43 protein-coding genes and 1 riboswitch (1 of these 44 only partly in view) are annotated in these 48485 nt (G+C 60.1%); of the genes, 22 read left to right on the top strand and 21 right to left on the bottom strand.

What is annotated here, in order from left to right; genetic code table 11:
- Nucleotides 1–114: 114 nt before the first annotated feature.
- Nucleotides 115–1026 carry a hypothetical protein gene (locus tag ABCP74_RS05095; RefSeq protein WP_035137032.1) on the bottom strand — a complete coding sequence of 304 codons (912 nt, stop codon included), beginning with the start codon at nt 1024–1026 and terminating at the stop codon, nt 115–117.
- 152 nt (nt 1027–1178) lie between these two features.
- Nucleotides 1179–2594 (bottom strand): MFS transporter, encoded by a 1416-nt coding sequence (locus ABCP74_RS05090; RefSeq protein WP_343000874.1) that lies wholly within the window; start codon nt 2592–2594, stop codon nt 1179–1181.
- A gap of 205 nt (nt 2595–2799) precedes the next feature.
- On the opposite strand from ABCP74_RS05090, the gene ABCP74_RS05085 reads away from it, so the two are divergent.
- On the top strand, nt 2800–3210 hold the full coding sequence (locus tag ABCP74_RS05085) for a peptide deformylase (RefSeq protein WP_195503426.1): 411 nt from the start codon (nt 2800–2802) through the stop codon (nt 3208–3210).
- Between the two features lie 74 nt (nt 3211–3284).
- Here ABCP74_RS05085 and ABCP74_RS05080 read toward each other — a convergent pair whose 3' ends face one another.
- Together ABCP74_RS05080 and ABCP74_RS05075 are read right to left on the bottom strand one after the other, a co-directional pair.
- Nucleotides 3285–4766: an aminotransferase class I/II-fold pyridoxal phosphate-dependent enzyme gene (locus tag ABCP74_RS05080; RefSeq protein WP_343000979.1), complete on the bottom strand. Its 1482-nt coding sequence runs from the start codon at nt 4764–4766 to the stop codon at nt 3285–3287.
- Nucleotides 4767–4967: 201 nt separating this feature from the next.
- Nucleotides 4968–5825 carry a LysR family transcriptional regulator gene (locus ABCP74_RS05075; protein WP_343000875.1) on the bottom strand — a complete coding sequence of 286 codons (858 nt, stop codon included), beginning with the start codon at nt 5823–5825 and terminating at the stop codon, nt 4968–4970.
- Between the two features lie 118 nt (nt 5826–5943).
- Between ABCP74_RS05075 and ABCP74_RS05070 the strand changes: the two genes are divergently transcribed.
- Together ABCP74_RS05070 and ABCP74_RS05065 are read left to right on the top strand one after the other, a co-directional pair.
- Nucleotides 5944–6855: a DMT family transporter gene (locus ABCP74_RS05070; RefSeq protein ID WP_343000876.1), complete on the top strand. Its 912-nt coding sequence runs from the start codon at nt 5944–5946 to the stop codon at nt 6853–6855.
- A gap of 139 nt (nt 6856–6994) precedes the next feature.
- On the top strand, nt 6995–9244 hold the full coding sequence (locus tag ABCP74_RS05065; protein ID WP_343000877.1) for a KUP/HAK/KT family potassium transporter: 2250 nt from the start codon (nt 6995–6997) through the stop codon (nt 9242–9244).
- Nucleotides 9245–9323: 79 nt separating this feature from the next.
- Here ABCP74_RS05065 and bsh read toward each other — a convergent pair whose 3' ends face one another.
- Entirely contained in the window at nt 9324–10289 is a 966-nt protein-coding gene (gene bsh / locus ABCP74_RS05060; RefSeq protein ID WP_343000878.1) for a choloylglycine hydrolase, read from the bottom strand.
- Between the two features lie 244 nt (nt 10290–10533).
- Nucleotides 10534–10953, bottom strand: coding sequence for a peptide deformylase (locus ABCP74_RS05055; RefSeq protein ID WP_343000879.1), 420 nt, complete (start codon nt 10951–10953; stop codon nt 10534–10536).
- A gap of 193 nt (nt 10954–11146) precedes the next feature.
- Between ABCP74_RS05055 and ABCP74_RS05050 the strand changes: the two genes are divergently transcribed.
- The 4 genes from ABCP74_RS05050 (at nt 11147) to ABCP74_RS05035 (ending at nt 17282) form a co-directional block, all read left to right on the top strand.
- Nucleotides 11147–12457 carry an NCS2 family permease gene (locus tag ABCP74_RS05050; RefSeq protein WP_343000880.1) on the top strand — a complete coding sequence of 437 codons (1311 nt, stop codon included), beginning with the start codon at nt 11147–11149 and terminating at the stop codon, nt 12455–12457.
- A gap of 207 nt (nt 12458–12664) precedes the next feature.
- Nucleotides 12665–14428: a hypothetical protein gene (locus tag ABCP74_RS05045; protein WP_343000881.1), complete on the top strand. Its 1764-nt coding sequence runs from the start codon at nt 12665–12667 to the stop codon at nt 14426–14428.
- Between the two features lie 271 nt (nt 14429–14699).
- Nucleotides 14700–16412, top strand: a complete 1713-nt coding sequence (locus ABCP74_RS05040) for a hypothetical protein (protein ID WP_343000882.1) — start codon at nt 14700–14702, stop codon at nt 16410–16412.
- Nucleotides 16413–16619: 207 nt separating this feature from the next.
- Complete coding sequence (locus ABCP74_RS05035) at nt 16620–17282, top strand: alpha/beta hydrolase (RefSeq protein ID WP_343000883.1); 663 nt, start codon at nt 16620–16622, stop codon at nt 17280–17282.
- Between the two features lie 59 nt (nt 17283–17341).
- On the opposite strand, the gene ABCP74_RS05030 is transcribed toward ABCP74_RS05035, so the two are convergent.
- The 4 genes from ABCP74_RS05030 to ABCP74_RS05015 form a co-directional block, all read right to left on the bottom strand.
- A complete protein-coding gene (locus ABCP74_RS05030; RefSeq protein ID WP_343000884.1) occupies nt 17342–18676 on the bottom strand; it encodes a uracil-xanthine permease family protein in 1335 nt (444 codons plus the stop codon).
- A gap of 121 nt (nt 18677–18797) precedes the next feature.
- Nucleotides 18798–19931: a 5-methyltetrahydropteroyltriglutamate--homocysteine S-methyltransferase gene (locus ABCP74_RS05025; RefSeq protein WP_343000885.1), complete on the bottom strand. Its 1134-nt coding sequence runs from the start codon at nt 19929–19931 to the stop codon at nt 18798–18800.
- A 155-nt stretch (nt 19932–20086) separates the two neighbouring features.
- Nucleotides 20087–20983 (bottom strand): LysR family transcriptional regulator, encoded by an 897-nt coding sequence (locus ABCP74_RS05020; RefSeq protein ID WP_343000886.1) that lies wholly within the window; start codon nt 20981–20983, stop codon nt 20087–20089.
- A 10-nt stretch (nt 20984–20993) separates the two neighbouring features.
- Nucleotides 20994–21902 (bottom strand): HAD-IIB family hydrolase, encoded by a 909-nt coding sequence (locus ABCP74_RS05015; protein ID WP_343000887.1) that lies wholly within the window; start codon nt 21900–21902, stop codon nt 20994–20996.
- Nucleotides 21903–21995: 93 nt separating this feature from the next.
- A riboswitch (TPP riboswitch) is annotated at nt 21996–22106 on the top strand.
- Between the two features lie 51 nt (nt 22107–22157).
- Here ABCP74_RS05015 and thiM point away from each other — a divergent pair.
- The 3 genes from thiM to ABCP74_RS05000 are packed head-to-tail and all read left to right on the top strand — an operon-like array spanning nt 22158 to nt 24034.
- Complete coding sequence (gene thiM / locus ABCP74_RS05010) at nt 22158–22997, top strand: hydroxyethylthiazole kinase (RefSeq protein WP_343000888.1); 840 nt, start codon at nt 22158–22160, stop codon at nt 22995–22997.
- A gap of 3 nt (nt 22998–23000) precedes the next feature.
- Complete coding sequence (locus tag ABCP74_RS05005) at nt 23001–23342, top strand: thiamine-binding protein (RefSeq protein ID WP_343000889.1); 342 nt, start codon at nt 23001–23003, stop codon at nt 23340–23342.
- Nucleotides 23339–24034 carry a thiamine phosphate synthase gene (locus tag ABCP74_RS05000; RefSeq protein ID WP_343000890.1) on the top strand — a complete coding sequence of 232 codons (696 nt, stop codon included), beginning with the start codon at nt 23339–23341 and terminating at the stop codon, nt 24032–24034. Before ABCP74_RS05005 ends, ABCP74_RS05000 begins: the two co-directional genes overlap by 4 nt.
- Before the next feature lie 101 nt (nt 24035–24135).
- Here the strand turns inward: ABCP74_RS05000 and ABCP74_RS04995 are convergent, their stop codons facing one another.
- Nucleotides 24136–25005, bottom strand: a complete 870-nt coding sequence (locus ABCP74_RS04995) for a patatin-like phospholipase family protein (protein ID WP_343000891.1) — start codon at nt 25003–25005, stop codon at nt 24136–24138.
- 323 nt (nt 25006–25328) lie between these two features.
- Here ABCP74_RS04995 and ABCP74_RS04990 point away from each other — a divergent pair, with 323 nt between their 5' ends.
- The 7 genes from ABCP74_RS04990 to ABCP74_RS04960 all read left to right on the top strand — a co-directional run bounded on the left by ABCP74_RS04990 (nt 25329) and on the right by ABCP74_RS04960 (nt 33910).
- Entirely contained in the window at nt 25329–28046 is a 2718-nt protein-coding gene (locus ABCP74_RS04990) for a bifunctional diguanylate cyclase/phosphodiesterase (RefSeq protein ID WP_343000892.1), read from the top strand.
- A gap of 127 nt (nt 28047–28173) precedes the next feature.
- Complete coding sequence (locus ABCP74_RS04985; RefSeq protein WP_343000893.1) at nt 28174–29703, top strand: diguanylate cyclase domain-containing protein; 1530 nt, start codon at nt 28174–28176, stop codon at nt 29701–29703.
- A gap of 74 nt (nt 29704–29777) precedes the next feature.
- Nucleotides 29778–30401, top strand: coding sequence for a flavodoxin family protein (locus tag ABCP74_RS04980; RefSeq protein ID WP_343000894.1), 624 nt, complete (start codon nt 29778–29780; stop codon nt 30399–30401).
- 12 nt (nt 30402–30413) lie between these two features.
- Complete coding sequence (locus ABCP74_RS04975; protein WP_022093957.1) at nt 30414–30755, top strand: arsenate reductase family protein; 342 nt, start codon at nt 30414–30416, stop codon at nt 30753–30755.
- An 86-nt stretch (nt 30756–30841) separates the two neighbouring features.
- Complete coding sequence (locus ABCP74_RS04970; RefSeq protein ID WP_138341106.1) at nt 30842–31972, top strand: GTP-binding protein; 1131 nt, start codon at nt 30842–30844, stop codon at nt 31970–31972.
- A 93-nt stretch (nt 31973–32065) separates the two neighbouring features.
- The gene (locus ABCP74_RS04965; protein ID WP_343000895.1) at nt 32066–32665 is read left to right on the top strand and encodes a tRNA (cytidine(34)-2'-O)-methyltransferase; all 600 of its coding nucleotides are present in this window, start codon (nt 32066–32068) and stop codon (nt 32663–32665) included.
- A gap of 144 nt (nt 32666–32809) precedes the next feature.
- A complete protein-coding gene (locus tag ABCP74_RS04960) occupies nt 32810–33910 on the top strand; it encodes an AAA family ATPase (protein WP_271737589.1) in 1101 nt (366 codons plus the stop codon).
- A 40-nt stretch (nt 33911–33950) separates the two neighbouring features.
- Here ABCP74_RS04960 and ABCP74_RS04955 read toward each other — a convergent pair whose 3' ends face one another.
- The 5 genes from ABCP74_RS04955 to ABCP74_RS04935 form a co-directional block, all read right to left on the bottom strand.
- Nucleotides 33951–36431: an excinuclease ABC subunit UvrA gene (locus tag ABCP74_RS04955; protein ID WP_425458545.1), complete on the bottom strand. Its 2481-nt coding sequence runs from the start codon at nt 36429–36431 to the stop codon at nt 33951–33953.
- A 25-nt stretch (nt 36432–36456) separates the two neighbouring features.
- On the bottom strand, nt 36457–37575 hold the full coding sequence (locus ABCP74_RS04950; protein WP_343000898.1) for an AAA family ATPase: 1119 nt from the start codon (nt 37573–37575) through the stop codon (nt 36457–36459).
- 94 nt (nt 37576–37669) lie between these two features.
- Nucleotides 37670–38431 carry a hypothetical protein gene (locus ABCP74_RS04945; protein WP_343000899.1) on the bottom strand — a complete coding sequence of 254 codons (762 nt, stop codon included), beginning with the start codon at nt 38429–38431 and terminating at the stop codon, nt 37670–37672.
- A gap of 24 nt (nt 38432–38455) precedes the next feature.
- Nucleotides 38456–39673, bottom strand: a complete 1218-nt coding sequence (locus ABCP74_RS04940; protein WP_343000900.1) for a GTP-binding protein — start codon at nt 39671–39673, stop codon at nt 38456–38458.
- Between the two features lie 300 nt (nt 39674–39973).
- A complete protein-coding gene (locus tag ABCP74_RS04935; RefSeq protein WP_343000901.1) occupies nt 39974–40462 on the bottom strand; it encodes a GNAT family N-acetyltransferase in 489 nt (162 codons plus the stop codon).
- Between the two features lie 77 nt (nt 40463–40539).
- Between ABCP74_RS04935 and ABCP74_RS04930 the strand changes: the two genes are divergently transcribed.
- Nucleotides 40540–40836, top strand: a complete 297-nt coding sequence (locus ABCP74_RS04930) for a hypothetical protein (RefSeq protein ID WP_118081365.1) — start codon at nt 40540–40542, stop codon at nt 40834–40836.
- Between the two features lie 48 nt (nt 40837–40884).
- Here ABCP74_RS04930 and ABCP74_RS04925 read toward each other — a convergent pair whose 3' ends face one another.
- Complete coding sequence (locus ABCP74_RS04925; RefSeq protein ID WP_343000902.1) at nt 40885–41589, bottom strand: class I SAM-dependent methyltransferase; 705 nt, start codon at nt 41587–41589, stop codon at nt 40885–40887.
- Nucleotides 41590–42025: 436 nt separating this feature from the next.
- Between ABCP74_RS04925 and ABCP74_RS04920 the strand changes: the two genes are divergently transcribed.
- A complete protein-coding gene (locus tag ABCP74_RS04920) occupies nt 42026–42427 on the top strand; it encodes a hypothetical protein (protein ID WP_343000903.1) in 402 nt (133 codons plus the stop codon).
- A gap of 128 nt (nt 42428–42555) precedes the next feature.
- Here the strand turns inward: ABCP74_RS04920 and ABCP74_RS04915 are convergent, their stop codons facing one another.
- The gene (locus ABCP74_RS04915; RefSeq protein WP_343000904.1) at nt 42556–43371 is read right to left on the bottom strand and encodes a putative RNA methyltransferase; all 816 of its coding nucleotides are present in this window, start codon (nt 43369–43371) and stop codon (nt 42556–42558) included.
- A gap of 178 nt (nt 43372–43549) precedes the next feature.
- On the opposite strand from ABCP74_RS04915, the gene ABCP74_RS04910 reads away from it, so the two are divergent.
- Nucleotides 43550–44932 carry an MATE family efflux transporter gene (locus tag ABCP74_RS04910; protein WP_343000905.1) on the top strand — a complete coding sequence of 461 codons (1383 nt, stop codon included), beginning with the start codon at nt 43550–43552 and terminating at the stop codon, nt 44930–44932.
- 27 nt (nt 44933–44959) lie between these two features.
- On the opposite strand, the gene ABCP74_RS04905 is transcribed toward ABCP74_RS04910, so the two are convergent.
- Nucleotides 44960–45826: a LysR family transcriptional regulator gene (locus ABCP74_RS04905; RefSeq protein WP_343000906.1), complete on the bottom strand. Its 867-nt coding sequence runs from the start codon at nt 45824–45826 to the stop codon at nt 44960–44962.
- 158 nt (nt 45827–45984) lie between these two features.
- Between ABCP74_RS04905 and ABCP74_RS04900 the strand changes: the two genes are divergently transcribed.
- Together ABCP74_RS04900 and ABCP74_RS04895 are read left to right on the top strand one after the other, a co-directional pair.
- Nucleotides 45985–46887 carry a DMT family transporter gene (locus tag ABCP74_RS04900; protein ID WP_343000907.1) on the top strand — a complete coding sequence of 301 codons (903 nt, stop codon included), beginning with the start codon at nt 45985–45987 and terminating at the stop codon, nt 46885–46887.
- Nucleotides 46888–46975: 88 nt separating this feature from the next.
- Nucleotides 46976–47701 carry a uracil-DNA glycosylase gene (locus tag ABCP74_RS04895; protein ID WP_343000908.1) on the top strand — a complete coding sequence of 242 codons (726 nt, stop codon included), beginning with the start codon at nt 46976–46978 and terminating at the stop codon, nt 47699–47701.
- Nucleotides 47702–47751: 50 nt separating this feature from the next.
- Here ABCP74_RS04895 and ABCP74_RS04890 read toward each other — a convergent pair whose 3' ends face one another.
- Together ABCP74_RS04890 and ABCP74_RS04885 are read right to left on the bottom strand one after the other, a co-directional pair.
- Nucleotides 47752–48432, bottom strand: a complete 681-nt coding sequence (locus ABCP74_RS04890) for an SDR family NAD(P)-dependent oxidoreductase (protein WP_343000909.1) — start codon at nt 48430–48432, stop codon at nt 47752–47754.
- A gap of 9 nt (nt 48433–48441) precedes the next feature.
- Nucleotides 48442–48485, bottom strand: the final stretch of a protein-coding gene (locus ABCP74_RS04885; protein WP_343000910.1) for a VUT family protein. It continues 679 nt past the right edge of the window; the window shows 44 of its 723 coding nt (coding positions 680–723); its start codon lies beyond the right edge, outside the window — the gene reads right to left on this strand; the stop codon is at nt 48442–48444.

Genomic DNA, 48485 nt, shown 5'->3' with positions numbered 1-48485 from the left:
CGTGAAACGAAAGGGCGCTGACCTTCTGGTCGCGCCCTTGAAGTTGAACGTCAGATTGTCCAAATGCGGCCCGCGCAACGTCGGCCCGTTACGGCGTTTGGTAAAACGCCGTAACTAAAAACGGTTGCCGCGGAAGCCGCCGCCGTTGCGGCCGCCACGATCGCCACCGCGACCGCCGCGGTCGTTACCACGGTTGCCGCCGAAGCCGCCACGGTTGCCACCGCGATCGCCATAGCCACCACGGTTGCCGCCAAAGCCGCCGCGACCGCCACGGTCGCCGCCACGGTCACCAAAGCCGCCACGGCCGCCACGGTCGCCACCGCGACCGCCGCGGTCACCGCCACGGCCACCGCGATCGCCAAAGCCGCCGCGACCGCCACGGTCGCCGCCACGGCCACCGCGATCGTCACGACCGCCGCGAGGACCGCGGTCCTCGTCCAGGCCCATGGCGACGAGCGGAGCGATGACCTTATCGAGAGCGGCCATCAGCTCGGTGGCCTCCTCGTAAGAAAGCTCGGGCAGGAGCTTCTCCTTCTTGTTGGCAAGCTCGACCAGGCCCTCGGCGGCATCCTCGGCAGCGAAGACAACGATCTTGCGCATATCGCCCTCGGCGTCGTCGATGCGGCCGACCAGATCGGCAGCCTCGGCCTCGGCCATCAGGCCATCGAGCTCACGAAGGCGCATGCCCAGCAGGTCGGACATTTCCTTCTGCTCCATCTTGGGCTTGAGGTCAAGGAGCTTGATGGCGCGCTCGATGTTCGCCATGCGCTCGGCCTTGGCCTCCTCCTCCTTGGAAATAGCAAAGCGACGGCTACGCAGCAGGCGGGCGGCCTTCTGCATCTTGTCCATCAGCTCTTCGTCATCGTAATCAACGGCGGCCTCGACAACCTCGGCCTCCTCCTCGGCGGAAACCTCGTCAGCAGCCTCAACCTCGGCAGCTTCGGTCTCCACGGTCTCGACTGCCTCGACCTCGGCAGCCATGGTCTCGTTCTCGGTCTCGTTCATGATCTCTTCGTTCTCAGACATGAGACTCCTTCTTGGCCCTCTCGGGCATCATCGCCCCATTCGCGGGGCCCGTCGCGCACTCTTTGCGCTTTAAACATTCATGCCTCTCGGCAAAACGTCCATTAGTTTATGGTGTCGCCATCCAATCTAGCTGCAGAATCTATGTGCACACATTAATGCGACATGTGCGACTCGCGACGAGCGTACACCAGTGACGCCACGAACCCGACCACGGCAATCACAGCCGCCACGCGCACGGCAGCTGCAAATCCAATCGCCTGGGCAACGTCGGTCGCAACGCCAGCCGCACCGGCAGTCGCCGCAGAACTCGAGAGCAAGCCGATAAACAGCGACGGGCCAAACGATGCGGCAATCATGTTCCACGTGTTGAGCAATGCCGTTCCGTGAGGATGCTCAGGGGCAGGAAGCGTCTCCAAGCCGGCTGTCTGCGAGGGGCTCAGCACCAGGCCGACTCCGGCATACACCACAACGGTCAGCGCCACGACGACGCCGATGTTCATGCTTGCCGCCGTCATCGAGATTGCAGTCTGCCCCACGGCAATCAGGGCAAAGCCGACCGGCAACAGCGGCCATGCGCCACGGGCGTCCATCACGCGTCCGCCCACAATCGAGGTCACGGCGTTGCAGGCAATCGCCGGCAAAATGAGCAGGCCCGCAACAAGTGCGGTCATGCCGTAGGCACCTTCAAAATAGAGCGGCAACAAAACACTCATCGAGAACGTCGTCATCATCGACACCACCACAAGCAGGCACGCAGGCCAAAAGCGAACGCTCGCCATAGGACGCACGTTAAGCACCGGATGCTCAAGTTTGAGCTGGCGGGCCGCAAACAGGCCGAGCAGCACAAGGGCGGCGAAGAGCGTCACGATGCCGGCAATCAGATTGGTCGAGAACTCGCCTACGGAATACACAAATGCCGTAATGCCGGCAGCGAGCAAAACAACCGACAGAATATCAAGCGTGGCGTTCGAGCGCTCTCCGACATTCTGTACAAGCTTTACGCCCGCCGCAGCGACCACAATGCCGCCCACCAGCGGCACTACGAACACCGCCCTCCAGCCAAACAACGTGCACATAAGACCGCTGATCACAGGTCCAAACGCCGGCCCTAGCGTAATGCAGGCACCGCCCAGGCTAAGATACAGACCGAGCTTCTCGCGCGGGGCGCAAGACAGCACCACGTTCATCATGAGCGGGAACAAGATGCCCGATCCCGCAGCCTGCAAAATACGACTTGGCAGCAAAACGCTAAACGACGGAGCGACCAGGCACAGGACTTCGCCGGCGACCATACATCCGCATGCGAAAAATAACAGCTTGCGCGTCGAGAAACGGCCGGACAGGAAGGCCATGATGGCCGTAAAGATCGACGTCACGATCATGTAGCCCGAAACGAGCCACTGCGCCGTGGTGGCACTCACCGAAAAGGCTGTCATAATGTCGTGCAACGCCACGTTAATGATGTTCTCGTTAAACGCGGCAACAAAGGCTGCAATATACATAACGACGAGAATCGCCGCGGTGGCCGATGGCGTTACTTGAACTTGTTGCTGAGATTTGCTCCCCATGCATTTCCTTCCTCTTGGAACGACAGTCGCATCGCCCCAGAGGAACAGTCCAGGGCGAAAAATGAGCCCTAGACTTACGCCAGACGCCGTACACGACGAATCTGGCAACATGGTCCAACATCGAAAGATTGTAACGCGGACGCACAGCTTTCCTTCCGCGCTATTATTAAAAGTCCACGAAAGCATAAGACATGAGGAGCCCGCCATGATCAAGCCCATCATGAAATCCGAGTTCTTTTTGCGCCTTCCTTCCGAAGACGCGGGACCCGACGACGCCGCGACCGGGCAGGACCTCCTGGATACGCTCAACGAACATGAGCACGAGTGCGTGGGCCTCGCCGCCAACATGATCGGCGTGCGCAAACGCATCATCTGCGTAAAGGACGGCACCAGGGCGCTCCTGATGTACAACCCTCAAATTCTTGAGCAGGTCAATGCCTATCAGACGAGCGAAGGATGCCTCTCGCTGGCCGGCGAGCGTCCCTGTACCCGATATCGCCGCATTAAGGTTGAGTATTTGGACGAGAACTTTGTCCGCCGCATCAAAAACTTCTCGGGCTACACCGCCGAGATCATCCAGCACGAAATCGACCACTGCAACGGAATCGTTATTTAGTTCCACCGATTCAAGAAAGCTCCCTGCAGCCAAGCAACTGCAGGGAGCTTTCGATTGTATAGAGCCTCTATCCCTTAGCTTTGACGGTAATGATCGAAGAAGTCGGCGAGGTCTTCGAGCGACTCTTTGAGCACTTCCATGCGCGGCAGGTACACGATGCGGAAGTGATCGGGCGCGGCCCAGTTAAAGCCGCCGCCGCGCGTGATCAGAATCTTCTTCTCGTGCAGCAGGTCGAGGGCAAACTGCTCGTCATCGGTGATGTTGAACTTCTTCACATCCATCTTGGGGAAGATATAGAACGCCGCGCGCGGCTTGACCACCGAGATGCCATCGATCTTGTTGAGTGCCTCATACACAAAGTTGCGCTGCTCGTAGACACGACCGCCGGGACGGATGTAGTCGTTGACCGACTGATGGCCACCGAGCGCCGTCTGGACGATCGACTGGGCCGGCACGTTGGAGCACAGGCGCATGTTAGAGAGCATGTTGATACCCATAATGAAGTCGCTCATGCAGCGCTGGTTGCCCGAAAGCACCATCCAGCCAATACGATAGCCCGCGATCATGTGCGACTTGGAAAGGCCGCTAAAGGTAACGCAGGGCAGATCGGGAGCGAGCGAGGCAATCGAGACGTGCTCGTAGCCGTCCATGCACAGACGGTCATAGATCTCATCGGCAAAGATCATGAGCTGGTGCCTGCGCGCAACCTCGACGATGCCCTCGAGCACCTCACGCGGGTAAACCGAGCCCGTGGGGTTGTTGGGGTTGATGATGACGAGGGCCTTGGTCGCGCTCGTGATCTTGGACTCCATATCCTCCAGGTCAGGATACCAATCGGCCTGCTCATCACACAGATAGTGCACGGGATGTCCACCGGCAAGGGTCGCGCACGCCGTCCAGAGCGGATAGTCGGGGCTGGGGATCAGAATCTCGTCGCCATTGTCGAGCAGCGCGTTCATCGAAAGCTGAATGAGCTCGGACACGCCGTTGCCTGTGTAGATGTGCTCCATCTGAACATTGGGCAGGCCCTTGATCTGCGAGTACTGCATGATCGCCTTGCGCGCAGAGAACAGGCCGCGCGAGTTGGAATAGCCTTCGCAGTCGGGCAGCTGCTGGCGCATATCCTTAATGACCTCATCGGGCGTGCGGAAACCAAAGGGCGCGGGGTTGCCGATATTGAGCTTGAGAATACGCTCGCCCTCGTCCTCCATACGGGCAGCCTCGTCGACGACGGGACCGCGCACGTCATACAGGACGTTATCGAGCTTGGTGGATTTAGAAAAAGTACGCATGGTGGTGCTCCTTGGAATTTGAGCTGAGGGACTAGGTTCGGATTTGGCAACGTTATGGGACGAGGACGTCTCGACTTGATCGGCGTCACTGGCGAGCAGCCAGGAAACATCGACCTCCAAAATACGGGCGAGCAGCTCTGCCACATCGCGCCGCGGGATCGTCTTGCCGCTCACATATTGGCTCATCTGACTCTTGCCGAGTTTTTTGCCGAGCATCTCCGATGCGCGGATTACGTCCGACTGGCGAACGTCGCGATCGGACATAGCCTGTCGCAGGCGATCGCTAAACGTCTCTTGGGCCACTAGAACCTCCTTGCTGGCAAAGTTCAATTTATAGAACACGAATTGAACCAGAGTTCAATTTAGCAAGCAGTATAGCGCCGTGCCTCATTCGAAAGTTCAATTTCATAAGAAAACGTACCGAACTCCGAGATTTGCCCAAAGCGGACAATAACGTGCACACGTTTAGAGGTATTCAAGGAATCGAGCGGCGGCAAGCGAAACATCAGCCGTGCGATATATCGCATTGATCTGCCGATGGGGATGCCCCTCGAGCGGGCGCACGGCAACATCGAACTGGCAGCGGCGCAAGATGAGCGCCGGAAGAATGCTCACGCCCAGACCGTCCTCGACCATGGCCATAATCGCATAATCATCCCAGGTCGACAGCTTAGAGCGCACCGCCAGGCCCGCGCGGCGAAACAGCGGCGTAATCTCGTCGTCGCTACCGCGTTCCAGCAGAATAAACTGCTCGTTGGCCAAATCGGCAAGGGAAACGACCTCCGCGGTGGCAAGCGAGGAGTCCGCTGGCACCACGGCCATCAGCTCGTCTTGCACCAACGGCCGCGACGCCATGCCGGCGCCGCGTGGCTCGCGCGGAATAAAGCCCAGGTCGCAGCGGCCTTCCGCCACCCATTGCTCAATCTCGGAGTAATCACCCATCAACAGCTCGTAATCGACACCCGGATGATCGGCGCGAAAGCGCGCAATCACCGGCGGCAGCACGTGGGTCGCCACACTCGAAAACGTACCGATGCAGATCTTGCCACGCATGAGCCCACGCATCTCGTCCACGCGTCGCTGTAGGCGGCCAAACTCTTCGCATAACGCCTCGACTGCCGGCATGACCTGCCGCCCGTCGGCAGAAAGCACCACGCCCTCGCGGCTGCGATCAAGCACCTTAAAACCCCAGTCTGCCTCAAGGTCGCCCACCATGCGGCTTACGCCCGACTGCGAATAGCTCAACCGCTCTGCAGCACGCGTAAAGCTGCCGGCACGCACCGTCTCGAGCAGCACTTGCATCTTTTGGATATTGGTCTCCACGGCACGTCCCCACCTTTGCATGAGTATTTGTCATGTCATCCATGCATTATATTCACTTTTCTTCTAAAGCCAGTTCACCCATAGTGAACATGCTCGGATATAGAGGGGACGGAAGCGCATGAAAAACGGACTGTTTACGTACTTAGCAGCATTGCTATTGTTTGGCTCCAACGGCATCATCGCCGCTGCCATCGCGCTGCCGAGCTCCGATATCGTGCTGCTGCGCACGTTTTTGGGCGCACTCTCGCTTGTCACCATCCTCGCCATCACCCAACGCCATAAGTTGCAGGCGCCATCTCGCCCCCGCGAAGCCGCAGCCCTCCTCCTCTCGGGAGCCGCACTGGGCGCCAGCTGGATTTTTCTGTTCCGCGCCTACCAGACGATCGGCGTCGGCATATCCTCGCTGTTGTACTACTGCGGCCCTATCATTGTCATGGCGCTCTCCCCGCTCATCTTTGGCGAAAAGCTGACCGGTGGCAAAATCGCCGGGTTTATCGCCGTTGCTTGCGGTGCTTTTCTCATTGCAGCGCAAGGTCTAGGCGGCAATATGCCCATTGCGGGTATCGCTTGCGGCATCGCCTCGGCCTTCTGCTACGCATTGATGGTCATCGCCAGCAAGGGTGCGCCACACATCGAAGGCCTCGAAAACTCCACGCTCCAGGTGAGCGCCGCCTTTGTGACCGCGCTGGTCCTCACGCTCATCACGCAGGGCGCTCCCTCATTCCTGTCCGCCGGCGTCGCCGCCAGTATTGATTGGCGCGCCGTCGTCATGCTCGGCGTCGTCAACACCGGCATCGGTTGCTTGCTCTACTTTAGCGCTGTCGCCAAGCTGCCCGTCCAGACCGTTGCGGTCGTCGGCTACCTCGAGCCGCTTTCGGCCGTCGTGTTCTCGGCCGTCCTTTTGGGCGAAGTCATAACACCGGTCCGCCTGATGGGCGCCGCACTTATCATCGGCGGCGCGCTCTTTTGCGAATTCGCCGGCAAACGCGCAGGCGCCAAGGCTGGCATAGCCCAGACAGCACGTGCTTAAAAGCCCCTGCTTTGAAATGCTACCTGCGTATATAAATAATCCCCAGCTGGGGATTATTGTCTAAAACACCCCGATGTGCCAAACTGCTCTTATATGTATAAAGATGGCATAAAGGTCTACTGCCCTTGGCAGAGGCCGGATGTCCAAGGGAGTCCACGTGGCACACAACAAACTGGAGGCAAGCCTCCAAGACCAGCGTAGTCAGAGCGGACATGGCGCCATCCCCCTCTCCGCTGGCATGCTGCTCGTAACGCTCGGCGTCGTATACGGCGACATCGGCACGAGCCCTATGTACACCATGAAATCAATCGTCGCCAACAACGGCGGCATCGGCACCGTCAGCGAGGACATGATTTTGGGCGCACTCTCGCTCGTCATCTGGACCATGACGCTCGTGACCACGGTCAAGTACGTGGTTATCGCCATGAAGGCCGATAACCACAACGAGGGCGGCATCTTCGCCCTGTTTAGCTTGGTGCGCAAAGTGGCGCCGTGGCTGATCCTTCCCGCCATGATCGGCGGCGCGGCGCTGCTCGCCGACGGCATCCTCACCCCCGCCGTCACGGTTACCACGGCCATCGAGGGCTTGCGCACTATCGAGTGGGGCCATGCGCTTTTGGGTGACGGCCAGACCAACGTCATCATCATCACCATCATCATTATCTGCGGCCTGTTTGCCATGCAGCGCGCCGGCACCTCGTCGATCGGCAAGCTGTTCGGCCCGCTCATGACGCTGTGGTTCCTGTTTTTGGCTGGCGCCGGTCTGTTCAACATGCTCGGCAACCTGTCCATCCTACGCGCGCTCAACCCCATCCGTGGCATCATGTTCCTGTTCTCGCCCATCAACCACTCGGGCATCATGGTGCTCGGCTTCGTCTTCCTGTCGACGACCGGCGCCGAGGCGCTCTATTCAGACATGGGCCACGTGGGCAAGGCCAACATCTACGCATCCTGGCCGTTTGTTAAGGCGGCCCTCATCCTTAACTATCTGGGCCAGGGAGCTTGGCTGCTCGCCAACAATTCCAATCCCCAGATGCTCGCGATGGATATCGTCAACCCGTTCTATATGATGCTCCCCGAGCCCCTGCGCCCCTTTGCCATCGTGCTTTCGGCCGTGGCGGCCATCATCGCCTCGCAGGCGCTCATCACCGGCTCGTTCTCGTTGGTTTCGGAGGCAACCCGTCTCAATCTCATGCCGCATCTGCGCATCCACTACCCCAGCGACACCAAGGGCCAACTCTATATTCCGCTCGTCAACAACATCATGTGGGTCGGCTGTATCTTCATCGTGCTGCTGTTCCAAAACTCCGAGCGCATGGAGAGCGCCTACGGCCTCGCCATTACCGTGACCATGCTCATGACCACGACGCTTTTGACGAGCTACATCGCCGGCATCCTCAAGCACAAGCTGGGCGCCTGCGTCTTCGCCCTGCTCTTTGGTGCCATTGAGCTGTGCTTCTTCGCTTCGTGCCTCACCATGTTCTTTGACGGCGGCTACGTCATGATCTTCCTGGCCGCGCTGCTGTTTGGCCTTATGTACGTGTGGCGCCGCGGCACCGCCATCGAGCGCACGCAGACGATCCTGCTGCCCGTCTCCAAGTACATTGACCAGCTCGGCCGCCTGCGCAACGACGAGACCTACCCCGTGCTCGCCGACAATCTGGTGTTCCTTACCAACAGTCCCGACCCGCTCACGCTCGACCGCGACGTGCTCTACTCCATCTTGGATAAGCATCCCAAGCGTGCCAAGGCATACTGGTTCATCAACGTGCATGTCACCGATGAGCCCTATACGCACGAGTATTCCGTCGAGACCTTTGGCACGGACTTTTTGTTCCGCGTGCGCTTGGACCTGGGCTTTAAGGTCAACCAGCGCATCAATGCCTACCTGCGCCAGATCGTTGGCGACTTGATGGCATCGGGCGAGCTGCCGCCGCAGCATCACGCCTACTCCATCTACGAGACGCGCGGCAACGTGGGCGACTTCCGTTTTTGCATGCTGCGCAAGATGCTTGCCCCCGAAACGGACATCAACCGCAACGATCACCGCGTCATGGCCATCAAGTACGCCGTCCGCCGCGCCTGCGGAAGCCCGGCACGCTGGTACGGTCTTGAGAACTCGGCCATCATCATCGAGTACGTACCGCTCTTTGCCCGCATGCGTCCAGCAGTCAAGCTCGTACGCACCCAGGTGCCACTCGAGGTCCAAATCGAGGAAGCCGAGGAAATGGAAGTCGATATCTTCTCGGACGACCTGGTCAACGGCAACGAAGCCGGCAGGAACATGAACGTCGATCCCACCGAGTTGCTCGAGAGCGTCGCCGATACGCCCGAACAGCAACAGCTCGACTGCCTCGAGAGCGAACAGCTCAACGACGCCAACTTCTAGCGCCGTCACCCATCGACGATAGCGGCCCTGCACCTCGCGAGAGATGCAGGGCCGTCTTGTATTGCAGTAAAGCTAGCGGCTACGAACGACGCGGCTCGGGAACCACGAGTCTATCGGGGCTCGCGCCCTCGGCATCCATCAGGCTCACGTAGCGAATCGACGGATCATCATACATCGCGTAGTAATAATTGCCCGTGCGCGCGCTAAAGCATCCGGTGTAGATAGTCTTCTCGAACTTGCCATCGCCCATCCTGGACGCCCCCTCGATCATCACCACGCCCTCGAGCGAGCGGAACATGCGGACGACGTTTTCGGTCTCGCTCTCCTTTTGCGGGTAATTGGCATTGAGGTACGCCGCCTTTACAAAACGGCTCGGCGAATAGCAATCGCCCGGAATGCCGCGCATGCCGGCACCCGCGCCATAGGGCTTGAGCTCGGCGCCACGCCATGTCGCCGTCTGCGGAAAATCGCTTGTGGCGGTGATATAGGTGCGGAGGTTTTCCATGTGCCACGGGAAGGTCGGCTGGTTGGCAAGGGTGTCGACCGGATCGTCGTATACATGCAGGCCATCAGCCATCATCTCGACCACGATGCTGCGCTGGCTGTCGCCGATAATCCAATGGAGCAGCGACACGCCCAGCCCCTCTCCGGCAGATTTGGCAACAATCACCGTGTCGCGCAGCGCGGCCTCGACCTCATCGACCGTCGAGAACGTCGCTGCCACCCACAGGGGAAACTCATAGGCCGCGATATTGGTCTTTCCATCAACCGGCCCCTCGGCATACTCGGCATAACCCGGGAAATTGAGACCCGCCACGGCGAGGCCCGCATCGTTGCCGCAGTCGAAGAACATAGGGTAATTCTTGTAATCGATGCACATACCGATCACCGCGTGTGCCGCTGTCGCGTCGTCGATAAACGAATACGGAATGTGGAACCCGCGCGGCATCACGCGAACCTGTTGGCCGTAGTCAAAGCTCCAGTCGAGGTTGCGGCCCAGATACATGTGACCAGAATTATCGGTAAATCGAATACTCGTACACATAGCGCCTCCTAGCTTTACGTTCTTGCTAAGGTTATTGTCACCAAACAAAGAGGCGCTAAACACAAAAGCCCGGACATGACAACAATGTCACGCCCGGACTATTCAAGCAGGATAAACTCAACCAAGTTAACCCCGCAGGTCGTCTAAGGGGTCAAAGTGCCGCAGATTGCCACGAAAGAGGAGCGAAGCGTACTTAAGGTACGCGAGCGACGATTGAGCGGCAAGGTGCGGTGCTTTGGTCCCCTTAGACCAACTTTCCTAGACAGTGGTCAATCATGTGTTGAATCATTTGCGCCTCGAAGCCCACAAAGTCCTGCTTGCGCTCGCGCATCTTGCCGTCGACGATCTGGTCAAAGGCAATCTTGCACTTGATGTAGCGCGTGGACTTGGTGATCTCCTCGTGCGTCAGGCAGCTCTCCTCCATCTTGCTGGCACCCAGGCCAAACACCAGACGGGGGTTGTAGAGCACATGGGGCTCGCCGGCGTCGTCCAGGTAGACGCAGACCTTCTTGGTGACGCCGATCTGGTTGGCGGCAAGGCAGCCGGCATCGTCGAGCGACTTGATGGTATCGATCAGGTCCTGTGCCACCGACTCGTCCTCGACGGTCGCGACCTCGCAACGCTGGGACAGAATAGCCTCGTCGCGGCAAAGCTCTTTAATCATACGTTCCTCCATAGGGGTCGTTGTAACCGCTTAAGTATACGGTACCCACACATTTTCATGCGAAAAATACCGTCCGTCTGCTACAAAGCGCCGAACATCAACATGCGAGGAACAACAGCGTCGTAAAGGGGCTATAGTGGGTGAGTTCGTGTCAATCGGCCTAAACTCGGGGCCGAACAAGGAAAGGGTATGCATGGACGAACTATTTCACGTCAGCGAGCGCAAGTCCACAATCGGGACCGAACTCCGCGCTGGACTGACAACATTCCTGGCGATGGCCTACATCATCGCCGTCAACCCTGCGGTGCTCTCGGGCGCCGGCATCGATGCGGGAGCGCTCGCCTGCGCCACCTGCCTGGGCGCCGGCATCATGACCATCTGCATGGGCATCTTCGCCAACCGCCCGCTCGCCTGCGCGTCGGGCTTAGGCGTCAACGCGATGATTGCTGGAATCACCACCACCGTCTGCGGCGGTGACTGGCACGTGGCCATGAGCGTCATCTTCCTTGAGGGCGTCGTCATCTTGCTGCTCGTGCTTTGTGGCCTGCGCGAGGCCATCATGGACGCCATCCCGGTTGTCCTGCGTCACGCCATCTCGGTGGGTCTGGGCTTGTTCATCGCCATGATTGGCCTGTGCGATGCCGGCATTATCACCGCTGGCGCCGGTACGCTCGTCGGCCTGGGCGACATCGCCTCCCCCACCTTTATCGTCGGTATCATCTCCATCGTCGTGACGGTTGCCCTGGCTTCCCGCAACGTGCCGGGCTCGCTGCTCATCGGCATCATCGTCGCCGTTATCGCCGGTATCCCGCTGGGCGTCACCCACGCCCCCGAGGGCCTCATCGCCCCGCTCGACTTCTCGAGCATCGGTGGCCCCATCGCCGACGCCGGCGGCGTGCCCGCCATCGTCAAGGTCCTTACCGACCCCGCGCTCCTCGTCATCTCGTTCTCGCTGCTCATGAGTGACTTCTTCGACACCATGGGCACCGCGATGGCCGTGGCCAAGCAGGGCGAGTTCCTCACCGACGACGGCAACGTCGAGAATATCAAGGAGATCCTAATCGTCGACTCCGCCGCCGCCGCTGTGGGCGGCTTCATGGGTGTCTCCTCCATCACCACCTTCGTCGAGTCCACTTCCGGCGCCGCCGACGGTGGCCGCACGGGCCTCACCTCCGTCACCACCGGCGTGCTGTTCATTCTCGCCGCGTTCTTCTCCCCCATCGTCACCATCGTTTCCAGCGCCGCCACCTGCGGTGCTCTGGTCTACGTCGGCTACCTCATGATGAGCGAGGCCTCCGAGATCGACTGGTCCGACGTGTCTCAGGGTTTCCCGGCGTTCATGATTGTCGCCGGCGTGCCCTTCACCTACTCCATCTCTGCCGGCATTGGCCTGGGCTTTATCGCCTACGTGATCGTCGCGCTCTTTAAGGGCGAGGCCTCCAAGATCAAGCCGCTCATGTGGATCGCAGCTCTCGCCTTCCTCGTCTACTTCTTCGTAGCGTAGCGGCAAAGCTGCCAAAGCAGAACACCAAAGCGCGGAGTCGCATCGAGCGGCTCCGCGCTTTTCTTTTAAAGCCAGGCGACGCACGGACGCGCGATGTATTGCTTCCCAAGTTTTGGACATTTTGTCCTCCAAACGGCACTACCGCCGGCTACATCCTGCAGATATGCTGGGCGTAATCGCATAGGCCCTATGAGGATGGGAGTAACCATGGCCGCCTTGTTCACGACCCCCAGGCGCAATGACAAAACCTCTGGAGCCCATTTTGTCGAGCCCGACGTGCACCGTCGCACGCTGCTCGCACACGGCAGCTGGCGCCGCGTGACGCGCCGCATCGTTGTAGGCGCCGTATGCGCGCTTACGGTGAGCTCGCTGCTCATGCCGAGCGTCTCGCTCGCGGCCGAGTGGGTCAACGTCGGCGGCGCTCAGTACAACACTGCAGCAGGCGACGAGGCCGGCACCTGGGCCTGGGACGGCGCCGACGACATGAAGCTCAACGGCTATAACGGCGGCGCGATCGAGGCAGCGGGCAAGCTCAACGTGAGCTACGAGGGCAACAACACCGTCACTAACGGCGACGGCCGCGGCATCAAGGTTAAGGATGGCGCGAACGAGAACGCCGAGCTTAATATTCAGGGCGACGCGTCCAGCACGCTCAACGTGTCATCTTCTCGTGACGCCATCACTTCCGTCGGCAGCATCAACATCGACGGCGCTGGCACTGTCAACGCCACGAGCACCGAGCACGATGCCATCGATGCCGGGGGCGATGTCACCATCAAGGGCTCGGGAAACGTTAACGCCACGGGCGATTCGGATGGCATCAGGGCCGACGGCAACATCACGATCGACAACAGCGGAACCGTCACCGCCAAGGCCACCGAGGATCAGGGTATCGATGCTAACGAGAACCTCATCATAAAGGGCGGCGGCAAGGTAGAGGCAAGCTCTATCAAAGACAATGCGATTTGGGCCGGCGGCAACATCGAGATCTCGGGTGGCAGCCAGGTCAAGGCAAGCTCCGAGGAAGACGCCGCCATCGACGGTAAAAACAGCCTCACGGTCACGAACGCTTCCCTCAACGCAAGTGGCGTTGGGTATGGCATTGTCTACAAGGGCATCACGTTCGATGGCGCAACCGTAACGGTCCGTGCAAGTGCAGGGAACGATGAAGCCAGCGCCCTCTTCACCGACGAGGACGACATCGTCATCAAGAACGGCTCGATCGTGGATGCGTTCGCAGAAGGCCAGTTCTCGACCGCAATCTCCACCAGAAACTACTACCCCAACGAAGCGGGTGGTCACATCTACATTAGTGACTCCGTTGTCAAGGCTATAGCCCGCTATGTCGAGTCCGGTAGCGACGGCCCCGATCACTACAGCAACGACCAAAGCGGCGCGGTCATTCCCGAGCATAGGGGCGTGAACATCGGCATCTTTGCCCGGACCAAGGAGGGCATCACGCCCGCGACCATCTCGATTGTCCGCAGTAAGGTCACAGCTGAGGGAGACACGGCGGCAATCTTCGCCCTTGCCGTGAGCGCGGACGGCGAGACAATCGGCACCATCGAGATCGAAGGCGCTCCCATCCAGACGCCCACAGGCGGCAAGATCATTGGCTATCGCAACAAGGAAGAACTCGATGACGGCATCTTCTACGTGGTGGGTCAAACCATCGGCACGGGCGACGCTGTGATCGACTCCCCCTATAACGAAGCTGTCGCCAAGAGCACGGTCATCGCGCCTCCCGAGGAGATCAAACCCGAGGAGAAGCCAGGCGAGACCAAGCCCGAGGGTTCCAAGTCCGAGGGCACGAAGACGACCAAGACCGTTGCAGTTGCAGCCACGGGAGCCAAGATCGCCGGCAAACTCGCAGCAACCGGCGACGCCTCGAGCGCAGCCATCGTGGCAGCCGCCCTTGCGGGAACAGCCGCCATCGCCGCGGGCGCCGTGGTGAGCCGCAAGCGCTCGTAAACACTTTTTCGCACGGGACGGGTGGATCGCGGCCCTTGCCTTCCTCGTCTACTTCTTCGTAGCGTAAGGGCAAGGCTGCAAAAGCTGAACAATAAAGCGCGGAGTCGCCATGCGGCCCCGCGCTTTTCTTTTAGCGCCGGTCCCTGCGCCGGCGTGCGGCCTATTTCTCCCCCATTTTGGCCATTTTGCCCTCCAAACGGCACTACCGCCGGCAACATCCAGCAGATACGCTGAATCTAGTCGTATAGGCCCTATGAGAACGGGAGCAACCATGGCAGCCTTGTTCACGACCCCCAAACGCAATGACACTACCGCCGGAACCCATGTTGCCGAACCCGACGTTCGCCGTCGCATAGGACTCGCGCACGGCAGCTGGCGCCGCGTGACGCGCCGCATCGTCGCGGGCGCCGTGTGCGCGCTCACGGTGAGCTCGCTGCTCATGCCGAGCGTCTCGCTCGCAGCGGAATGGGTCAAGGTCGGCGGCAACAAGTACAACACCGCGGCGAGCGACGAGGCCGGTACCTGGTCGTGGGACGGCGCCGACGACTTGAAGCTCAACAACTATAACGGCGGCGAGATCCAGGCCGCAGGCAAGCTCAACGTGAATTACTCGGGAACCAACATCGTCACTGCCGAATGGATCGAAAGCATCAACGTTTCTCATGGCACTAACGAGAATGCCGAGCTCAATATCCAAGGCGACGAGGGCGGCACGCTCAGCGTGACATCTACTGAGGACGCTATCCTCTCCACGGGTAATATCAACATCGACGGAGCCGGATCCGTCAACGCCACGAGCACTGGGTTTGATGCCATCAATGCCGGAGGTGATCTCGCTATCAAAGGTTCGGGCAACGTCAACGCCACGGGTGCATCGGATGGCATCAGGGCAAACGGCAATATCACGATTGACGACAGCGGAGCCGTCACCGCCAGGGCTACCAAGGACAAGGGTATTGGAGCCGACAAGAACCTCACCATCAAGGGTGGCGGGACGGTCGAGGCAAGCTCCGAGAAAGACGCTGCCGTCGAGGCCAAGGGCAGCCTCGCAGCCACAAACGCCTCCCTCAACGTAAACGGTGTTGAATATGGCGTCTATGCCCACAAGGGCATCACCCTCGATCATGCAAACGTGACGGTCCGTGCAAGTAAAGGCAGATACGGTGGCGCCAACGCCCTCTTCACCTACCAGGACGACATCGTCGTCAAGAACGGCTCCACCGTGGACGCGTTTGCGGAAGGCGAGGTTTCGGCTGCATTCTCCACCAGAAACGATCGACCCAACGAGAAGGGCGGCCACATCTACATCAGCGACTCCGTTGTCAAGGCCATAGCCCGCTATGTCGAGAACGGCGACGGCCCCATCCCCTACAGCGAAAACCAAGATGGCGAGACGAGGCGCGAACCCCAAGGCGAGAACATCGGCATCATCGCCCAGACCAGCGAGGGCGTCACACCCGCAGTCATCTCGATCATCCGCAGCAAGGTAACGGCCGAAGGAGATACAGCGGCAATCTTTGCCCGTGCCATGAGCGCTGACGGCAAGACAATCGGCACCATCAAGATTGAGAACGCCGCCATCCAGACGCCCGAAGGCGGCAAGGTCATTGACTATCGCAAGCTCCGTGACGGCATCTACGAGGCAGGCCAAGCCATCGGCACGGGCGACGCCACGGTCGACTCCCTCTATATCAAAGCAGTCGCCAAAAGTACGACCATCGCACCTCCCGAGGTAGACAAGCCGGAAGACCCCAAGCCCGACGAGACCAAGCCCGCAGAAAGCAAGCCCGCGGAGTCCAAGCAGAACCCCAAGCCTGAGGGCTCAAAGCCGACCAAGGCCGTTGCGGCTTCAACCACGAAAGCCAAGACTACCGGCGTGCTCGCGGCAACCGGCGACACCTCGGGTGCGGCCATCGTGGCAACCGTCCTTGCGGGAACAGCCGCTATCGCCGCAGGCACCATGGCGAGCCGTAAGTGTTCTTAGACGCCTCTGCGCACATGGCAGCTCCCGCGAAGGCCCCGAGCCCGAGCACCGTTTAACGACGCCATCGCCGAGCTCCCCTCCGGCGGTGGCGTTTTCCATATGCGTCCGCAGGGGATGCACGAGATTGTCTTTGGTCTAGCCCAACCGGCATACGCTGGCGTGCGACAATTGGGGCTGCCGATATCACAACACTGAGAGAAGCCTGCCTTGGAAGCGCAAAAGCAGATAACCGTTCATTCGGAGCATACGGAAAGCGCACCTGTCATTTACCTCCCCGTGGTCATGGGCGACGGTAGCGATGTTTATGACCGCTGCCGAGAGCTCGGCTGTCCGCCATTCACCCTCGTCGCCATTGGCGGGCTCGATTGGAATCGCGAGCTGAGCCCCTGGGCATGCGACGGGACCGTACGCGATGCCGAGCCTTTCGGCGGCCAAGCTGCCGGTTTTCTTGATGAGTTGCTGAACCGGATAATCCCAAAGGTCGAATTATCGCTCCCACAGCCACCTGCTTGGCGTGGCATTGCCGGTTATTCGCTGGCGGGTCTCTTTTCGCTTTGGGCCCTCTGGCAAACCGATGCCTTTGACCGCGCCGCAAGCGCATCGGGGTCCCTGTGGTTTCCTGGCTTTATCGACTATGCTCACGAGCACGCGATGGCAGTTACGCCCGACGCCGTCTACCTGTCGCTCGGCAAAAAGGAGACCAAGACACCCAACCGCATGATGCGGCATGTACTCGACGACACGCGCGCGATGGAAGCGTTGCTCGTCGAGCGCGGCATTCCAACAACGCTGGAGCTCAACCCCGGCAATCACTTTGCCCAAACCGATCTACGCATGGCACGTGGCATCCACTGGATATTGACGCATTAAAAATGACGCCCGCGCGTACGCATGGGCGCCATTTATTTTGTTTTTGTTGAACGCAGCTACTACTCAGCAGCCTCCTCGAGCTCGGAGACATCAAACTCAAAGTCGTTACCCGGCAGAATGGCGTTGAGCACGATGCCCACCAGCGAGCCCACGGCAAGGCCGGAAAGCGAAATCGTCACGCCGCCCAACTCCAGCACGATGGCGCCGGCGGTGCTGTACGCAATGCCGAGCGAAAGCACGAGCACCAGGGCGGTCACCAGCACGTTGCGGTTGTTTTGGAAATCGACCTGGTTCTCGATGAGGTTGCGGACGCCCACAGCGCTGATCATGCCGTAGAGCACGAGCGACACTCCGCCGATTACACACGCCGGCATGGCGGCGATGACCGCGGCGAACTTGGGGCAGAACGAAAGCACGATGGCGCAGCACGCGGCAATGCGAATCACGCGCGGGTCGAACACACGCGTCAGGGCAAGCACGCCGGTGTTCTCGCCATAGGTGGTGTTGGCCGGAGCGCCAAAGAGCGAAGCCAGGATCGTGGCAAGGCCGTCGCCGAGCAGCGTGCGATGCAGGCCAGGATCGGCGATGTAGTTACGCTCGCAAGTGGAGCCGATAGCCGAGATATCACCGATATGCTCGATCATGGTCGCAAATGCCAGCGGCATGATGGTGATAATGGCCGTCGTGGCAAGACCGCTATCGAACTGCGGCCCAAAGAGCGCAAACACGGTGTTGTCCCACACGATGGGAAGACCGACCCACGGCGCGGCGGCAACGCCCGAGAAATCAACCTCGCCCAGCGCAGTCGCAACGGCATAGCTCACCACAACGCCCAGCAAAATCGGCACGATCTTGACCATGCCGCGGCCCCAGATGTTGCAGATGACGATCACTGCCACAGCGACAACGGCAACAAGCCAATTGGTCTGGCAGTTGGCAATGGCGGAGCTTGCCAGGATCAGGCCGATGGAAATGACGATGGGGCCAGTCACCACCGGCGGGAAGAAGCGCATGACGCGCTTGGCACCAAACGCACGGAAGAGCGCCGCCAGCACCGGGTAGAGCAATCCGGCGCAGGCAACGCCCAGACAAGCGTAAGGCAATAACTCGGTCTCGCCGTTGGGCGCGATTGCGGCATAACCGGCAATAAAGGCAAACGATGAGCCCAAAAATGCCGGCACCTTACCGCGCGACAGGAAGTGGAACAGCAGCGTACCCAGGCCGGCAAACAAAAGCGTTGCCGATACCGAGAGGCCAGTGAGCACGGGTACCAGCACGGTGGCGCCAAACATGGCAAACAGATGCTGCAGGCCGAGCAAAAACATGCGCGGGCGGCCGAGCGACGATGCATCGTAGATGGCATCGGTGACGGCGGGCGTCGAGGATTGGGACATGGATGTCCTTTCGAATGGAAGGGCATCGGGCATATCGGATAACCTGCCCGAACGATACGATCCGAACCATTGTACGCGATACGCTATGTCTCGCACGCGCCGTCACCTGCGAACGTTACCGCTATTTCCAAACGCGCTCGGCAATACGCTTGACCAGCGCGATCTTTGCCCATTGCTCGTCCTCGGTCAGCTTGTTGCCAATCTCGCAGCTGGCAAAGCCGCACTGGGGCGACAGATACAGGTTCTCGAGCGGAACATACTTTGCAGCCTCGTGAATACGCTCGACGATGGCATCCTCGTCCTCAAGCTCAGCGGCCTTGGTGGTCACCAGGCCCAACACGACCTTCTTGCCGGGGGCAACGTACTTGAGCGGCTCAAAACCACCGGCACGCGGCGTATCGAACTCCAGGTAAAATGCGTCGACATCCTCGTTTGCGAACAGGTACGGCGCGATGGGATCATAACCGCCCTCGAAGGCATAGGTAGAGTGGTAGTTGCCGCGGCACACATGCGTGTTGATGACCAGGTCGTCGGGCTTACCCTCGATGGCGGCGTTGTTGAGCGCCACGCCCAGCTCGCTTACCTTTTGCAGATCGACCGGGCTCATGCCGGTTTTGACGACAAAATCGGTATCGCAGTAGATACCCCAGGTGCAGTCGTCAAATTGGATGTTGCGACAGCCTGCAGCGTACAGGTCGGCAATTACCGTGCGATAAGCGGCTGCAATGGCGTCGGCAAGTTCTTCATCGGTCTTATAGACAGCGCGCAGGCTCTCCTGCTGGCCGTCGCAGCGATCGAGCGTGACCTCAGAGAACGTCTGGATAGGCGCCGGGATGGTCTGGCGTGCAACGTGGCCCTCTCCCTCAAGTGCCTTGACGAACTTAAAATGCTCGACGAACGGATGGTTCTCGCCGCTAATGGGACCGGTTACCACGGCGGTGTCGGCCGTCGTCTCCTCGTCATGGAACATATAGCCCGTGCGTGAGGCGCGGCGCTCAATGCCGTTAAGGCCCCACATAAAATCGAGGTGCCAGTAGCTGCGGCGAAACTCGCCATCGGTGATAACCTGCAGGCCGGCGGCCTTCTGCTTGTCCACCAAATCGCGAATGGCATCGTCCTCGACGGCCTTAAGGCCGGCGGCGTCGAGTGTGCCCGCGGCATAGGCGGCACGTGCATCCTTAACAGCCCGTGGACGAAGAAAGCTGCCGACGATATCGGCGCGAAACGGCGCGTTCGGTTGAATCAAAGTGCTCATAGATATCTCCCTTTGCATTGGTTGCTTTACCGAGACAGAGTATGAGCGCTCATATGGCCATCGTAAAATATATGTTTATAACAGTTTGATATAGATGTTTCCTATATCAGTCTGGACTGCCATAAAGAGACTTGAACCGTGCGGAGCACAGCACCCTAGATATGCTGACGAATCGCGTCGATATAGGCCCGACCGTAGCGCGTGAGCGTCGTGTTCTTGCGCGTGATGATGCCAATCTCCATGTACTCGTCCACGTCGAGCGGAATCGAGATAATGCCGGGGCCGTTGAGCTCGTGGCTGATCACGCCCGAGCATACCGTGTAGCCGTTGAGGCCCATGGCAAGGTTGAACAGCGTCGCACGGTCGCGCACGCGGATATTCTTGCGGCGCTCGAACGTCGAGGTCAGTTCCTCGGAATAGTAAAACGAGTTGTAGCTGCCCTGCTCGTAGGACAAAAACGGATAGTCCTCGAGATCTTCGAGCGTCACGCTGGCGCGGTCCGCCAGTGGATGGTCGGCGCATACAAAGACATGCGGCGTGGCGCAGAAGAGCCCTTCGAACACGAGCTCGTTGGCCACCAGCATGCGCTCGATGACCTCGCGATTGTGCTCCGACAGATACAGGATGCCGAGCTCGCTTTTCATATGCGCGACGTCCTCGATAATCTCGTGGGTCTGCTCCTCACGCAGGGTAAAGTCGTAACGCGCGGCATCGAACTCACGGATCACGTCGACAAACGCGTTAACGGCAAAGGAATAATGCTGGCAGCTCACACTAAAGTGCGGCACCTGCTCGGACGCGCCCTTGTACTTGCCTTCGAGCAGATCGGCCTGGTCGAGCACCTGTCGCGCGTAGCCCAAGAAGGTCTCGCCTTCCTCGGACACAATGACGCCCTTGTTGGTGCGCTCAAAGATGTGCACACCCATCTCGTTTTCGAGATCGCGGATCGACGCGGTAATCGAAGGCTGCGACACAAAGAGCCGGCGCGAGGCCTCGGTAATGCTGCCGCATTCGGCAACTTTGACGACATATCTGAGCTGCTGGAGCTTCATGGCTGTCTCCTTAGCTGTTCGTGAGACTCGCGTCGGCAGCACCCGGCAGGCGCATAAATGACGGCATCTCCCCCGTCGCGGCGCAGGCGGCAATCTGATGCAGAGCCCCGGCGACCGCATCGTCTGCCGCAGCGCCGATATGCCAGCGCGCGGCAGCCGTGACGGCCTCGTTGGCATTGGCGACTGCAACGGAGCTGGGAACGGCATCGATCATGGGCAAATCGTTATCAGAATCACCGAATACGGCCACCTCGTCGAGCGTCAGGCCCAAAGCACGCGCCAGCTCCAGCGCAGCGCAGCCTTTGTCCCAATCAGCAGGGAGGATGTCGAACAGGCGCACTCGGTTGTTGGGAAACACGAGCGAGAGTTCCGGCACCTCAGCGGCAACGCGCTCGCGTAGCTCCGCGAGCTCCTCACGCGAACGGGCACTCCAGATATTCGCCTTGAACACCGGCGCGTCATCGACGACGGGATGGCACGGAGCCTCTTCGCCTTTGAGCCATGTGTTGCCGCCCGACCCCATGGCGCGACGAACGCGCTCGGGATCACTCGTCACGCAATAGGCATCGTTGCCCCAAAAGTCATCGCCCAGGCTGTAGACTTTTAAAAATGTATCATCGGTCTCTTGCTCCAGATAGTCGGCCAAACGCATCAGAGCATCGTTGTCGATTGCGCGCGAGGCGACGACTCCGCCGTCGACAAACATCACCTGGCCGTTACAGAACGCACCTGTCGAAAAACACTCGGAACGGTTTTTGAACATCCAGCCCATCGCGGACGGCTGACGACCCGAAACCGGGCCAAAGTGCAGACCCGCCGCCTGCATGGCATGAATGCCCTCGATGGCGTAGTCGCTGGCGCCGTCATGCCCGGCTGGAATCAGCGTATCGTCCATATCGGTCAGCACAAGTTTGATCATAAGGCCCCCATTCGTATCGGTCCTACCTATTGTAACGACCTGCCAAAATAAACCTGTCCCTTTTTGGCAGGTGCGCTAGTATAGGGAACAACAGATTCGATGCGGGAGTGCCGGCGGTGCAAACCACAAGGCTGAGAGGGCATGGGGCCCAATCCTTTGAACCTGTCAGTTAATGCTGGCGTAGGGAGCATGCCGCCTTTACAGGGGCGCTGTCTATGCACAGCGCCCCTTTTCTATGCCAAGGAGGCATGTGCAGTGATTGATTCGGAACAGCTTAAGCAACATATGGTCAAGGCGGTGGACGAGATTCGCGCCACCAATCCGATGGCCGGCTCCATCACCAACACGGTGACGATCGACTTTGTCGCCAACGCGCAGCTCGCCGTGGGCGGATCGGCCGCCATGGTCTATCTGCCCGACGAGGGCGAGGCACTCGTTGCCGGCGGCGGCGCCATCTATCTCAATATGGGCACGCTCTTCCCCATCTATGAGCAGACGATTCCCCGCGCGGCCAAGGCGGCACACGACGCCGGCAAGCCCTGGGTGCTCGATCCGGTAGGCCTAGGCATCGGTAGCCTGCGCACCCAGCTGGTAAACGAACTCAAGCAGTACAAGCCCACCATCGTGCGCGGCAACGCCTCCGAGATCATTGCACTCGCCGGCCTGTGGAGTCTTGAGGGCGAGGCGGCCGATCTGAGCCGCGTACGTGGCGTCGATACCACCGACACGGTAGACGCCGCCCGCGATGCTGCCGTGGCACTCGCCCGCTACACCGGCGGCGCCGTGGTCGTCTCGGGCGAAGTCGACCTGATTACCGACGGCACGACCGTGGCCAAGTCCCACGGCGGCAGCCCGCTCATGTCCAAGATCACCGGTTGCGGTTGCTCGCAGGGCGGCGTGCTGGCCGTGTACGCCTGCGCTGCCGATCCGTTTACGGCAGCCGTCTGCGGTACCGCCGTCTACAATGTCGCCGGCACGCGTGCCGCCGCTGTCGCCGATGCCCCGGCAAACTTTAAGGTCGCCTTTATCGACGAGCTCTACCGCGCAACCGCCCAGGACATTGCCAATAACCAACTCGAGCTCGAGGAGGCATAAGCCATGTCCGAGCCCGTAACCAATGCCGGCATGAACACGCTCGTCGCCGTGGCCATCGCCCCGTGCGGCACCGGCGACGAGCTGTCCGCCGAGGTCGCCGAGGTCGTGCGCGTCATTCGCGAGAGCGGCCTTCCCAACCGCACCACCTCGATGTTCACCGAGATCGAGGGTGACTGGGACGAGGTCATGCAGGTCGTGCGCGACGCAACCTTTGTGTTGGCGAGCAAGGGCATCCGCACCGAAGTCGTGCTCAAAGCCGATATTCGACCCGGATTTACCGACACCATGACCGGCAAGCTTGAGCGCATGGAAGCGCAGATCAAAAAGCAGGAGGAAGCACGATGAGTATCCGCGACAACCTTGATATCTCGGCCTATCTGGTACTCGGCCCCGAAAACACGCTCGGGCGTCCCGTGGGCGATGTGGTGGCTCAGGCGCTCGACGCAGGCTTTACCTGCATCCAGGTGCGCTCCAAGGTGGCAAGCGCCCGCGAAATCATCGCGCTGACGGGCGACGCCGCGCAGGCAATCGCACAGGCCGGCAAGACCGGTCAAGTCGCCTTGCTGATCGACGACCGCCTTGACTGCGTACTCGCCGCGCGCGAGCAGGGTATTGCCGTCGACGGCGTGCACGTGGGTCAGAGTGATATTCCCGTCGAGGCCTGCCGCAAACTTTTGGGCCCCGACGCCATCGTGGGCCTTTCGGCCCGTTGCGAGGAGATGCTCGAGTACGTCAAGACCGCCGACATGAGCCTAGTCGACTACCTGGGCATCGGCCCGCTCCACGAGACCGAGACCAAGCGCGACTGCGGACGCGCGGCCGACGGCTCTATCATCACCAAGAGCTTTGAGGACTTGGCCGCACTCCACGCGGCAAGCCCCGTGCCCATCGTGGTGGGCGGCGGCGTCAAGACGGCCGACTTGCCGCAGCTTAAGGCAACCGGCGTCGATGGCTTCTTTGTGGTGAGCGCCGTCTGCAGTGCCGACGACCCCCACGCCGCAGCCAAGGAGCTCGTCGACACCTGGCAGCAGGCATAGGCTCAAGCCGAGCAGCTGATCCGCAGCCTCACATCTTCAGCAATGGAAAGCGCATCCCAGTTTGGACCTCCACTCCGGGATGCGCTTTCCGCATGCGACCCTTACCCCGCCAGATACGCTTCCAACGCCGGCAAGGTCGCCTCCGCATCACGACGACCGACCTGGTAGATGCGCTCGAGCTCATCGGGCTCGCGGCACAGCGACGGCACCTTCACCGATTCGCTCGGCCGCACCACAAAGACCTCGCCGGCAGCCTCGCGACGTGCCAGGTCATCGAGCGTGGCATTGTAGACCTCATGCCGATGCTCAAGCGCTGCGACAAACTCCGGGTAGTGACGGAGCACGCGCCGCAGCATGGGCATCACGCTGTTGGGCTGTTTCACAAAGCCAGCCGGCTGTGTGAGCACCACGATATTGCGGTCATACCCCTGCGCAAACAGCCAAGCGCTGGGAATTGAATCAGCCACGCCGCCATCCAGATACTTATGCCCGTCAATAACAACGGGACGCGTCGCCACAGGAATCGCCGACGACGCCCGGATCCACTCGATATCACGCTCGTCGCCATAGGGCAGGTCGTGATAGACGGCCTTGCCCGTCTCGATATCGGTACACACGCACGTAAATCGCATGGGGCAGGCGCGATACGTCTCCAAGTCGATGGGATCGCGCTCGATAGGCACCTCATGATAGGCAAAATCGGCATTGAACATATCGCCAGTTCGCAGCCAGCTTGCTACACCCGCATAGCGCTTGTCGGCGCAATAGGCCTTGTTGTAGCGAATGGCACGGCCGATCTGTCGTGATTTAAAGTTGTAGCCAAACGCCGCGCCCGCCGAGACACCCACCATATGGTCGCAGGTCAAACCGTGCTCCATCCATACGTCGAGCACGCCCGCCGTATACATACCGCGGTAGCCGCCTCCCTCGAGCGCCAGCCCCACTGTGCGCATCATATTTGACTGTGCCATGCGACCATCTCCGTCCCCGCAAATTTAAACGGAACAAGTATACCCGTCAACATATACCGCCCCAGTCGCATTTTTATCGAGCATCGCATCGTCGCGCTACCGCTTGTCGAATAATAGCCGCCCACAGCATGTGCACCCATCTATAATTGTGTGCTGTTGTTTATACTACTCAGCAGTTATCAACAGCGAACATTAGCCGGCAAAGTAACCCAACAACGCAGCAAGGCGGGGGCCTGGATACACGCAAAACGCTGAGCAACGACGCGTGTACACGACGAGCTCGCCCGACGCAATCCGCCCGACCTCAGAAAGCCGCTTACGACATGGATACTGTCAGCAATTACACCGAAACGCTCGAAAAGACCGTTCGCGACCTTCTCGAGCGTCAGGATGATCTGATTAGGACCGCCTTTACCGACCAGCTTACCGGACTTGGCAACCGCGGCGGCTTTGCTCGCTCCTTAGAGGAAATCTGGGAGCAGGAACTGCCCGTGACCATGGCGTTTATCGACATCGATAACCTTAAGCACTGCAACGACATCTTTGGGCATGACGAGGGCAACCGCTATATCTTGCAGGTAAGCCTCTATCTCAAGCTGTATATGAAGGTGGACGAGGCGGCGTTTCGCATAGGCGGCGACGAGTTTGCCATCCTGTCTACGGTTGCGACCGAGGACGACCTCGCCGAACGTCTGGAACACTGCCGAACGGTCCTGCTCAAAAACAACGATTCCGAGATGCCTCACTCGTTTAGCTACGGAGTGTCACATGCCGACCCCGCCCTGGGCGAGGCCCCCAATCGCATGACACTCGATGCCGACCATCGCATGTACGACTACAAGCTACGTCATGCCGTACACCTTGATCGGCGCAATATCTCGCAAGTCCACACCGACGACTTCGAAATAAGCGATCGCATTTTCGACGCCTTTTCGATGCTCAACGAGGGCCGCTATTTCTTTATCGAGAACTTGGACAAACATCGCACCCTTTGGTCGCAAGGCGCCTTGCGCGATCTTGGCCTTCCCTCGGAGCACATAGACAACTGTCGCGATTACTGGAAAACGCGCGTGCATCCCGATGACCTTGAGGCCTACATCAACGACATCGACCAGGTCTATAACGGCACCAAGCACCGTCGCGTCATGCAGTATCGTGTGCGCAATGCCGTCGGCGACTACGTCCTCTGCCGTGCTCGCGGGTTTCGCATCGACGGCGACGAAAATGTCCCCTCGCTCTATGTCGGCGAGCTCGTCAACCACTCACTTGCCGAAACCGTCGACGCCGCGACAGGCCTCGGCACCCAGCGCATGTTGGTCAATGCCATCGACGCCTGTCGTTGCGACCGTTGCGAGACGGGCCTTATAGCGGTGCGCGTTCGTGGCACGACAAAGCTCAACGAGCTCTACGGAGCCGAGGCTGTCGACAACATGCTCGCCGAATACGCAGGCCGCATGCTGTCGATCACCCGCGGCAGGAGCAGGGTCTACCGTTCACGTAGCGTCCAGTTCGTCGTGCTCAGCAACGACCTGGACCACGAGGCATTCGAGCAACTGACCCACCACCTTAAAGAGGCTGTTTTCGCTCCTGTGCAAATCGCAGGCGACACCATTGCTCCCGTCTGTCTTGTCGTCCCGACCTTTTACGAACGCCTGGACTCCCAAGCATCGACTGTTTTGGGCGAACTCGATCGTCGCCTTCGCACGGCCGGCGGACTTGTTCCCAACGACAGTCTGCCCATACCCGAGATGGAACGCAAAGGCGCCGTCGCCGAGCACCTCGATATGCTCACAGGCCTCTACCGCCCCAGCGAGTTTATGCGCCGTGCCAATGCCTTCATCAAGGCAAGGCGCGACGGCGCTTGGTGTATCGCCACCGTCGACATGGGCCACATGCGCCTATTTAACGAATGGTATGGACAGACCGAAGGCGACCGTATGCTTGCCGATGTGGGCACGGTGCTCAAGGATATCGAGAACGCCGACATGGGTGTCGCGGGATACTGGGGACAAGACGACTTTTGTCTGCTCATACCCTTTGAGCACGATTTCGTTCACCGAGTCTATGCGCGCGTGCGCGAGGCTGTAGCCAAGCACGACGACGGCGTAGGCTTTTGGCCGTCCATGGGCGTATGCCCCATCGACGCTAGCGAGGAAATCACCATCGATGCCCAGGCCAAGGCCATGTTTACCAATCGACGCGCCAAAAACGACTTCAAGGAGCGCATTGCTATTTTCCGCCCCGAGGAATATGAGCACGAGATTGCGTTCCACCGCACGCTGACCGAGTTCCAATACGCGCTCTCAAACGGCCGTATCACGTACTACCTGCAGCCCCAGGTCGATATGGAAACCGGCGAGATTATTGGCGCCGAAGCACTCACCCGCTGGATTGACAAGGACGGCTCTCTCATTTCGCCCGCAACGTTTATCCCCGCACTCGAGGATAGCGGCTTTGTGGTGACGCTCGACAAGTACATTTGGCAGGGTGTCGCCTCATGGCTGCGCGAGCGCATCGATCGAGGACTTCGTGTGGTTCCGGTTTCGCTTAATGTGTCGCGCGTGGATATCCTTGCCTGCGACGTTGCCGAACATATGGGGGCGCTTGCCGCCCAATACAACCTACCGCCCGAGCTCATGCGTATCGAGATCACCGAGACGGCTTATACGGGAGAGTCCGAGGCCGTGGACAAACTGACGGCCGACCTGCACACCCGCGGCTTCTCGACCTATATGGACGATTTTGGCACCGGTCAGTCCACGCTCGCGATGCTCAAGAACGTCAACGTCGACGTCATCAAGCTCGACCGCGCCTTTGTACCCACCGACCGCGATCAAGGCCGCAGCACGCAAATCATTTCATCGATGCTCGAAATGGCGCAGTCGCTCCATCTGCCCGTCGAGGTCGAAGGCGTCGAGACAAATGAGCAGGCGAACATGCTACGACAAATGGGCGCCCGCTACGCTCAGGGCTTCCTCTACTACCGCCCCATGCCGGCGAAGGATTTTGAGGCATTGCTCGATGGTGGCAATAACAACTGATACGCTCGCGCGCAAAACGCCACCGCCGAAGGGGGAATTTGCCTCCATTAGCTAACTTATATCCCCAATTCAAACCGAATTGGGGATATGATACAAACCATTGTTCCGCCCAAGGAGGTTATCCATCATGAACGAGTCATATCGCCTGGGTGAGCAATTGATTATTGCCTATCTTCAGCGACTTGCGAATGGCATCTCGACCGCCGAACTCGATGTTGCCGCGCTGCCTGCTGAGCTACGCGCCGTTGGTGAGCAACTGCAAAAGACGCATGCCATCCTGCAACAAGAGCGCCAGCTGCTTGAGCGCAACGCCTATATCGATCCGCTCACCAACTTGGGCAACCGCAGCGGACTCGACCGTCACGTCGAGCAACTCTGGCGCAAAGGCGACCCCTTCACCTGCGCCTATATTGACATCGACCATCTCAAGCATTGCAATGATAGGTTTGGCCACGCCGAAGGCAATCGCTATATTCTGAGCATCTGCCGCACGCTCTCCGAAACCATGGAGCACGATGAGATGCTGTTCCGTATCGGTGGAGACGAGTTTGTGCTTATCTCGCTCTCCGCAAACGAGACTGAACTCGAGCAGCGCTTGGAGCAGGTACGTGCCGGGCTGATCGAGGCGAGCTCAGATGGCAAGGCGCCCATGATCGCCAGCTTTAGCTTTGGCTGCTCGCGCGTCGATCCACTTGCCGGCGACACGCGTCGCCAGATGACGATGGATGCCGATCGCAAGATGTATCGCTATAAGCTTATGCATCGTGTACAGCAACCGGAAAACAATGACGCGCCGCAACGCCCAATCGTCGATCAGCTTCCCTGCAACGACCGGGTGTTCCAAGCGATCTCCATGAGCTCCGAGACGCGCTATCCGTTCATCCTCAATCTCGATACGGGCGAATCGCAATGGTCGGTTAACGCCGTGCGCGATTTTGACCTGCCCTCCCAGCACCCTTTTAACTCACTCGACATGTGGCTCGCCCGCGTTCATCCCGAGGACCGCGACAACGTACGCGCCGAGCTCGACATGGTGATAAACGGCACGTGGCACTTCCATTACATGCAGTATCGCGTAATGGATGCCACCGGAAAATACGTGCTTTGCGACTGCACGGGCTACCGTTTGGACGGCACCGATACCGAGCCCAGCATGTATGTGGGCATTATCATCAACCGAAGCTTGGCAGATACGACCGACTCGGTAACGGGCCTGGGCGATGTCCACGCGCTGGTCAACGCTATTGGAGAGATGCGCCGCGTGGCGCGCGAGGCAGGCTTTATTGCCATTAAGGTCGACGATATCGCCGAAGTCAATGCCCGCTTTGGATTCGATGCAGGCGACCGCGTGCTCGCCGAAAGCGCCGCCTGCCTCATGGACTGTTCGCGCGGCAAGGGTCGCTTGTTCCGCTCGACGGGACCAATGTTCGTGGCGCTTTTCGATGAGCTCGGCCCCGAGGCAATCGATGAGATCGCAAGCGACATCGAACGGTTCCTGGGTTCTCCCGTGCTCATCGGCTCGCTTGAATATCAGCCGCCCATTCGCGTGGCCACGCTCCATCTGGACGGCGTCGACCGTCAGCCTGTTTCCATTTTGAACGAGCTCAAAGCGTTGCTCGGGAAAGCCGTGCAGGTGCCAGGTACCAAACTGGATTAGCACCGCGCCCGCACCGCCTCCCCCATCGTGCGATAATCCTCTGCAGAAGTCACCAAAAGCAGAGGGAGTTTGTGATGAAGGTTCTTTTGGTCAATGGCAGTCCCAAGGCAAACGGCAACACCGCCCGTGCACTCGCCGAAGTCGTCGAGCAACTTAATGCAGAAGGCATTGATACCGAGGTGTTTCAGCTGGGCGCCAAGCCCATTCGCGATTGCATCGGTTGCGGCCAGTGTGGCAAGCTTGGCGGTCGCTGCACCTTTGACGACGACGTGGTGAACGGGCTCATCGCTGCCGCCGAGCAGGCAGATGGTTTTGTCTTTGGCTCACCCGTCTACTATGCGCACCCCAGCGGCCGCATCCTTTCGGCCCTCGATCGCGCCTTCTATGCAGGCGGGCATGCCTTTGAGCACAAACCCGGCGCCGCGGTCGCCGTCGCCCGTCGCGGCGGCACGTCGACCACCTTCGATGTGCTCAACAAGTACTTCACCATTAAGCAAATGCCCGTAGTTGCCTCCACCTACTGGAACAACGTGTTTGGCCGCGTGCCCGGCGACGCCGATGGGGACGCCGAGGGCCTTGCCACCATGCGAAACATCGGCAAAAACATGGCCTGGCTCCTGCGCTGCATCGAGGCAGGACAGGCCGCCGGCATCAACGCACCCGAGGCAGATCACGCAACGACCAACTTCATTCGATAGAGCGGCGAAACCATGAATATTCAAATCTTCGGGACTAAGAAGTCGTTCGACACCAAAAAGGCCCAGCGCTATTTTAAGGAGCGCCGCATTAAGGTGCAGTTTATCGACCTTAAGGAAAAGGAGATGAGCAAAGGCGAGCTCACGAGCGTGATGCAAGCGGTCGGCGGCATCGACAAGCTGCTCAACCCCAAAGCCAAGGACGAGGAGACGCTCGCGCTCATTCAGCACCTCACCCCCAGTCAGCGCTTCGACAAGCTGCTCGAGAACCAGCAGGTCTTGGCCGAGCCCATCGTGCGCAACGGCAAAAAGGCCACCGTCGGTTATTGCCCCGATGTATGGGGAGCCTGGGAGTAGCTTGTGTTATTTGCCGGCGCGTGGGTATAAGAGCAGGCGTTTGGCATAAGATTCAACTGTAAGCCATGTCTAACAAAGGAGGGCACATGCCCAACAAACCCGTGAAGATCATCATGCTTACCGGATACCTCGGTGCCGGCAAGACCACGCTGCTCAACCACATCCTCGCTAACGACGGCGGCATCCGCGCCGCCGTGATCGTCAACGATATCGGCGAGATCAACGTCGACGCCAGCCTTATCGCCGACGGCGGCCTTTCCGAGACCGATGACCTCATCCCGCTCACCAACGGCTGCATCTGCTGCACGCTTTCGGATGACCTGGCCAACCAGCTGCAGGGCATCGCCGATTCGGGCAACTTCGACTACATCATCATCGAGGCCTCGGGTATTTGCGAGCCCATCCCCATCGCCTACACCATCTCGAGCTTCTGCGACGAGGCCAAGGTGGGCGGCGAGCCCAAGCTCGCGCTCGACAACATCGTGGCCGTGGTCGACTGCGCCCGCATGTACGACGAGTTCAACGGCGGCCGCGACCTGCTGGCAGAGGATATCGACGAGGACGACATCGAGAGCCTGCTCATCCAGCAGATCGAGTTCTGCTCCACGCTGATCCTCAACAAGACCGATACCGTGACGCCCGAGCAGATCGCCGAGCTTAAGGCCATCGTGCGCAGCCTGCAGAAGGACGCTGTGATTGTCGAGGCTCAAAACGGCGAGGTTCCCATGGAGGAGCTGCTCGACACCGACCGCTTCGACTTTATGCGCGCCTACAACTCCGCCGCCTGGATCGAGGCCATGGAGCATCCCGAGGAGCACGACGACCCCGAGGTGCTCGAGTACGACATCGAAACCTTTGTGTACTCGCGCCGCAAGCCGTTTGACCTGCAGAAGTTCACCAATTTTGTTGAGCAGGAGTGGCCCGACGAGGTCATCCGCGTCAAGGGTCCGCTGTGGCAGACCGGCGATCCGGACATGTGCTACATGTTTGAGCAGGCCGGCCACCAGATGCGCCTGATGGAGAACGGCCTGTTCGTTGACTCGGCGCCCGAGGGCGAGAAGCAGAAGATCATCGACGAGAACCCCGAAATCATGCAGATTTGGGACGACGAGACGGGCGACCGCATGACGAGCCTGTGCATCATCGGCCGTCACATGGACAAGGATGCGCTCATCGCCTCCCTCGATGCCTGCCTGACCGACTGGCACCGCGCCTAGGTTTATCCAAGCGGGCATTTGTCCGAAAAGTAGTCGCCAACCACCACGAAGGTGCCCTTCGTGGTGGTTTTTCGTTCTGAGCCAAGGAGATTCATGTTCAACATTGTGCTGTATGCGCCCGAGATTCCCGCCAATACGGGCAATATCGGCCGTACCTGCGTGGTCACCGGCGCCCGCCTGCATCTGGTGGAGCCGCTGGGCTTTTCGCTCGACGACAAAACGGTACGTCGCGCCGGCCTGGGCTACTGGCAAAACTTGGACGTGACGACCTATGCCGGCTGGGAGGATTTCCTTGCGCGCAACGGCCTCTCCCCTGCCGACGAGCACCTACATCTGTTGACCAAAAAGGCACGCCGCACCTATGCGCAAAGCACCTACCGCGACGGCGACTACTTGGTCTTTGGCAGCGAGAGCTCGGGCATTCCCGAGCCACTGCTCGCGGCGGCGCCCGAGCGCTGCGAGCGCATCCCGATGCTGCGCGATTGCGACTCGCTCGATAACGCCGAGGCCTGGGAAGCCCACGAGGAATCGCTCGGGCATACCGAGGACGGCCATGAGACCATCCTTCGGCAGGATATCTGCGGCAACTTCGTCAACCCGGACGACTACCGCATCAGCGCACTCAACCTCTCCAACAGCGCCGCCATCGTCCTCTACGAAGCCCTGCGCCAAACAGGCTTTCCGGGAATGTGACAAAGGAACTGTCCCTTTGTCACATTCAAGCGCCGCGCCGATGGCGCACACGCCTAATTGATGCTCTAGATAAAGAGCCCTCACTTTTAATCAGAATTAACTAAAGTAAAATGAAGTTAAACGGCGCTGTGAAAGGAGAGCTTTGTGGAATATCTCGAGAACCCGTTTACCCCTAGCTTTGGCGAGGTTCCTGCCCATCTCGCTGGCAGACAACAGATTATTCGGGATTTGGACCGTGCCTTCTTGAGCCAGCGCAGGCGCCCAGAATTGACCTCGATCTTCTCAGGCGCGCGTGGAACCGGTAAAACCGCTCTCATGTCGTCGCTCGCGACAAGGGCTGAATCCCACGGCTGGATAGCCGTAAAGACGACCGCACTCCCGGGAATGCTTGAGGAAATCGAGTTCGGGACGAAACACGCCGCAGCCCATCTCATCGACTCGTCCAACCAATTCGAAGTCACCGGTCTCGGAATTGCACCGCTCGGCAGCATCGAGGTCAATCGCGTTCACGATGCCTCAACTTGGCGTTATCGCATGAGCGACATCATCGACCAGCTCAACGAGGCGGGCACCGGTCTGCTCGTCACGGTTGACGAGGTGGACCCGACACTCGACGAGATGATTCAGCTCGCAGCGACGTATCAGCACTTTGTGACCGATGGGAAACGCGTCGCCCTGCTCATGGCGGGACTTCCCAACAACGTCTCGACGTTGCTGAACCACAAGACGGTCTCGTTCCTTCGCCGCGCCCAACAATATCATCTGGGTCGCATTGCCGACTATGACGTACGCGAGGCCTTGATTCGCACAATCCAGGAAAACGATCGCCTGGCAGATGCTGAGGGAATCGATAGAGCCGTTCGCTCGATCTCTGGTTTTCCCTTCCTGTTGCAACTTGTAGGCTACCGTGCCTGGGATCTCACAAGCGATTCGAAGGAAATCTCGTCACGCGACTTTGACCTGGGAATCAAAATCGCGCGCGACGAGATGGACGACCGAATCCTCGCGGCAACCTATCGGGAACTTACGGCAGAGGACAAGCGATTCCTCATCGCCATGCTCGATGACGAGGAAGAGTCCACCACCGCTGACCTTGTCGAGCGCCTTAAGCGTTCGCCGCAGCAGGTCTCCCGCTACCGACGCCGCATGATAGATGCCGGCATCATCGGAGAACGCGGGCGCGGTATCGTCGCTTTTGAATTGCCGTTTTTCCGCGACTATCTCGCCGCTCAGTGCGTGAAATAGGCATCAATGAGGCAAAGGGGCTGTCCCTTTGCCTCATTGTCTATAGGTAGCGACCGGTAATGCTCTTGGAGCAGGCCGCGGTGTCGCCTGGCGTACCGGCGCAGACGATTTGCCCGCCGGCGCCACCACCGCCCGGGCCCATGTCGATCACATAATCGGCGTTACGGATAAGGTCGAGATCGTGTTCGATCACGACGACTGTGGCGCCCTTGGCAACGAGGCCGTCAAACACGCTCAGCAACACCTGAACATCGAGCGGATGTAGTCCGATCGTGGGCTCGTCGAACACGAATACGGCATCATCCTGCACGCGTCCCATCTCGCTCGCGAGCTTAAGACGCTGCGCCTCGCCGCCCGAAAGCGCCGGCGTGGGCTCACCGAGCGTGAGATAACCCAATCCCAGGTCGTGCAAGGTCTGCAAGCGCGTCTGGACTTTCTTGAGCCCCAGTGTGGCGTCGAGGGCCTCGTCAACACTCATGTCCATAAGCTGCGGCAACGTAAGCAGACTCCCGTCCTTGCCCTCGCGATGGATATGCGAAGCCGCGTCTGCATAACGTGATCCACGACATGCCGGGCAGACGATCTCGACGTCGGGCAAAAACTGCACGTCGAGCGATATCGAGCCCGTGCCATCGCACGTAGGGCAGCGTAAGGCGCCAGTGTTGTAGCTAAAGGCACCCGCCTTGTAGCCGGCTGCTTTGGCCTCGGACGTACGGGCGAAGGCGCGACGCAGCTCGTCATGAATGTCGGCATAAGTCGCCACTGTCGAGCGCACGTTGGCGCCGATAGGCGTAGCGTCAATCAGGTTTGCGCGGGCAATGCCTTCGGCATCGACCCAGCGCACATGTTTTGGCAGGCGCTCGCCGGCTGCCTGCGCCTTAAGCGCCGGGATGAGCGTCTCGAGCACCAACGTCGTCTTGCCCGAACCCGAAACGCCCGTAACCGCAACAAGGCGGCCGCGCGGGATATCAACTTCGAGCGGCTTAACGGTATGGATGGCATCGGTTGCCATGCGAATATGCCCCTGGTCGAACATTTCCTCGTCAGTCACCTGCGGACGCAAGCGCTTGGACTCTGCGCGCAAAAACGGAGCGATGCGGCTGCCCTGCGATTGTTCGAGCTCGTCCACCGTGCCAGCGGCAATCACATTACCGCCGCCTGCTCCGGCAACGGGGCCCATCTCGACCAGATAGTCGGCTTCCGCCAGTACGCGCGTATCGTGGTCGACAACAACCACGGTGTTGCCGTCATCCACCAGATCGCGCATCACACCCACCAAGCCGTCGACATTGGCAGGATGCAAGCCGATCGAGGGCTCGTCCAGCACATAGAGCACGCCCGTCGATCGATTGCGCACCACGCGAGCAAGCTGCACGCGCTGGCGCTCACCCGTGGAAAGCGTGGCACCGGCGCGATCGAGTGAAAGGTAATCGAGACCCAGGTCGACCAGGCGACGGGCCGTGCCCAAAAACGAATCGCAGATATCCACTGCCATGGGCTGCATCTCGGCTGGCAAGGACGTAGGCACCCCGCGCACCCACTCAATCGCCTCGCCCAGCGTCATGGCCGCGGCCTGCGCCAGATTGATACCGCGTACCTGGGGCTGGCGTGCGGCCTCGGAAAGACGCGTGCCGCCGCAGTCACGGCATGGCCCCTCGCGCAAAAAGCGAGCCACGCGCTTAAGCCCCTTGTCGTCCTTAACCTTGGCGAGCGCATTCTCAACGGTATAGACAGCGTTGTAATAGGTAAAGTCGAGCGGCGTGGCGCCCTCGCCGTTTTTGGGAACGTAGAGAATATGCTTCTTAACCGCCGGACCATGGAACACGATGTCGCGCTCTTGAGGCGTGAGCTGGTTAAACGGCACGTCGGTGCGCACACCCATCTCGCCGGCCACCTGCTTCATCAGATCCCACATGAGCGTGCCCCAAGGAAGCACCGCGCCCTCGTTGATAGTCTTTGACTCGTCGGGCACCAGGCTCGCCTCGTCCACCTCGCGCATAACGCCGGTGCCGCCGCAGGTGGGACACGCGCCACCGCTATTGAAAGCCAAATCCTCGGCACTCGGCGCGTAGAACTCGCGGCCGCACGTCGGACACGTGAGCGAAAGGCCTGCGGCCACGTTAAGGCTCGGCTCAACGCGCGCCCCGCAGTGCGGGCACACGTGATGGGCGCAACGGCTAAAGAGCAGACGCAGGCTATTGTTAAGCTCGGTCATGGTGCCAAAGGTGGAACGCACGCCCGGCACGCTGGGGCGCTGATGCAATGCGAGCGCCGCCGGCACGTGCAGCACCTCGTCCACCTGGGCGTGCTCGGCTTGCGTCAGGCGACGTCGAGTATAGGTGCTGAGCGCCTCCAGGTAGCGACGCGAGCCCTCGGCATAAAGAACCCCCAGCGCCAGCGAGCTCTTGCCCGAACCCGATACGCCGGCAATACCCACCAGCTTTCCCAGCGGAATATCGATATCGATGTCCTTAAGGTTATGGACACGTGCGCCACGTACCTCGATAGCCTGCGGGCTCATCCTCTGTTCCGTCACCTTTATCACCCTACTCGTACCATAAAATGCGGTCGCGGATATACTCGCCCAGCATGGGCACGGTAAACCGGACGAGGCCGTATCCGGCAGCCTCGATGACGCGCTCGCGAATCAGGCTTGCGCGATATTTGCTCGCCCAGCTTTGGGTGCGATCGCAACGCTCAATGATATCCGCCATGCGAGTCGGTTTGCCCTCGTCAGCCGCCATGGCCTCGATAAAGAGGCGCTGCGGACTGCGCAACCCGTAATACAAGGGAGCGTCGACCGCTTCATAGAACTCGGAGACGGCATCGGCGTAGCCAGCCTCGACATCGCGCCTTTCAATGACTCGCGAGTTGCGCCGGACAGCAGACCGCCACATGTAATAGCCCACCAGCTGAACCATATAGGGATGCCCCATGCTTTTGCGCGCCGCAAGGTCCGCCGTCTCCGCGTCAACGTAAAGACCAGCGTCTTTGACCGTCTGGATATACGAATCGCGCACCTTGGGCAAAGATATCGCCCCCAGCGTACGCTGCTGGGCACGCCGCAAAAACGTCACGCTCGGCTCTTCGAGCAGATCGTCAACCATACTGGGTAAGCCGGCAAAAACAAGCGCAAGGCCGCGCTGGTCGCTATCGGACAAGCCCGTGGCATCCTGGTCTCCGAGCACCTGCTGATAGAGAACGGCAAGAGCCGCCAGCTCCTCGATAGACGCAGATTGAGCCTCGTCAATCGCAAACAGTATGCCCTTGCCTGGACCGAGCCTCTTGAGGCGCTCGTTGACCAGCCCTCGCAACGTCTCGCCCTTTGCTCGCGCCGCCTCGACTGACATCCGCCCAAACGACGGACCGAATTCCATTGACGTCACAACGGGCCTATTCGAGCGAAGCGCGTCGGCCAAGCGGTCGCATAAGCCAAGCGAAGCGGAATCGGAGACAACCGCCCATCCGCGCTCGCTGGCCAGACGTTGCAGCTCCCGCAGGAGAACTGTCTTGCCGCAGCCGCGGTTTCCCGTAATGAGCATGAGCCTGCCCGGCGCTCCGGCGCCGTTATCGAGCCCTTCCTCAAAATCTTCGATGACCGACTCGCGACCAATGAGTATCGGAGGCCGCTTGCCGGCAGTGGGCTTAAAGGGATTTGGATTCATGTCGGACTCCTCGGATTGGCAAACCCTGGTAATAGTTATACCAACTTATACCGAGTTATACCAATAGCATGGAACAAAAGGAACTGCCCCTTTGTCACATGTGGCCGAAAAACTCCGCGTCTGCTGCACGCCAGGGGCGGAAGGTGGCGGGATCGACCTTTACGTGTGCCGCGGCGGGTACGTCGTACCATTTGACCGTGTAACCGGCGCCGTGAGAGCAAAAGACCGAGTCGGGCGTGTTGGGCAGATCGGCCTCGGGCTCATAGGCGGCCGTCTCGATTACGTGCTCGGCATCATGGCAAGCCGCATAGCCGGCGAACTCCAGGTACAGATGCCCGCGACCACTCGTGTAGGCAGCCACCTCCAGCGCATAATCCTGAACCTCGGATGCCGGCACGCGACCCACAATCTTCGCCCGGTCCCCCGCCATCGTCGGCGGCTCGTACTCGGCACCCATGCGCGTGACATCCGAGAGCGCCCGGCCCACGCACTCCCCCGGCACCTCGAGCTCAAAGCGATACCACGGCTCCAACAGCACCGCCGCGCCGGCCTCACGCGCCTGCATGAGCCCCTGGCGAATCGCGCGGTACGTGGCCTGGCGAAAATCGCCGCCCTCGGTGTGTTTGGCATGCGCGCGACCACCCGTGAGCGTAATGCGTACATCGGTGATGGGCGAGCCGGTCAGCACGCCCAGGTGATCGCGCTCCATGGCGTTAGTGAGTGCCAAACGCTGCCAGTTAAGATTGAGCTCGTCGGTCGAGGTCACGGTGCCAAACTGCACGCCCGAACCCGCTGCCAACGGCTCCAGGCGCAGATGCACCTCGGCATAGTGGCGCAGCGGCTCAAAGTGGCCCACGCCCTCAACCGGCTGCGAAATAGTCTACTTATAGAGAATGCCGCCAGACTCAAACGCAACCGAAAGGCCAAAACGATCGGCCAACACCCGCTGCACGACCTCGAGTTGCACAGCGCCCATCAACTGCAAATGAATCTGCTCTAGATGCGTATTCCAGCTTACGCCGAGCATGGGATCTTCGTCCGCCAGCTCAGTCAACGCTTTGAACACCGCATGGACATCGTGTTCGCCCGGAAGCACCGTATAGGTGAGGACCGGCGCAATGACGGGCGCATCGCCCGCGGGCTCCGCGCCCAGGGCGTCCCCTGGGCGAACATGCGCAAGACCCGTCACAGCACAAATACCGCCAGCAGCAACTTCTTGGGCAAGCTCATACTTTTCGCCGTTATAGATGCGTACCTGATCGACCTTCTGCTCCCATGCCTCGGCGCCGGAACGTCCGTCAATCATCTGCTTGGCATGCAGCGTGCCGCCGGTCGCTTTAACCCAAGCCAAGCGCTCGCCGCGATCCCCGCGGCTGACACGATAGACGCGCGCGGCAAACTCCGGAAGCCATGCCTGTTCACGCATCAGCGCGCATATGCCGTCCAGCAGCTCGTCCACGCCTTGGTCCTTGAGCGCCGACCCGGCAAAGCAGGGAAAGAGTTTGCGCTCGGCAACCATGCGCGACAGCGTTGCGACAGAAAGCTCGCCCGCCTCAAGAAACTCCTCGAGCGCTTCTTCGTCTAACGCGGCAGCGTCCTCCTGAACGGCCCCGCCCGCCAGCAGTTCGTTGGCATCCAGGCAGCCCTCGGAAAGACGTTGCCCAAGTTGTGCCAACAAGACATCGCGGCCGGGATTCTCCAAATCGATTTTATTGATATAGATGAACGTCGGGATGTCATAGCGCGCAAGCAGGCGCCACAGGGTTTCGGTGTGCCCCTGCACGCCGTCGTTGGCGCCCACAACTAAAATCGCGTAGTCCAGCGCGCGCAATGTGCGCTCCGCCTCGGCCGAAAAATCGACATGCCCCGGTGCATCCACGAGCATGACGTGGGTATCGCCATGGTCGAGCACGGCCTGCGACGAGAAGATCGTAATGCCACGCTCACGCTCGATCGCGTTCGTGTCCAGATGCGAATCGCCATCGTCCACGCGGCCGCGCTTGCGAATGCGACCCGCGTTGAACAACATGGCCTCGGCCAGCGTGGTCTTGCCGGCATCGACATGCGCCAAGATTCCAACGACCGCTTGCTTCGACATGGCTCTCCTCTTATTGCAAGCCCATCGCATGCGGCAACGGGCATCCTCGTTCCACACTGGATGATACAATGTACGGGCCGGCGGGCGAAGCGAGCCCTATCCCCCGACCGAGCTCATCGCCCCGCGTTGCCGCGCAGCGATTTTCGTAGGTTCGCGCCTTGCGAAAGCCGGCACCTCCCCTTTTTGTCTGCCTGGGCTCATCTGGGGCGATAACAACGCGAGCCCCACAACAACGCGTTTTACCAAAAATGGCCCCACTCGGGGCCATTTTTGGTAAAACGCTGGTATGTGGCTCGGCCTTTATGCCTCGCGCAGCCAATCAAACGCGACGCGCGGCGTACCGTCCGACACATATACGATACCGGCGCGCTTAAACCCGGCCTTGGCGATGGCTCCCTGCATGGGCAGGTTGTCCCGATGCGTGTCGATGCGCAGGTGATCGGCGCGTTCCTTGGCAAAGGCAAACATCGCAGCCGCGATACCGTGCGCGGTGCCATCGGACGCCACACGGTGCAGCACAGCATACGGGGCGTCGCTGCGCCACTGGCCGCCCTCGATCACATCGTAGGAACTGTCCGACCCCGGCAGAAAGGCAAACGTCGCCACCACGCGTCCGTCTTCCTCGCACACATAGCTGCCACCGGCGGCGATATCGGCAGCCAGCTGCTCGCCCGAAGGCGTGCCCTCGGGCCACTGCGTCGTGTTGCCATGTGCGCGCATAAAGGCGCGAGCCGCGTCATAGATGGCCATGACGGCGGGAATGTCGGTATCGAGGGTTTTTCTGATCATCACGCGGCGACCTCACGTTTATTGGTATCACTTTGATTGAGCAATGATACCAACGTTTGGAGAAGGGCGCGAAGCAGATGGGAAGCAAAAAGCGAGCCGCCTGGTCAAAGGCCAAAAGCGAGTTTTTAAGCGCTGCTACCGGCGGCGATATGAGCGACCTGTTTGCACGCGAGGACGAGCGCCGCGACGCCCTGGACGCCGAGCGCGATGAAGCCTGGCGCTACAAATCGTGCGAGCGCAAAAACCGTTACGACACGCGCGCCGAGGCCGAGGCAGTTATGGCCGACTGCGAAAACCGCGGACGCCGCGGGCTGGCCTGCTACAAATGCGAATACTGCGGCGGCTGGCACTTGACGTCGCACCCTTGGAAATAGGCGCCGCATCGGCACGGCATTGACGGAGCGCCAGCCATCGCACGCAAGCTACGGGCGCGGCGGCACCAACACATCGTAGCGAACGGCCTTGCCCGCAAGTTGATAGCTCGGCTTAACGCCGGCAAGCAGCGGCCCCTTCACCGGCCGCTTGATAACGACCTTGCGCGGGCGCGCCGCAAGCGCAGCTTCGACCAGCGTCTCCTCATCGGCGCACGGCTGCTCCAGATGGTGCAAGAGTTGGAACTTCTTTTTCACCGCCGCGCTCTTGGTGCGTTCGGGAAACATGGGATCCAGATATACCACGTCGGGGGCGGCAAGCTCGCCCCGCCCGATCAGCTCAGCTGTATGGCGAAGGCCGGCAATGCTGTCCTCGCCCGCATGTAAGCGCATACGCGCCACGGCTGTCGAAAGCGCCGGTTCATCTGCCGCGCGATCCAAAGCATCCTTGAGAAGCGCCGCGATCACGCAATCCTGCTCATACAGATCGACGGTAAAGCCCGCAGCCGCCAACAGCAGCGAATCCTCGCCAAAGCCCGCCGTGGCGTCAATCGCCCATGGTTGCTCGATGCCTTTTGTGCGCGCAGCCTTCACCAGTAGCTCTTGCTGCAAACGGCCCTGCTTGAGTCGTGGAAGCATGCGGCCAAAATCGGCGCGCAGCTCCATCGTGCCGTCGGTGAGCGTGAGACCCTCGGACTTCCCGATCAGCTCAAGCCCCGCAGCCCGAGCAACAGAAAAGGGATCGACGACGCCCATGGGCACTCCTTAGCAAGCAAAGCGAATACGTGAGCGCCGTTTGTGTTGGCACCCAACCGTTCGCTATTGTCCCACATGCGACATGGTCCACAGCATCGCAATGCAAAGCACCGCCATCAATCCCGTGCACACGGCAGCGATCACAGAATCACCCATGCGCCTTCCCAACGACCGCGGCTCACGCACTTGCCCTGCTCCGTACATCATGACTCCTCCTTGAGACCAGCTCCTTGTTACGGCCTCATCATCGCAGCGCCGCACATGGGCTGCCATCGATTTGGCTTACGTCCAGCTTTCCTTTTTGAAAGGTTGGACCGTACAGGCAAGAGACGCTTTCAAACGCATGCATCGCCCCGTTGAACTACAATGTGCTTCACGATATGTGCCGCAACCTGGGTGCGACAGATTCTCCGCGCCCGCATCGAAAGGACCAGCTATGAGCGCCGCTCGCAAGACACTCAAAATCCTTGCCCTGATTTATTTTGTTCTGGGCATCGCCAGTCTCGTCATTGGAATCGCCGGTATCGCGACCGGCAAGCTCGAGTCCACCTACGGGTCGAACGCCATGCTCGCCGCGGTCGTGCTGGTCGCCAAGGGCGTTGTCGATCTTGCCGCAGGTGTTGCGGGCATCAAGGGCGCCAACAAGCCTTCGCAGGTGGATGGCGCGTTTAAGCTCGGCATCGTTGCCGCAATCGCCACGATTGCGCAGGCCGTGCTCACGCTTCCCGCGCTCGGCGGCAGCGCCGTCAATATTGTCGCCTTTCTCATCGTGGTGTACGACCTGTTCTTTGTTCAGCAGGCACACGCCGTTAAGGCCGAGAACAAGGACCGCCTGTAAGCGCTCGCGTCTCATAACCTCTGCAGCCAAGCAACTAAATAGGGCCGATCGCACATCTCCGCGGTCGGCCCTTTACGTTTGCCCAGATAAAACCTGCCACAATAAATCTGTCCCTTTTTGGCAGGTTGTTAGCTGTGGCGGTACTCGGCGATGATAAAGTCGATATCGGTCTGGAGCGTGTCCAAGTTTGCCAGGCGCTCTTTATCGGCAGGGCGCGTGCGGTAGTAGTACGGCGTCATCTGGAACACCGCCTCGATGTCGGCCTGGGTCTGAAGCGTTATATTCGCAGACACCCGCTGCGTTCCGATCAACTCGAGCTCGGTGGTCTGCGGCAGCTTCTCATCGTTAAGGTACGGTGTGTCGTAGAGCACCTCCTTGAGCCCAAAGAGATGACGGGCACCCGGCACCACGGTATAGAGTGAGCCCTCTGGCGACAGTACGCGGGCAAACTCGCGCTCGTTAAAGGGAGCAAAGAGCTCGGTCACCATATCGAAGGCGCCATCGGCCACGGGGATGTCCTTCATGTTGGCCACGAAGTAGGTCGCATCGCCGCGCTTGGCGGCAAGGCGCACCATCTCTTTGCCCAGGTCAAAGCCGTAAGCATCCACGCCCGGCACCGCGCCCATGGTGCTGGTGTAGTAGCCCTCGCCGCAGCAAATATCGAGCAAGGTCAGCTGCTTGCCCGTATACGCCCCGTGCTCTGCCGCCCGCTCGCGCACCAGCTCGACCATCGCATCGCGCAACGGCGCATAGTAACCGCGGTTCAGAAAGTCGCGACGGCTGCGTGCCTGCGACTTGGGATCGCCCATGGAGTCGCCGCTCTTGGACGAGCGCAGGAGATATAGATAGCCCTCGCGCGCACGGTCAAACCGGTGCCCACCCGCGCATGCAGCACCGCGTTCGTCATCCACCAGCGGCTCATGGCAAACGGGACACAACAACATGGCAACTCCTTAGCGCGAACAACACAACGCCCACCATTGTCGCACGCCTTCCCCGCCTAGTCATTGGGGACGTTCTTGAATGAGTAATCGTTTTAGAACGTCCCCAATGACTAGGCGATTAGGAGTATCATCGTCTGCGCAAATAAGCACAAAAGAGCATGTTAGAGATTGAGAGCGTATGGCTGACACCGTATCTAAGCACATTGACATGACCACCGGATCGCTGTGGCGCAATGTTCCCCTGTTCGCCTTCCCTGTGGCCGCCACGAGCATCTTGGAGCAACTGTCGAACCTCATCGCCACGGTCATCATCGGTAACTTCTCGGGCGACCAGGGAACCCTCGCCATGGCGGCGGTCGGCTCCAATGTTCCGCTTACCAGTCTTATGCTCAACCTGTTTATTGGCATGTCGCTTGGCTCCAACGTGGTCATCGCCAACGCTATCGGCCGCAACGATCAGAACATGGTCAAACGCGCCGTCCACACCTCGATTCTTATGGCACTTGTGGGCTTTGTCGTCATCGCACTGGGCGAGATCTTTGCCGAGCCCATGCTCGCCGCGCTCAACGTTCCCGCCGAAACCATGCCGCTCGCTTCGCTCTACCTACGCGTCTTTTTGCTCAGCATGCCCTCGATCTTGCTTTACAACTTTGAGGCCGCGATCTTCCGCTCCGTCGGCATCACCCGCATGCCGCTGCAGGCGCTTGCCGTGTCCACCGTCCTCAACATTGGCCTGGACCTCATCTTTGTCCCCGTACTCCACTGGGGCGTCGCGGGCGTCGCCATCGCCACCGCCATCGCCTACACCGTCAGCGCCGCTACGCTCTTTATCCGCCTGCTCAAGACCGACTCCGTCGTCCGCGTCACCCCGCGCGACTTAGGCTTAGACCCCGTCGCCCTCAAGCGCATCGTCAAGATCGGCCTGCCCGCCGGCATCCAGAGCGCCGTCTTTGCCGTCGCCAACATCATCATCCAGTCTGCTATCAACAGCCTGGGCACCGAGGTCATGGCGGCATCGAGCGCCGCTATGAGCTTGGAGTACGTATGCTACAACCTGCTCAACAGCTTTAGCCAGGCTTGCACCACCTTTGTGGGACAAAACCACGGTGCCCGCCAGATCGACCGCTGCACCAAAACGCTTAAGGTCTGCCTGGTCGAAGGCGGTATCGTTGCACTCACCACAATCATCGTTATTGTCGGCCTGGGGCGCGAGATCTTGTCGCTCTTTAACAGCGATCCCAACATCGTCTCGATCGGCTATATCCGCGTATGTTCGATCTTCCCGGCGTACGCCTTTAGCATGTTCTACGAAAACATGTCCGGCTACCTGCGCGGCTTTGGCATCTCGCTCACGCCCGCCCTCATCACCATGATCTGCGTCTGCGGCATCCGCTTCTATTGGGTGTTCTGCGTGTTCCCACACTTCCGCACCTTTGCGAACATCATGATGGTCTACCCCATCAGCCTGGGCACCACGGCGTTCTTTATGGTCGTGGCGGTACTACTTTGCCACCCGGCACGCACCTATCGCGTCACCCAAGCCAAAGCGACAGCCCGCTAAACACCGCACTCAACGCCACGCCAGTCATTAATTGACAATATGCGAGCTCATATAGTCGATAAAGCGCCTCGTGGCGATAGGCATGGTGTCCCAGCTGCGCCAGGCGGCCACCACGTCGCGCGAGGGGGCATGCACGATGGGACGTACGCGAATATCGGCCCGCATGCCCTCAACGGTACGGCGATACAGCATGCTCACGCCTAGGCCCTCCTCCACCATCGCCATGATGGTGTAGTCGTCAGTCACCTCACTCGTCACGTGCGGCGACAGCCCATGTGTCGCAAATGCATCGAGCACCAGGCTCTGTTCGCCCTCATCCAGCAGCACAAAGGGCTCGGACGCTAGGTCGGCGAGCGTCACCTTTTCCTTTGCCGCCAGCGGATGCGCGGCCGGCAGCAGCGCCACCAACTCGTCGTGATAGACCACGCGCTTCTCGAGTCCAGCGGTAAATCCGCGCGCCGTAAAGCAAAAGTCAACCACGCCATCGTGCACCCATTGAGCGTTGCGCGTGTAATCGCCCTGCTTGAGGGTAAAGCGTACGCCCGGGTGCAGCGCCCCAAAGTCGCGGATCACACGCGGCAACACGGTTCGGCTCACGTTGGTAAACGTCGCGATGCGAATATCGGTCGACGAAAGCCCCAGCAGTTCCTGGCGCTTGCCCTCAAGCTCGGCCTCGGCAGTTACGATTTGGCGCAGGTACGGCAGATACTGCTTGCCGTCGCGCGTAAGCGACACGCCCTGCTTGCCGCGCTCGATAAGCGTGGTACCCAGCTCGCGCTCGAGCGCCTTGACGGCCTGGCTCACCGCGCTTTGTGTGTAGCCCAGCTCGTCCGCTGCACGTTTCAGACTGCCGCAATCGACCACCATACAAACAATCTGATACCGCGATGCCATCGTGCCTCCACATCAATGCAACCGTAAAACGTTTTGCCAGGGCTTTTTCTACCTACATTAGCATTTCTTAATCATACTGAAGATACATTCGCTTTACTACATTCATATCTGGGAGCAGAATCCTTTTTACGAAACCGTTCTGTAACAAAAGGAGCCCCATGGATCGCAAAAAAGCAATCGCGCTCTCATTTTCCGTTCCCGTCGCATGGGGCTTTTCGTATCCCCTCATGAAGATCGGCATGGACAGCATGAACGCCACGAGCATCGTTGCGCTGCGCTGCATCATCGCCTTTGCGGCCTGCCTGCTGCTCTTCCACAAGCGCGCTTTCCGCATCAATCGCGACCTTGTGGTCCGCGCCGCCATCATCGGCGCCATTATGGCAACCGAGCTCACCTGCATGTGCCTGGGCTCCAGCCTCACCTCTGCCTCCACTGCCGGCTTTTTGCAGAGCCTGACGGTCGTGATCGTGCCGTTTGCCAACGCCGCCCTGCTGTGTCGCGCCCCCGAGCGCAAAGTGCTCGTCGGCACCGCCATCGTCACCTGCGGCATGTTGCTGCTCTCGGGCGCCGACTTCACCAGCCTGAACCCGGGCGCGCTCATCATGCTGCTCTCGGCCTTTATCTATGCCAGCCACATTATCGTGGCCAAGCGCTTTGTCGAAGAAGTCGATCCGCTGTCCCTGGGCGTTTGGCAGCTGGGCTTTGGCGGCTTGTTCTCAGGCATCGCAGCATTCACCTTTGGCGGCTTCACGCTTCCCGGCACGCCGGGCGAGGTCGTGGTCGTCGTCGCACTCGCACTCATCTGCTCTGCCTATGGCTTTATCACCCAAACGCTCGTGCAGCCCCACGTGCCTGCCGAGACCACCGGCTTTGCCTTCTCGCTCGAGCCGGTCTGCTCTGCCGTCTTCTCGTTCTTCCTGGTCGGCGAGGTCCTGAGTCCCATCGCCTTCTTTGGCGCCGCTCTCATCCTCACCGGCGTCATGGTGGCAACCGTCGAGCTTCCGCGCCTTCGCGCACATGGACAGGCTCGCATGGCAGGAGCGCCCGAGCGCGTCTCGTAGACCCCACTCCTTATACAGCCGCGGCATAAAGGCAACCGGTGCGCCTTTACAATAGATGCAAACAGAGCATCTGACGCAAAGGAGCCCCATGGACGCCGCGACCCGCGACCGCAACATAGCAACTTGGTTGGGCGATGCGCCGCAGCCGGTACGTGATACTACGAACCAGCTGCTCGAGCGCATCGCCCTTTTGCGTGCCGAGCAGACCATCTATCCGGCACAAGACGACATTCTCAATGCCCTCGCCTACACGCCGGCCGACCAGGTCAAGGTTGTCATCTTGGGTCAGGACCCCTATCACGGACCCAACCAGGCCATGGGGCTGTCGTTCTCGGTCCCCGCGACGCAAACCAAGTTGCCGCCGAGCCTGCGCAACATTTACAAGGAACTCAAAGCCGATCTGGGCTGCCCCATTCCCGCCACGGGAGACCTAACCCCATGGGCACGGCAGGGCGTCCTGCTCCTCAACACTACGCTCACCGTGCGCGAGCATGCCGCCAACTCGCACGCCAAACTGGGCTGGAGCACGCTCACCGATTACGTTATCGAACGCTGCTGCCAGCTGCCCCAGCCGGTAGTCTTTTTGGCATGGGGCCGCTTTGCCCAACAGATGGTCGAGGGCAAGCTCGTCGCGACCGGCGCGGGCAAGGCGACCGGCAAGTTCTGCCTGGCCTCCACGCACCCCTCACCGCTTTCGGCTAACCGTGCCACGGCAGAACTCCCCGCCTTTATGGGGTCGCGCCCCTTCTCGGCAGCCAATCGGCTACTCGAACAGCACGGCTCGACCCCCGTCAACTGGACTTGCCTCGGCTAAAAATCGATACACCAAAAACGCGCCCGACGGCTTTCCATCGGGCGCGTTTCCTATTCGGGCCAAATAAATTGTGTGCGGCCGGCCTCGCCGCCATCGATCAGCAGGCTCTGCCCGGTCATAAACCGATTGGTCACGCCCACAAAGTAGATCCACTCGGCGATCTCTTGGGCAGTGGCCCAGCGCTTAAGCGGCGTGAGCTCCATGATCTGGTTCCACAGGTACTCGTCTTCCATCACGCAACGGTTGAGCGGCGTTATAACGCCACCCGGGTCCACACTGTTGGCGATGGCTTGCGGTGCCAGGCGGTTTGCAAGGTTCTTGGTGTAGGCGATAACGCCGCCCTTGCTGGCAGCATAGGCGGGAAACTCCGATCCCGTATGCCCGCTCGCCGACCCCACATTGACCACGGATTTGATAGCCGGCGCCGGCTTGGCGGCAAGCCCCTCCCCCACAAAGGCGTAGCGCTCGGTCACGCTGATGGTGCCACACAGGTTGGCGGCGATGTCGTCAGCCGAATCCTGCGTGCCGGCAACATTCACGATTACCTGAGGCTCAAGGTCGCCTGGAAACGAGTTAGGCTCGCGGACATCAACGATCAGATGGCGGTAGCGCTCGTGTTCGATCGCCGCCGGCAGCAGATCAAAGCCCACGACCTCGTGGCCCTCGTCCAAAAAGCGCTGCACGCACGCGGCTCCGATACCGCCCGAAGCGCCCGTGATCAAAACCCGCATACTTGCTCCTTAGGCGGTTGCGTGGCGCTCGAGGTACTCGGCGCCCACGTTCT

Source organism: Collinsella aerofaciens (assembly GCF_039062315.1).
Lineage (GTDB): Bacteria > Actinomycetota > Coriobacteriia > Coriobacteriales > Coriobacteriaceae > Collinsella > Collinsella aerofaciens_BG.
The sequence above is the reverse complement of the archived record's forward strand: the minus strand, read 5'-3'. Positions and strand labels throughout refer to the sequence as shown.

Bases quoted from the DNA above. Each gene is read 5' to 3' on its own strand.
- ABCP74_RS05015 (WP_343000887.1), bottom strand. From the start codon at position 21,902: ATGATCAAACTTGTGCTGACCGATATGGACGATACGCTGATTCCAGCC.
- ABCP74_RS04955 (WP_425458545.1), bottom strand. From the start codon at position 36,431: ATGAGCCCGCAGGCTATCGAGGTACGTGGCGCACGTGTCCATAACCTT.
- ABCP74_RS04925 (WP_343000902.1), bottom strand. From the start codon at position 41,589: ATGGGCGTCGTCGATCCCTTTTCTGTTGCTCGGGCTGCGGGGCTTGAG.
- ABCP74_RS04950 (WP_343000898.1), bottom strand. From the start codon at position 37,575: ATGAATCCAAATCCCTTTAAGCCCACTGCCGGCAAGCGGCCTCCGATA.
- ABCP74_RS04890 (WP_343000909.1), bottom strand. From the start codon at position 48,432: ATGCGGGTTTTGATCACGGGCGCTTCGGGCGGTATCGGAGCCGCGTGC.
- ABCP74_RS04930 (WP_118081365.1), top strand. From the start codon at position 40,540: ATGGGAAGCAAAAAGCGAGCCGCCTGGTCAAAGGCCAAAAGCGAGTTT.
- ABCP74_RS05030 (WP_343000884.1), bottom strand. From the start codon at position 18,676: ATGTCCCAATCCTCGACGCCCGCCGTCACCGATGCCATCTACGATGCA.
- ABCP74_RS04910 (WP_343000905.1), top strand. From the start codon at position 43,550: ATGGCTGACACCGTATCTAAGCACATTGACATGACCACCGGATCGCTG.
- ABCP74_RS04920 (WP_343000903.1), top strand. From the start codon at position 42,026: ATGAGCGCCGCTCGCAAGACACTCAAAATCCTTGCCCTGATTTATTTT.
- ABCP74_RS04995 (WP_343000891.1), bottom strand. From the start codon at position 25,005: ATGGCACAGTCAAATATGATGCGCACAGTGGGGCTGGCGCTCGAGGGA.
- ABCP74_RS04970 (WP_138341106.1), top strand. From the start codon at position 30,842: ATGCCCAACAAACCCGTGAAGATCATCATGCTTACCGGATACCTCGGT.
- ABCP74_RS04915 (WP_343000904.1), bottom strand. From the start codon at position 43,371: ATGTTGTTGTGTCCCGTTTGCCATGAGCCGCTGGTGGATGACGAACGC.
- ABCP74_RS04975 (WP_022093957.1), top strand. From the start codon at position 30,414: ATGAATATTCAAATCTTCGGGACTAAGAAGTCGTTCGACACCAAAAAG.
- ABCP74_RS05095 (WP_035137032.1), bottom strand. From the start codon at position 1,026: ATGTCTGAGAACGAAGAGATCATGAACGAGACCGAGAACGAGACCATG.
- ABCP74_RS04935 (WP_343000901.1), bottom strand. From the start codon at position 40,462: ATGATCAGAAAAACCCTCGATACCGACATTCCCGCCGTCATGGCCATC.
- ABCP74_RS05050 (WP_343000880.1), top strand. From the start codon at position 11,147: ATGGACGAACTATTTCACGTCAGCGAGCGCAAGTCCACAATCGGGACC.
- ABCP74_RS04900 (WP_343000907.1), top strand. From the start codon at position 45,985: ATGGATCGCAAAAAAGCAATCGCGCTCTCATTTTCCGTTCCCGTCGCA.
- ABCP74_RS04895 (WP_343000908.1), top strand. From the start codon at position 46,976: ATGGACGCCGCGACCCGCGACCGCAACATAGCAACTTGGTTGGGCGAT.
- ABCP74_RS05070 (WP_343000876.1), top strand. From the start codon at position 5,944: ATGAAAAACGGACTGTTTACGTACTTAGCAGCATTGCTATTGTTTGGC.
- ABCP74_RS05005 (WP_343000889.1), top strand. From the start codon at position 23,001: ATGTCCGAGCCCGTAACCAATGCCGGCATGAACACGCTCGTCGCCGTG.
- ABCP74_RS04985 (WP_343000893.1), top strand. From the start codon at position 28,174: ATGAACGAGTCATATCGCCTGGGTGAGCAATTGATTATTGCCTATCTT.
- ABCP74_RS04980 (WP_343000894.1), top strand. From the start codon at position 29,778: ATGAAGGTTCTTTTGGTCAATGGCAGTCCCAAGGCAAACGGCAACACC.
- ABCP74_RS05065 (WP_343000877.1), top strand. From the start codon at position 6,995: ATGTCCAAGGGAGTCCACGTGGCACACAACAAACTGGAGGCAAGCCTC.
- ABCP74_RS04965 (WP_343000895.1), top strand. From the start codon at position 32,066: ATGTTCAACATTGTGCTGTATGCGCCCGAGATTCCCGCCAATACGGGC.
- ABCP74_RS04940 (WP_343000900.1), bottom strand. From the start codon at position 39,673: ATGTCGAAGCAAGCGGTCGTTGGAATCTTGGCGCATGTCGATGCCGGC.
- ABCP74_RS05055 (WP_343000879.1), bottom strand. From the start codon at position 10,953: ATGATTAAAGAGCTTTGCCGCGACGAGGCTATTCTGTCCCAGCGTTGC.
- ABCP74_RS05080 (WP_343000979.1), bottom strand. From the start codon at position 4,766: ATGTCCGATCGCGACGTTCGCCAGTCGGACGTAATCCGCGCATCGGAG.
- ABCP74_RS05040 (WP_343000882.1), top strand. From the start codon at position 14,700: ATGGCAGCCTTGTTCACGACCCCCAAACGCAATGACACTACCGCCGGA.
- ABCP74_RS05025 (WP_343000885.1), bottom strand. From the start codon at position 19,931: ATGAGCACTTTGATTCAACCGAACGCGCCGTTTCGCGCCGATATCGTC.
- ABCP74_RS05000 (WP_343000890.1), top strand. From the start codon at position 23,339: ATGAGTATCCGCGACAACCTTGATATCTCGGCCTATCTGGTACTCGGC.
- bsh (WP_343000878.1), bottom strand. From the start codon at position 10,289: ATGTGTACGAGTATTCGATTTACCGATAATTCTGGTCACATGTATCTG.
- ABCP74_RS04905 (WP_343000906.1), bottom strand. From the start codon at position 45,826: ATGGCATCGCGGTATCAGATTGTTTGTATGGTGGTCGATTGCGGCAGT.
- ABCP74_RS05090 (WP_343000874.1), bottom strand. From the start codon at position 2,594: ATGGGGAGCAAATCTCAGCAACAAGTTCAAGTAACGCCATCGGCCACC.
- ABCP74_RS04990 (WP_343000892.1), top strand. From the start codon at position 25,329: ATGGATACTGTCAGCAATTACACCGAAACGCTCGAAAAGACCGTTCGC.
- ABCP74_RS05020 (WP_343000886.1), bottom strand. From the start codon at position 20,983: ATGAAGCTCCAGCAGCTCAGATATGTCGTCAAAGTTGCCGAATGCGGC.
- ABCP74_RS05045 (WP_343000881.1), top strand. From the start codon at position 12,665: ATGGCCGCCTTGTTCACGACCCCCAGGCGCAATGACAAAACCTCTGGA.
- ABCP74_RS05085 (WP_195503426.1), top strand. From the start codon at position 2,800: ATGATCAAGCCCATCATGAAATCCGAGTTCTTTTTGCGCCTTCCTTCC.